The sequence below is a fragment of the Mesorhizobium sp. M1066 genome (assembly GCF_040318635.1).
Taxonomy (GTDB): Bacteria; Pseudomonadota; Alphaproteobacteria; order Rhizobiales; family Rhizobiaceae; genus Mesorhizobium.
Genome location: NZ_JAMYMR010000031.1, coordinates 1 through 54,813 on the forward strand (window position 1 = coordinate 1; position 54,813 = coordinate 54,813).

Consider the following 54,813-nt stretch of genomic DNA (forward strand, 5'->3'; position numbering starts at 1 on the left):
AAATCCTCGGCACCGTCACGTCAACCGAATGCCGAAATTACTTCACAGAGGCAGGCTATGCCCAACCTAAATTCATCCCGCTCTAAATCATCGGGCAGCCCTCATGTCCCTTCATTGGTAAGCGGTCTCGGCCGCACAATGTTCAAATCAAACTTGGTTGGCAGGTCGGGTCTCGTATTGTGAATGGCGGTGGTCGTCATTCGATGGACGGGCGGGATGATTACCATCCGGACGTTTCGTTCAGGCCAGAGCGGCTTTCCGAAGATCAGGAACGCGACTGCTATCAGGACGGCGACCAACCCCGCTGCAAATGCGTTCGCAATGATCTGGCCAAGCTGCATGCGCTCTCCGTGAATGATTACCCGCCACGCCAAGCGAGCCGTGGCGGGTAATCAACGAACCGGCGATGAAGGGACGATGATCGACGGCCACGTTCCCAATGTCGAAAAGGCTGTGTTGTTTCAGGGGTCAGACCTTTGCGCCTCGGCATCGGGCTTTAGTCGGACCCAAACAAGGCCTTCGCGGTTGCGTCATTGGCAGAGGGTTGGCGTAGCAGCGTCAACGCGAGGCCCGTCACTGATCAGCAATGACGGGCCCAGCCTCGAGACCACTTGGCGGGGGGCTAAGCCAAGCTAGCAACCAAACTTCATTTTCAGAACCAGGTTCCCTTGACCTGCAAAAATCGGAGTTTCAGTGGGGCCGCCCCCACTTCCGGGCAGAGGCGGACCGGCCGAGGCTTGGGTGCCTCGACCGGCAGCGGGCACGCTGCCGCTTTTTCCAACCCGCATTGGCAGCTCGTCGAGCTCCCGCCTCCTGTCCTGGACGACATCGCGCTAAGGGCGCCCATCCACAGCGGACCGGAACTATTGCCGAGTCCGCCGCGTTGCCGGTCATGACTGACTACAACGAAACCACAAACCCGATCCTGACCGGTTTCAAGGGCCAGTGCCCACGATGTCAGCAGGGACACCTGTTCGCAGGTTACCTGAAGCTTGCTCCACGTTGTGATGTCTGCGGGCTCGATTTTTCCTTTGCCGACCCGGCTGATGGGCCTGCATTTTTCTCAATGTCGATAGTTGCATTCCCGGCCCTTGCCTTTGCTCTTTGGCTTCAGTTGCGGTTCGAGCCACCTTTCTGGATACACATTCTCACAAGCCTGCCCCTGACCATCGGGGCATGCATATTGTTGCTTCGACCGCTTAAAGGCTGGCTCGTGTGCTCTCAATATTTCCACAAGGCAGCAGAAGGTTCGATTGACCGAGATTGGCATGCCGCTGAGGCCGACCGCCAAAGGTTGGAGCCGCACGGCAAATAGATGAGGCATTGGCCCCTGCCGCGTGATATCAATCACTCGCCCCGCAGCACGCGCCAGATATCGGCCCAATAGGCTGTGACATGCGAGGCCGGCGCCGCCGCAGCCATGCCAGTGACGCCCCAGGCCCCATGCCCATCAACTTCCAACGGGTGACCTCGGCAGTTACAGCTTCACGCCCGTAATATCCCGTTGAGCTTGGTAAAGCGGATATCATGAGCGAGCGCGAATGCACGTCTTGCTTGAACAGCTTGCTCACGTCCGAATGCTCGTTAGAGACGCCGCCGCGATCCGCGCCCATCTGCGCCGGGCCCTTGCGTATCAAACCGTACGTTGAATCCTTCTTGGGTCACGCGTGAGAAGAGAGTAAATAAATCCTTGCGAGGAAAGGGAGGCCGCGATGGTTGAAACGCATATGGAAGTCGCACGCGCGGCTATAGAAACCAGCTTTCGGTTGCGGCACCATTCCCTGGCCGGAACTGCCTCATTTCGCCGTGATATGGATCACTCCCGGCGCGCAATCGAGGCCTCGCGCGAACTGCTCAAGCGCCTCCGCCAACGTCACCGCGATGACATGGCCCGAGGTTGGGAAGATCCGGACCCGACTCCTGCTTCCGTCTCCGCCTTCGATGCTGATATTCTTCGCTCTGCATTTCGAGCCCTGGTCAGGGATATGAGCGTGCCTGAATGTCAATGGCGCGATTTGGCAGAGAGCCTGGTCCGCGAATATGTCGGGTGCGAGCAGATCGATGTTGGCTTGTTGGATTGGATCACCCACAAGTAGTCACCAACGCAAAACAGCCCGTCCCGCCCACATTGCCGGTGACACGAAACGGGCTGCAGAAGCCGGCATGCGGTGCTTCCTGCAATCCAACTTTGTGCGCGCACGGTTGTTCCGTCAGCTTCTGCTGAAAAGCGGGTACATTCTGCTGCCGTGGCCATTCGACAGTCGCTGGTAGAGTAGACCCGCCGCTCCATTTGCGAAGCGACGGGCTCTCGCCCACCCCATACCTGTCAGAGCAATTTAGATGCCAAACTTTTTGACCCGTTATGGGGCAGCGTTTGGCGCGATGGTTCTAATGTGTGACGATCGGGTCCACGGCGAACGCCTTGCGGTCACCCATGAGTTTCTCGCCGTCATGCTTGGAGCAAGACGGCCAGGGGTTACAGTTGGGCTGCAAGTGCTGGAAGGACGTGGTCTCATCTATTCTCGACGTGGCGAAGTGCATATCAGGGACCGTAGCGGCCTTGCGGGCCGCGCAAATGGCACCTACGGCAAGCCAGAAGCCGATTACGTTCGGCTATTTGGATTATAGCGCCCCCTAAGCATGCCGGACGTAGACCACTACAATAGAGTGCTTCCAGACACCTGCGCCCCGCGCCAGCAAAACAGCCCGTCCCCCCAATTGCCGATGACACGAAACGGGCTGGGAGCCGCGATGCGATGCTTCCTGAAATCCAACTTTGGACGCGCACGGATGTTGCGTTAGCTTCTGCTGAAATGACGGGGTGCCGCGATACCGAAACAGTCGTCGCTCATATCCCGTGGGTCAGTACAAGGTAAATCGCGGGGACCAACATCAACCAGCCGCCCATTCCAAGAACCACCAAAATGGCCATGCGCTCTGTTCGCCTGACAAGGTCGGCGATGTTTTCCTCTTCCGGCAAGGAGACTGCTTCCACAAACCAGGGCGCATGATCATCGTTGTCATTCCCCGGTTGGTTTGCGCTGCCACTCTCATTCGATCTTTGGAGCAATGTCATTGTATCGTTCACCAAAAGGAATCTAACCGGCCCGTTCTCGGCGCGTGAGCCGGAACGGGCCAAGGCGGAAAACTAGTTAAAATCGAAGGACGACCGAAGGACCACGTCGGCGATAGCACCGGACGCGACGGCGGCCATGCCGCCAGTAACTGCGGCAGACCCGTCTCCAGCCCCGCCGGCGGCGGTGGGGACGGTGGTGCCAGTCCCGATGGTAGACTTGCTGCACTTCTGCCTGTGCATCTTCGTCAAAGGCCTCTGTTTGTGGCGTCTCAAGTTCATCGAGGATGCCGCGCCCGGCTCCTGGAACACCCGCCATTGCGTCAGTTGGCCGGACAGCGCTTGCAAGGGCCGCTGCCCCGGCAACACCAAACATTGCAGTCAAGAAGGATCGCCGATCCATAATAAACCTCCCAAGGTGCATGAGCCAAGAAGGCGCCTAGGCTGCCGAATGAGCAGGCTCAGCGCATGGTGAAATACAGGACCCGCAGCCGCCGAAGCGGCTCACGGGTCCTATCAGCGCAGGAAGGGACGTAGCTGCGCCGATCCACGCCATATCAGCCAAGGACTATTCCCATCACCAGGAAGGTGATGGCTGTTGCGAAAATCGGTGCGAGCAACCATCGCGCCTGGCCGACACTTTTTTCCACTGTCTCTCTCCGAATTTTGAGAGACAACAACCTTTAGGCCTAAGCCGTTCCGCCTACTCCCAACGGGTAAGACCATTGCGTTTTCCAATCAGACTTTGGTCTTGCGCGGATTCAGACAGAAGCCCGTATGAGGAACGTTTGGCCTGGCGACGTGTTCGGTGGCTGGCGCGCAGCCGATCGTGCTGCCGCTAGGTTACAAGAGGAGAAAAACAATGAGGATGCACCTAAGCAGCGCCGCTGCGGCGCTGTTGCTGTTGGCCAGCGTCGGCGCGGTTGCGGCACAGGATGTGGTTATCACACCGGAACAGGACACCGTCGTGCGCGAATACGTGAAGAAGCAACCCTTGGCTTCTGTGAAGCTTCCAGGGGTGGAGTTGAATGTCGGCACGGCTCTGCCAGACACGGTCGAACTCCACGAGGTTCCCAACGTCAAATACCGCTATACTGTGGTCGACAACCGAACGGTTTTGGTGGACCCGAGCACACGCAAGATTGTGAAAGTCTACGACTGAACCATCGAACCGACACGCCCGCCGGCAGGGATGGCGGCGGGTTGAGCTCGTCAAATCGCCCCTGAATCGGACAAATAAAAAATGAGCCCTGAAGTCGAGACGTTGCAAGCCCTTGTGGCGCGCCTGGCTGATCTTCAGGCGAGAGCGCGGGCAGCACGTATAAACGAGGCCGCAATAAAGACCTCCCAAAAGCTCGCAGCCGTCACGGAGGACGGTTGCGGTCGGCCGGCTCGGGATCTGGCCGCTCAAGGTTCGACGACGACATAGTGGTGCGCGAGGTCACACCAACCCCCACAAGAATCCGGTTCTGCCTGCCGATCACCGCGCGCAGTTCGGGTTCTCCCCCCTCGCGCTTCACGGATTCGATGAACATCATGTTCATGTTGTTGAACATCCGTTCGCCGAGCCCGTGATGCTCCAAATATTCCAAGTTTGCTGTCTTTTATGACACGCTCGCGACCTGGGTGGATGCCCCAACCCCGGTGAACGTGTTCCGGACCCTGACGGACTTGTAGACGTAGGCGACCCAGAGCCCTGTCAGCACAAACGAGACTATCGGGGCCACCAGCGCATCGCCTGCGAGCACCAGGCTCACCGGAACGCCCAGAACTGACGCAACCCAGATCGTGTCCAGGATGAAAACGACAGGGATCGCCAGCCACTGGAGCAGAAACAATTGCGGAAAGCGGTGGCTTCGCCGCAGCATCGAAACGAGCACAACCAGCTGAAGCGCCAGAAATGCCAGATTGAGAGCAAGTTCGCCATACACCGCCAGAGGGCCATTCGGGAGCGTCATGAGTTGCTGGTAGCCGTCGGCCGAATTGGCGAAGTCGGCAAGCGTGCGCAGCGGTGACAATGCCTGGCCGATCGCCAGCAGCATCAACCATCCGCCGATGCCTACAAGAGCCGCAGGATTCTGTGACGGCTTCGTGGCTGATCGAACAGCAAAGAAAACAGGCACGCCGATCAACAGCAGCACGATCGCCCAATGCCAGATGGAAAACGCCCCCATTTACCCCTCCCCCTATTAATGCCCCTCTAAGTTGTATCAGATTTCAAATTCAACTCAAGAGGCGAGCCTTCGTGTGAAATGGCAACTTGCCGAACCGACGATTTCTCCTGTCTATTCCTGACTCCCTCACACCCCGATCGCCGCTACCAGTATCCGGTTCTGCCGGCGTATCGCCGAGCGCAGTTCCGGTATTCTCGCCGCCTCGCGCTTCACGAACTCGATGAACATCATGTTCATATTGTTGAAGATCAGTTCGCCGAGCGCCGCCCCGTCTATGTCTTGGCGCACCAGGCTTAGTGCTTGCAGCCGTGCAATCAGGGCGCGGATTTGCTCGGTCAGCGCCCGGTCGAGCGCGGTGTAGGCCTGGCCGAATGGGCTGTCGGGCAGTTGCGTCGAGATCGCCATCGCCTGCCGCCACATCTCCTTGCTGAGATAGTGCAGCGAGTGCTCGATATAGATGCCGATCAGCGTGTCCAGCGCATCGCCGACATTGGCCGGCGGCCGGGCGACGACGCCCTGACCGGCATTCAGCACCTCGTTGACCTCCAGCGAGACGATGGCGCCGAGGATGTCGCCCTTGTTTTCATAGTAATTGTAGATGGTGCCGACCGAGACCTCGGCCTGGGCGGCGATCGCCTCGATCTTGGCGCCTTCGTAGCCGGCCTCGCGAAACAATTCCGCGGCCGCCTCGATGATGCGTCGGTGCCGGTCTGCCTTTTGCCTTGCCCGCAATCCGCTCATGTCAGCCTCTTGCCATAAAAACAGAATTGACTCAATTTTAGAATTGGTTCAATTTTTTGCAAGAAGCCACAAAGGCAAGGGAGAACACTCGATGTCCGCTAAACCTACATCCAGGAATCCGCTTTCCGTTCTGAAGAGCCATCTGCATGCGGCGTGCGCCGCCACGGCGCTGCTGCTTGGAGCCGGCAGCGCTGCCCAGGCCGCCGACCTCAACGCGCTGATCTGGTGCGATCATGCCGATCCGGCCTTGCTGCAGCCGTTCGAGGAGGCCAATGGCGTCAAGGTGAACGTCAAGGAATTCGAGGGCACCGGCGCTGGGCTGGCCATCGTCGAACAGTCGCAGCCCGGCGACTGGGACGTGATGGTGATCGACAGCATCGACGTGCCGCGCGGCGTCGAAAAGGGCCTGTTCGAGCCATTGCCCGAAGACAAGCTGCCGCTGGCCGACCTGTTTGCGCAGGTGAAGATGGACGGCTCCACCGTCGTCGGCGGCAAACGCTACGGCATCACCGAAAAGTTCGGCTACAACACGATCGGCTACAACAAGACCAAGGTCGATCCGGCCGACATGCAGTCGATGGCAGCACTCACCGGCGACAAGTACAAGGGCAAGGTCGCCATCTACGACTACTATCTGCCGGTCATCGGCATGGCCGCACTCGCCATCGGCAAGAAGACGGCCGAGCTCACCGAAGCCGACCTGCCCGCCCTCAAGGACGAGCTCTTGAAGATGAAGGCCAATGCCAAACTGGTCGGCGAAGTGACCGCCAGTCAGACGGCGCTGGCGACCGGCGAGGTCGACATACTGGTCGGCGGCGGCGAATGGGTGACGGCGGGCCTGGCCAAGGAAAACCCGGCGCTCGACTTCTCCATCCCCAAGGAGGGTGCGGTGCTGTGGTCGCAGTCGCTGGCCATGTTCAAGGATTCCAAGAACAAGGACATGGCGCTGAAGTTCATCCAGTACATTATGAGCCCGGAAGGCCAGGCGCGCCTTGCCACCTCGTCCTGCTACTGGGGCATGCCGGCCAACACCAAGGCAGCGCTGACCGACGACCAGAAGAAGGTTTTGCGCTTCGACGAGCAGCCGGGCTTCCTTGCCCGCGCCCAGGCCTATCCGGCGCCGAACGCCGATCTCGACAAGAAGATGCAGGATATGTGGACCGAAATGCTGCAGGCCAAATGAGCCGATACCGCTCATGAGCACCTCGGCAAAGGACGGAAACGCCCTACCCCGGGCGGGCCGTGCTCTGCCCCGGGCGAGTTCTACTCTGCCCCGGGCGGGTCATGCCCTGCCCTGGGCGCTGGTCACGCCGGCGCTCGGCTGGACGCTGCTGTTCTTCGTGCTGCCCTTCATCGCCATGGGGCTTTCCAGCCTGACGGCGCATGAGGGCGGCGGCTTCACGGCGTCCAATTACAGCCAGTTCTTCACCAACCCCTCCTACTGGCGGGCGATGGTGAACTCGCTGCAGGTGACCGTGATCGTCACGGTGATTTCGGTGCTGCTCGCCTATCCCTTTGCCTGGATCCTCGCCGAACAGGTCCCGGAGCGCTGGCAGCGGCTGGCACTGATGCTGGCCGTGCTGCCGTTCTGGACCTCCTATGTCGTGCGCTCCTACTCGTGGCTGCTGGTGCTGGCGCAGAATGGCGTCGTCAACCGGGCGCTGACCGGCTCGGGCCTGTTCAGCGAGCCGCTGCAGCTCGCCAACACCCGTTTCGCCACCGTCACCGGCTTCGTGCATTTCTTCGTCATGTTGTTGACGCTGACCATCTTCGCCAATCTCAAGCAGCTCAGTCCGAGCTACCGCAAGGCCGCCGCCGATCTCGGCGCCGGGCCGGTGCGCACCTTCCTGCATGTCGTGCTGCCGCTGACCTTGCCTGGCATCATGGTTGGCGCCTTCCTCACCTTCGTGCTGTGCATCGGCGACTACATCACACCGCAGATCCTGGGCGGCAACAACGAGCTGCTGATGCCGCAGCTGGTGATGATGCAGATCGGCCGGCGCGGCGATTTCCCGCTGGCCTCGGCGCTGTCGATCATCCTGATGGCGGTCGTCACGATCGCCTATCTCGCCTGTGCCCGCTGGCTGAAGATCGAGCGGGCCTGAGATGCGCAGGATTGTCCGCATCGCCTCCTGGCTCTACGCGATCGCCGTCTACGGCTTCATCTTCCTGCCGGTGGTGGTGCTGGTGCTGTTTTCGCTGCAGGCGACGTCGTTTCCGATCCCGCCCTTCACCGGCCCGTCGCTGCGCTGGTACGACGCGGTGCTCTCCGACGTCAGGCTGACCTCGGCGCTGGTCAATTCGCTGCTGGTGGCGTCCATCTCGTCGCTCGCCGCCGCCACGCTCGGCTTCCTCTCCGCTTGGGGCTTTGCCCGTTTCGTCCTGCCGGGCTCCGGCCTGTTGCGCGGGCTGATCACGCTGCCGCTGACGGTCAGCTATCTCATCATCGGCATGGGGCTGCTGGTGCTGTTCAACTGGGCCGGTGTACCGAAATCCTTGCTTGCCGCTGGCATCGGCCATGTCGTGATCAACCTGCCGCTGTGCTTCGCCATCATCTACAGCCAGATGGGCGATCACCAGATCAACATCGAACGCGCCGCGCGCGACCTCGGCGCGCCGGAATGGAAGGTGCTGCTGTTGATCACCGTGCCGGTCATGGCGCCTGCCATCTTCGCCAGCTTCTTCCTGTCGATGACCTTCTCCTGGGACGAGTTCGTGATCTCCTTCCTGCTCACCCGCTTCGACACCACGCTGCCGGTCGAAATCTGGAACCTCTTGCGTTCCGGCCTCAACCCGAAGACCAACGCCGTCGGCTCGCTGGTTTTCGCCGTTTCCATCGTGCTGGTCGTGCTGTTCGAATTGACATTGCTGCGCAGGAGAAAGGCATGACTGCGCCTTTGGTCGATATTCGCTCCGTCTCGCATCGCTTCGGCCAGCATACGGTGCTGAAGGACGTTTCGCTGCAGATCGAGCCCGGCAGCTACACGATCCTGCTTGGGCCCTCAGGCTCCGGCAAGACGACGCTGCTGTCCATCCTGGGCGGCTTCGTCACCCCCAGCGAAGGCAAGGTGTTCATCCGTGGCGAGGACTGCACTTCGGTACCGCCGGCCAAGCGCCCGACGACGACGGTGTTCCAGGACTATGCGCTGTTTCCGCATATGAGTGTCGGCAGCAATGTCGGCTTCGGCCTGCGCATGCAGGGTGTCGACGGCACGACGCGGGCGGCAAAGGCGCGCGAGGCGCTGGCGCTGGTCGGATTGGCCGCCGCCTTCGACAAGAAGCCGCATCAGCTCTCCGGCGGCCAGCGGCAGCGCGTGGCTCTGGCGCGGGCGCTGGTGATCGAGCCGGCGGTGCTTCTGCTCGACGAGCCGCTCGGCGCGCTCGATCTCAAATTACGCCGGCAGATGCAGGACGAGTTGAAAGCAATCCAGAAGCGCGTCGGCACCGCCTTCATCCACGTCACCCACGACCAGGAAGAAGCGATGGCGCTGGCCGACCATTGCGTGGTGATGAATGACGGGCGCATCGAGGACGAAGGTCCGCCCGAGCGCGTCTATGCACGGCCGGCGACGCGCTTTTCCGCCACCTTCATGGGCGAAAGCACGATCCTCCCCGGCACGGTCACGGAGGCGAAGGAAAGGACAAGCACCGTCGCCACGCCCGTCGGGCCGATCTCGCTGCCCGGCGCCTTGCCGGTGGGTTCCGCCGTTGCGCTGGCCATACGGCCGGAACATCTTGCCCTCGGCGCGGCCGCTGGCAATGTAAAGCTCGGCACGGCCGAGGTGAGCGACGTCGTCTTCCAGGGCAGCTTCAAGCGCGTGCTTGCCGTCTCCGTCGAAGACCCCTCGCTTCACTTCATCGCCAGGCTGCCCGCGACAGCCACCGCCCGGCCGGGCGACACAGTTGCCGTTTCGTGCGATACCGACCAGATCATTCTGCTGACGGATTGAAATGGGCACGCTCGCGGTCATCGAGGCACCAGACTGGTACGAGACCATCCGCATGAGCGATGGCGTGACCTTGATCCACGAGCCATGGATAAAACCGTTCTTCCGCTGCAACATGTGGCATGTGCGCGGTCGCGACCGCGACCTTCTCTTCGACACCGGCCTCGGCCATTTCAGCCTCCGGCGTCACGTGCCGCTGGTGAGCGAGCGCAAGCTGATTTGCGTCGCCAGCCACACGCATTTCGACCATATCGGCTGCCACCACGAATTTCCCGACCGCTGCGTGCACGCGGCCGAGGCCGACATCCTCGCCGATCCGCGCAACGAATGGACCGCCGCTGGCACCTATGCGACCGACGAGATGTTCGATCGCATGCCGCAAGGCTGGGACACGGCGCGCTACGGCATTTTGCCCGCACCCGCCGGCCGTTTGCTCAACCATGGCGATATCGTCGATCTCGGCGACCGGGCCTTCGAGGTGATCCACACGCCCGGCCATTCGCCCGGCGGCATCGCGCTCTACGAAAACAGGACGGGCATCCTGTTATCCGGCGACATCATTTATGACGGCCCGCTGATCGACGACGTCTACCACTCGGAAATATCGGACTACATGGCCACACTCCTTCGCCTGCGCGACCTCGATGTCTCGGTCGTGCATGGCGGCCATTTCCCCAGCTTCGGCAAGGTGCGCTACCGCCAGCTTGTCGACGAGTATCTGGAACAGAAGCGGCAGGCCGGCTGCCATCTGCGGCAGCCCTGAAAGCGGTTAGCGCATCAGTTCGAAATGCCGCGGGAACGCCTGATGCAGCAGGAGCAGCATGGTCTTGCGCAGCACGTTGGTATCCCGGCTGGATGGATTGAGATGATCCCAATACCACGCGCCATGAACCAGATAATTCAGGCTCTCCGACAGGGTGTCGATGTCGACGCCGGTATAACCGCCGCTGCGCGAAATCTCGATCAGCAGCTCGCGCGCCTCGGCGGTGTAGGCGAGATCGCTCGGCAGGCCGATCTCGTTGTAGATCTGCATGCTTTTGCGGTCGCTGGAGAACACGACAAAGACCGAAACCCATTTCGGGTGCTGGCGGGCGAAACGTTGCGCGCAATCGACCGCGCCCAGGGCCCGCTCAACCGGCGACAGGCCGGGCGCCCGCACCAACGTCACCCACAGCTCGTCATATCGATCGCTGAGATACTGCAGGACGGCCCGGAACAGGTTCTCCTTGCTGCGAAAATGGAAGACGACCAAGGCATTGGACGAGCCGACATGTCCGGCGATGCGCTGCATGGTGACGCTTGCCAGCCCCTCCTCCGCGATGAGCTCGATGGTGGCGTCGATGATCCGCTGCACGCTGGCTTCGCCGCGTTCACGCCGACGGTCCTTGGGCGGCGCGGCATCGTTTGCCGCACTTCCATTCTTCGCCATTGCGCCTTTGCGTTTTGCCGCCGCAGCCTTTTGTTGCGCCATCTTCGTCCAGTTCCTTTCGGACCTTCTGGCGGCGATCACCGGCGCCGCCACGGACCCGTCTATTCGAGATGTCCGGCGTCGGCTCGCCACAACCGAGACCGCGGATCAACCACCATCGCGGCAAAAGCCGCAGCGCCCTGTTATAGCGACGGACGCGTTTCGGCGTTTGTGTACCACTGCCCCTTGGCCGTCTCATAGGCCATGGCCGCGCGGAAAACATCGGCATCGCAATAGGTGCGGCCGACGATCTGGATGCCTGTCGGCACGCCGCTTGCCGCCCGGCCCGAAGGGATGGACAGAACCGGACAACGGCTCATCATGTTGAACGGCGTCGTCATCACCCATCCCAATGACGGGTTCACCTGCTTGCCGTTGATCTCGACCGTACCCGTGGTCTGATCGAACTCCGCCGGCACGGAGGGAAGCGCGTTGGTCGGGCAGACCAGCACATCATAGGTCTCCAGCAACGGCCCCAGCGTCTGGTACATCCTGGCCGCCACGTCCAGGGTTCCGACAAAGTCCGTCGCCTTCGACCTTTGCCCGTCCTCGGCGAACTGCCTGGCGTAGCTCGTCATATCCTTGCCGTGCTCCTTGAGCAGCTGCGACAGCGATGCGCCGAACAGATGCTCGAGATAGGCCATGCCCGCCTTCAGCACGTCGTCGCCCCAGCCCAGATCGACTTCCTCGACCGTGGCGCCGAGCGAGCGGAACACATCGCAGGCGGCAAGCGTGTTCTTGCGCACGTCCGGGTCGACTTCGAAAGAACCGAGGTCCATCGAGAACGCAATCTTCCAGCCCTTGATCGGCTTGTAGTCGAGCGGCAGCCGCAGTTTTGGGCGCAGCGTGGCGATGTCGAGCGGGCTTGGTCCAGCCATCACATTCTGCAGCAGGATCGCATCCCCGACGTTTCGCGCCAGCGGTCCAGTGTGGCAATAAAAATCGAGGTTGAAGGGCGGCTCGTCCGGATTGCGCCCGTAAGGCGGCTTGAAGCCGACGAGACCGCAGGCCGACGCGGGAATGCGGATCGATCCGGCAATGTCCGAGCCGGTGGCGATCGACGACGTGCCGGACGCCAGCGTCGCCGCCGCACCGCCCGACGAACCGCCGGGCGTGAAATCCGGGTTCCACGGATTGCGCGTCACGCCCCAGCGTTTCGACCAGGTGTAGCCGGCGCAGCTGAATTCAGGCGTCGCTGTGCGGGCATGGACAATGCCTCCGGCCTTGATGATGCGCTCGTTCATCGTCGAGGTATGGCCACCGATGGCATCCCCGGACAGCAGCGAGCCGTGCGAGGTCGGCTTGCCCTTGATGTAGCTCTCGTCCTTGATGCCGATCGGCAGCCCCTCGAGCGCCCCGGTCCGGGCGCCCCTGGCGTATTTCGCCTCGGCCTTCCCAGCCAGGTCCATCGCCTCGTCGAAATGCGTGAAGGTGAAGCAATTGATCGTCGCCTTGGTTACCTCTGCGCGGCGGATGGTGGCCTGCATCAGTTCGACAGGCGAAAGCTTCTTCGCCTTGAACAGCCGCAGCGCCTCGCCGGCCGGCATGTAGCAAAGGTCGAGATCGGTCATGGGAAGTCTCCTGCGATCTGCGCATCGCGTTTGGCATGGACGGGAGATGACCGCGCCGCGTGCAGCGGCGCGGAGAACGCGGGTCAGGTCATTTCTGCAGGTCGGTCCAGATCTTCGTGTAGAGCGCCTGCACATCCGGCGGGCAGGCCTGCATGAACTGGCCCTTGGTGGCGAACTCAGCGGGGATGTTCACTTCCGGCGCGGTCTTCATGTCGTCGGGCATGAAGGCTTCCGAGCCCTTGATGCCGTTCGAATAACGCGCAAAGGCTGAGATCAGCGCCGCATTCTGCGGATCCATGATGAAGTTCTGGAACAGCTTGGCGTTGTCGACATTCTTGGCGTCCTTGAGGACAGCGACATTGTCCATCCAGATCGGATAGCCTTCCTTGGGATAGCCATAGACGATCTTGTCGTTCTCAAGCCGCTCGCGCAGCGATATGCCGTTCCAGTTGACGCCCGCGGCGATGTCGCCCCTGCCCAGACCATCGACAGCCGCATAGTCGAGCGAAAGCCATTTCGCCTTCGCCTCCACCAGCTTGTCATGCACCTTTTTCAGCATCTGCATGTCGCTGCTGCAATATTTGCCACCCTCGTAAGCAATGGCGAGGAACATGATGTCACCCATTTCGGGTACGACATTGATCTTGCCGACGAGTTCGGGGGGTGGGTCGAGGAAGATCGCCGATGTGTTCGGGTCGCCGGCATAAACCGACTTGTTCACCGAAATGCCGGTCGTGCCCCACTGCCATGGAACGGTATATTTGCGGCCTGGATCGAATGGAACATCGACCCACCTGGGATCGACGTTCTTGAAGTTTTCCATCTTGTTGGGATCGGTCTCCAAGAGCAGACCTTCGCTGATCCAGACCGGCACGACGCTCGCCGAGGGCACGACGATGTCATAGCCTGAGCCGCCCTGCCGGACCTTGGCCAAGGCGGTATCGTTGGAGTCATAATCGGTGACCGTGACCTTGACCTTGTAGGTCTCCTCGAACTTCTTGATCAGGTCGGGGCTAGTGTAGTTGCCCCAATTGTAGATGTTGAGCTCGCCGTCGGCACGGGCCACGCCCGTGACAGTCAGCAGCGACAGGCCGATGGCCGTCGCGGTCAGTTTCCAGTTCATGCTGCATGCTCCCATTGTTGGGACCGGCGGCGTTACGGCCCCAAGTCCGTTTCCTGCTGACGAAAAGATGACCGCGACAACGCCGATCGACGGCACGAGAAAGGCCGTCGACATCGCACTCGCGGCATGCGGCGCGCCAGCAACGGCAAGCCGCATCGCGGTCGAGATATTCCCCTCTTCATTGTGGCCATTCACCGGCTGGCGCCGGCTGTCCAACTCAATTCTCGACCTCAGGAGTAACTATGACTAAACATACAGTCAATATCTTTCCGCGGATACGGCCATGGCTCGCCGATTGATGCGCCCGATGCGGTGGTGACTCAGTGAGCAGCCAGGAAAGAGGTTTAGCCGCGATGCCGGACGCGTCAGGCCGTTGAGGCCGAAATGCTCGCGGCCGCAATTCGCGGTGACCGACCGGCCACTGCTTTTTAAGGAGAGAAACCGCCGCGCGATGTCGCGCATCGAAGCGGCCGCCGATGCTGCCCGTCATCGCGAAGATGATCAGGTTACAGCGCTACAGCGCCCTTTGCGGACATGGCGCTCCGGCTGCGTCACCACAGCGCGACGCCGTGGGCTGCGGCCGGAAGCTCGTTTCTTCGGACTGGCGCACCAGTTCGGCAAAGAGCAGCGCGAAGCTTCCCAGCATCAGAAAGACGATGATCAGGCGTGTTACCGGCAATATGTCGGCCTCGACTGGCTAGCCCCCACGCCACCCATCCACTGCCGGCTAACATGACCGATCCGGCTTTACGAGACTTTAAGACCGATCTTAACCATCACATTCGCGTAGCCTTTGACATGATACGCGAACGGCAAGCCCGCATCCGCCGACCGGCATGGCCGCCACCATCCGGCATGGAGTTGCCATCCGGGATGACAGCTCCCTTTGCAGACGTACCCCGCCCATGCTACCCCGGCGCTGGCGCGGCCCTGCCGCTGCCAATCGGTCGTTATCGGGGAGCCATGAGCAAAGCCGCCAGCCGCATCGCCTTCGTCTCGTCCGACACCGCTGACGCCAAGACGGCGCTGGAAAGCCTGTCGGCGCGCTATGGCCAGTCTTCCGTCGAGGAGGCCGGGATCGTCGTTGCCCTTGGGGGTGACGGCTTCCTGCTGCAGACCCTGCGCGACACGATGGGGACCGGCAAGAAGGTCTACGGCATGAACCGTGGCACCATCGGCTTCCTGATGAACGAGTATCGTTCCGGTGGCCTGACGGAGCGTCTCGAAGCCGCTGTCGCCGAAACGATCCGCCCGTTGGAGATGCTGGCCGTGACCTCGGAAGGCGAAACGATTTCGGCACTGGCGATCAACGAAGTGGCGCTGTGGCGTCAATCGTACCAGACGGCCAAGATCCGCATCACCGTCGACGAACAGGTCCGGCTTGAGGAACTGAACTGCGACGGCGTCATGATCGCAACCCCGGCCGGGTCCACCGCCTACAATCTTTCGGCGCACGGACCGATCCTGCCGCTCGACGCGCCGCTGCTGGCGCTGACCCCAGTCAGCCCGTTTCGCCCGCGCCGATGGCGCGGCGCGCTGCTCTCCAACAAGGCCACCGTGCGCTTCGACATCCGCGAGCCGGAAAAGCGGCCGGTGAACGCCGCCGCTGACCATACCGAGGTCAAGGCCGTGACCTCGGTAACGGTGCGAGAATCACCCACGGCGACAGCAACGTTGCTGTTCGATCCCAATCATTCCTGGAACGAGCGTATTCTCGCCGAACAGTTCCGCTATTGAGCCGGCGCTGCGACCGACAGGTCGATTAAGCATCCCGATTAAGGTTACAACTTCACAATCGTGCCATTGCTGCCCGTTTCTGTTGACAAATCGAGGGCTTGCTCCTAATTGCAATACCAATCTTGCAGGCGCGTGGCGCTTGCCGCGACAGACGCCATTAGACGCCGTTGCGCTTCCCCGAACCAGCCAAAGACGACAACACTTGTCCTCAGACACCACGACCGCTCAAGAAGCGTTGACCTTCGCAGACCTCGGCCTGTCGCCGAAGGTCCTTTCCGCAGTCACCGACGCCGGCTATACCCAGCCGACGCCGATCCAGGCTGGTGCGATCCCGCACGCCTTGCTCGGCAAGGATATTCTGGGCATCGCCCAGACCGGCACTGGCAAGACGGCTTCCTTCGTGCTGCCGATGCTGACCCGCCTCGAAAACGGCAGGGCCCGCGCCCGTATGCCGCGCACGCTGATCCTGGAGCCGACGCGCGAGCTCGCCGCGCAGGTCGAAGAGAATTTCATCCGCTACGGCAAGAACCACAAGCTCAACATCGCGCTCTTGATCGGCGGTGTCTCATTCGACGAACAGAACAAGAAGCTGGAGCGCGGCGTCGACGTGCTGATCGCGACGCCCGGCCGCCTGCTCGATCACCGCGAGCGCGGCAAGCTGTTGCTCAACGGCGTCGAGATCCTCGTCATCGACGAAGCGGACCGCATGCTCGACATGGGCTTCATCCCCGATATCGAGCGCATCTGCGAAATGATTCCGTTCACCAGGCAGACGCTGTTCTTCTCGGCGACGATGCCGCCGGAAATCACCAAGCTGACCGAGAAATTCCTGCACGCGCCGGTGCGCGTCGAGGTCTCGAAGGCAGCATCCGCCGCCACCAACATCATCCAGCGGCTGGTCAAATCCGGCTCCAAGCCGTGGGACAAGCGCGAGACGCTGCGCAATCTGATCAAGGCCGAAGACGCGGAGCTGAAGAACGCCATCATCTTCTGCAACCGCAAGGTTGAAGTGGCGGAGCTGTTTCGCTCGCTGCTGAAATATGATTTCGACGCCGGTGCGCTGCATGGTGACATGGACCAGCGCGCGCGCATGCAGATGCTGGCCAATTTCCGCGACGGCAAGCTGCGCTACCTCGTCGCTTCCGACGTCGCCGCGCGCGGCTTGGACATCCCCGATGTCAGCCACGTCTTCAACTATGACGTGCCGATCCACGCCGAGGACTATGTCCACCGTATCGGCCGTACCGGCCGCGCCGGACGCTCCGGAAAATCCTTCACCATCGCGACCAAGTCGGACACCAAATACATCGACGCCATCGAGCGGCTGATCGGCAACAAGATCGAATGGCATGACGGCGACTTGTCAACGGTGGTTGCCAGCGAAGGCGGCGAGGACGATGCTCCGCGCCGTGGCAAGGGCGCACCGCGCCGCGCCGGCCGCAAGGACGACGATCGCGGCAGGGAAAAGGGCGGCGAGCGCAAACCGCGCGAACACCACGCCAAGCGCAGCGAAGACACGGCACCGGAAACAGCCCGCGAGGATCAGCCGGTGGCCGCAGCCGCCGACGTCGGCGAACGGCGCTCGCGCAAGGAAGCGATCCGTTCGGAAAACACCGAGCGCAAATCATCCGATCGCAATGAACAGCGCGCACCGGAACGCGGCGACACGAGGCCGCAGCGCGACAACAGCCGCCCTGCCCGCCAACGACACCAGGAAGACAACGATTCCACCGTCGGCTTCGGCGATGACATGCCGGCCTTCATGCGGATCGTCGCCAAGGTCTGATTCCCGACCGCTTCGAAGGCAAGCCAGCCATCCGGCTTGCCTTCTCGGCAAAGCTTCCTGCCTGGCTCGCCCGTTACATCGGCCCAGGCATCATCTTGGTCGGCTTTTCCAGCATCGGAAACTCGGCCTTGTTGCATTTCACGTTCGGATTCGTCGGACTGAACATGCCGTTCGGATTGTCCCCGAGCCAGGCATGCAGGTCGTAGTGGACGAACTCCTTCGGGATGAGAGGGTAGTGCCCCTCCATCGGCCCCATGAAGGTCTGGCCAAACAGCTTCGGGGGTTCCTTGATGTCCGGCGTCAGAGGCACCAGCCATTCCACGCCCACCAGCCGCAAGCCCTTCTTGGTCGGTTCGTAGATCAGCACATTGGGGTGCATCGGGTCGAGCTTCTGGCCGACACTCGGGACATTGACGAAGTGGATACCCATGGCGCCCTTCGGGTAGTCCATCGCACCCGCTATCTTTTCTCCGCTGTAGTAGACGCAGCCGACCGTCGACAGATAGAGGTCGCGGACGGCGACGGTGTAATCCTCATATTTGGCGAGCGATTTTTTCAAGGCTTCGATGTCGGCCTTGTTGGCGTTCTCGGCCCGAGCCGAAGCAACGTTCAGCCACGCGCCCACCAAACCTGTCAAAACGAGGACACCGCAGCGCCCAAGGCTGGCTGTTCTTGTCATGCATTCCTCCCAGATTTCTGATCTGGCCGTGCAAGACCGAGGCGGAAAAATGCTGATTGCGCGGCCAATGACACCGCCTCATCCCCTCAGGAACAGCGATGATGCTATTCCTTTCCATAGCTGCGGGAAAGCTATATTTTAGCAATAGCTAATCCAACAACGCCAATATCCGCGCAAACAAAAACGGCCCCTCATGGGAGCCGTTTCGCATTGGTTTGCCGTGCAAATCAGGTGAGCGGCGACAGCTGGATCTCGACGCGGCGGTTCTGGGCGCGGCCTTCGGCCGTGGCATTGGACGCGACCGGGCGTGTCTTGCCGAAGCCGGTGACTGCGAAGCGCCGCTGATCCACGCCCTGACCGGACAGATAGTTCGCGACCGCCAAAGCACGACGCTGCGACAGATCGAAATTGTGCTGGTCGCCACCGGTCGAATCGGTGTGGCCGAACACGTCGACCGTGGTCTGCTTGAACTTCTTCAGCACCAGCGCGACAGAGTTCAGGACCTGGTAGAAGCCGGGCTTCACCGCATCCTGATCCGAGTTGAAGGTGATGTCGGACGGCATGTTGAGAATGATCTGGTCGCCGCTGCGGGTGACGCTGACACCGGTGCCCTCGAGCTGCCGGCGCAGTTCGGCCTCGTTCTGGTCCATGGTGGCGCCGATGGCGCCGCCGGCCAGCGCGCCGATGCCGGCGCCGATCAGTGCGTTGCGGCGGTCATTGCCGCCGGCAAGCAGGCCAAGGCTGGCGCCCGCCAGGGCGCCAAGGCCGGCGCCGGCCGCCGTGTTGGAAATCTTCTGGTCGCCCGTATACGGATCGGTGGTGGTGCAGGCGCTCACGAGCACAGCCGTCGCCACGACGACGAGCACAGTCTTTTTCATAGGATGGTCCCTCTCCAAGTCACGCCTTGCGGTGGCGCCAAATCAGCCCTTCCCGCGACTTGTACCACGAATTGCGGCGAAAAGCGGAACGGCAAAGCGCCGCTACGGCTTTTCCCGAGGGACCGATACACAGTGATAGCGCCGCATCGCCGGGCCGCAATCGTTTGGATCAGGTTACCAGAGGTTCTTGCCGTCGATGACAACAACTTCGACCTTGTCGAGATCGAAATCGTCGAACAGCCGCGAGTTGACGCTGATCTTGGGATTGTCGAAATCCGGCTCGCCGGTCGACCAGTCCGGCGTTTCGGTAAAGGTGCCGCAGCCGCAGGTGGCGCAAAAACCGTGCTTTACGGTTTTCGATCCCCAGCGGTAGAAAGAGACGTTCTCCATCGGGCTGGTGAGCTTGAATTGCGAAGGCACGTAGTAGGCCCAGAGCGAGCCGCGCTTCGAGCAGAAAGAACAAGTGCATTGCGTCACCGTCTGCGGTGCCTGCGAAACCTCGAATGTCGTCGCCTTGCAATGACAGCTTGCCTTGATGGTCATCAACGAACCCCTCCTGTCGCCCGCCACCCTATGCGGCAAAGGCACCATAAAGAGGTGCTCCTGACAACTGTCTGTCAGCAGGTACCCGAACCGCGCAAACCCGGCCTGCGGCCCCGGTCACACGCGACCGCGGACGTCCGACCGCCGTCCTGTCGTCAATAGGAGCGCGGCGGCACGAACAGGCAGATTGTCTTGCCGGCGTCGAGGCCCGCTTGGTGCGCGCACCAATGGAATTCGCCGTCCGGGCTGTCCTTGACACGCTTGTCGGTCATTGGAACGATCTCACCCGTTCCGGCGATGACATAGCCCTCGGGTTTCTCCAGCACTTCGCCTGTATGGGTCGTGCGACAATCATAGTTGGCGCAGCATGCGAACGGATAACTCCAGCCCTGTGGCTTTGCCGCCGTGGGCGTGGCGTCATGCGCGAAGGCAGGTGCCGTCAGCATTGCCATCGCGCCAATCGCAAACAGGGAAAACAAAAGTCGGCCAGCCGGTTGAACGGCATTGGCCGATCTGAGTGTGGCAGCAGACATGACGCGTTCCTTTCAAACGAGCTCAAGCGTTTCGCTTGCCCGTTCCCGGAACGTATCTTCCCAGTGGCCGGATCGTCGGGTCGCAGATATGCCGCGTCCGGCCATAAATGCTTTTTCTCTCCCAGCCCTTGGATGCTGGGCTGATTCCTTGGTCGGCGCAAGACGATGCATTCCCGACATCGTTCTATGGACGTCAGGTATCCGCTACCGCCGACGAGATGAGGCCAAGGTCAATTCCCGGCAAACGGGCGTCGGATAAACGGAATAGGCCCGCTGTGGTTCCAGCCTACTGCTGGTCAGAGCCGGCAATCACGTGCTCTTGATACTGCGGCAGGTCATCGGTGATGGTGAACCAGCCGGCCTTCGAACCGACGAAGATGTGCGCGGTCGGGCGGATGGATGGGTCGTCGACGAGGGTTCCCATGGCGACATGGACATAGGCCCCCTCGCGCACGAGCGAATAAAGCAAGGAGCCGCACCGGCACAATGCGCGTTATGGCCGCTTTCGTCGCCGAAGATCAGGAGCTTGTCCTCGCCTTCGGTGAGGACAAGCTTTTCACGCTCGATACCGGCGAAAGGCTTGAAGGCCGAACCGGTGGTGCGCCGGCAGTCCGAACAATGACAATTCGCGGCATAGATGAATTCGTCAGTGACCTCGTAGTGAACCGCACCGCAGAAGCACTTTCCGGTGAGCTTGCTCGGCAACACACTCCTCCGTCGCGGTGGTGCGCAGGGGTATGTTCAGATTGAGGTCAGCTAACCTCACCTGAACATGGACATATCCTAATCCAGGTCTGCTACGGCTTCGCCCGCGCCGCCCTCGATGCGCTGCGACAACGAGGCTTCCATGAAATCGTCGAGGTCGCCATCGAGCACGCTCGACGGGCTGGTGCTCTCGACGCCGGTGCGGAGATCCTTCACCAACTGGTAGGGCTGCAGCACATAGGAGCGGATCTGGTGACCCCAGCCTATATCGCTTTTCGACGCTTCGGTGGCGTTTGCAACCGCCTCGCGCTTTTTCAGCTCTTCCTCGTAAAGGCGCGAGCGCAGCATCTCCCAGGCCTTGGCCTTGTTCTTGTGCTGCGAACGTTCAGCCTGGCATGCGACCGCGATGCCGGTGGCCAGATGCGTGATGCGCACCGCCGAATCGGTGGTGTTGACGTGCTGGCCGCCCGAGCCTGACGAGCGATAAGTGTCGATGCGGACATCGGATTCGGAGACGTCGATCTCGATTGTGTCGTCGATGACCGGATAGACCCAGACGCTGGCGAAGGACGTATGCCGGCGCGCATTGCTGTCATAGGGCGAGATACGCACCAGGCGATGAACGCCCGATTCCGTCTTCATCCAGCCATAGGCATTGTGGCCTTTGATCATCAACGTTGCGGACTTGATGCCGGCCTCTTCGCCGTCATGCATTTCCAGCACTTCGACCTTGAAGCGACGGCGCTCGGCCCAGCGCGTGTACATGCGCAGCAGCATCGAGGCCCAGTCCTGGCTTTCGGTACCGCCGGCGCCGGCATGGATTTCGAGATAGGTGTCGTTGGAGTCTGCTTCACCCGACAGCAACGTCTCGACCTGGCGGGCCTTCGCTTCGCCTTGCATCGAGCGGATCGCGGCTTCCGCCTCGGCGATCACGCCCTCGTCGCCCTCTTCCTCGCCGAGCTCGATCAGGCCGATATTGTCTTCCAGCGCCTGCGTCAGACCTTTCACGGAGGCGATGCCCTCTTCGAGGCCCTGGCGCTCGCGCATCAGCTTCTGCGCTTCCAGCGGCTCGTTCCAGAGGCTGGCGTCCTCGGCGCGCACATTGAGGTATTCAAGCCGCTTTATGGCCTGATCCCAGTCAAAGATGCCTCCTCAGCAGGGTTATCGCCTGCCTGATCTCGTCGACAATATTCTGCGTTTCCGCGCGCATGGCTGGCTGTTCTGTCCTGTTTGCTGAAGTCGGTTGGCGCGATACATAGGCAGGCCGCCGCCGGCTGTAAAGCAAAATGGGCTGGCGCCAAGGCCAGCCCATCCGCTCATGAAAATCATCAGTAGAGGCCGCCGCCGCCGGACTGAATGGCCTGGTTGGCCTGCGGCGACAACGCGCCCCCCGTGGCATTGGAGCCGTCGGCGCCCATGCCGATGACCCAATAGCTGTCGGCGGGACCGGTACCCGGCTTGAAGGCTTCGATGATGGTGCCGGGATCACCCGATGCGGCACGCATGCCGGTCTTGCGGTTGATGGCGACAAGATTCATGCCTTCGGGCACCTTGAAGTCGACATTGGGCGTGCCGTCCAGCGCCACCCGCATGAAGTCCTTGAAGATCGGGGCCGCGAGACCACCACCGGTGGCGCCATGGCCGAGGCCGCGCGGCGTGTCGTAGCCCATGTAGAGGCCGACGACGAGGTTGGGCGTGTAACCGATGAACCAGGCGTCCTTTTCGTCGTTGGTCGTTCCGGTCTTGCCGGCGATGTGACGGCCGAGTTCATTGATGGTGGCGCCGGTGCCGCGTTGCACGACACCTTCCATCATCGAGGTGATCTGGTAGGCCGTCATCGGATCGAGCACCTGCTCGGAATTGTCGACGAGTTCCGGCTCCGGCTGGTTCTGCCATTCGGGCGCATTGCAGCCCTGGCAGCCACGTTCGTCCTGCTTGAACACCGTCTTGCCGTAGCGGTCCTGGATGCGGTCGATGAGCGACGGTTTGATCGACTTGCCGCCATTGGCCATGATTGAATAGGCCGACACCATGCGCATCACGGTGGTTTCGCCGGAACCCAGCGCCATCGGCAGATAGGGTGCCAGATGGTCGTAGACACCGAAGCGCTCGGCATATTCGACGACCAGCTTCATGCCCATGTCATTGGCAAGCCGCACCGTCATCAGGTTGCGCGACTTCTCGATGCCGGAGCGCAGGGTCGCCGGACCGGCGACGGTGCCGTCGTAATTCTTCGGCGTCCAGCTCGTGTTACCGCTCTGGATCGTGATCGGCCCGTCCATGATCACCGACGCCGGCGTATAGCCATTGTCGAGTGCGGCCGAATAGACGATCGGCTTGAACGAGGAGCCCGGCTGGCGCATGGCTTGCGTGGCGCGGTTGAATTCGGACTGCGCGTAGGAGAAGCCGCCGACCATGGCCAGCACACGGCCGGTGTGCGGGTCCATGGCGATGAGGCCGCCTTCCACTTCGGGCACCTGGCGCAGGCTGTAGGCGCCATCGGCACCATCGTTTTTCTGCACGAAGATGACGTCGCCCGGCTTCAGCACCTCCGCCGGCGACTTGGCCTTGACGGTCTTGCCGGCAACCACATGGCGCATGGCGAAACCCATGTCCTCCTTGCTGATGGTGCCTTCGACGCGTTCCTTGACGATCTCGCCCGACGCCTGCCGTGCCGGCTGCAAGCCGATCGACAGCCCGGTCGCCGAACTGTCGAGCACGACGGCGAGCGACCATTCGGGAACATCCTCCAGCCCCTTGACGGCGCCAAGCGGCACGCCCCAGTCGCCCGACACGTCGATCGATGTCACCGGCCCGCGATAGCCGCGCAGCGTGTCGTATTTCATCAACCCGTTCTGCATCGATTTGCGGGCAATGAGCTGGATCTTCGGATCGAGCGTGGTGCGGACGGAGAGACCGCCTTCGTAGAGCGCGTTCTCGCCGTAGCGGGCGATGATCTGGCGGCGCACCTCTTCGGTGAAGTACTCGCCGGCGAACAGATAGGTGCCGCTACGGCGCGGCGTCACGCCCAGCGGCTCGGCCTTGGCCTTGTTGCCTTCCTCACGCGTGACGTAGCCGTTCTCGACCATCTGGTCGATGACCCAGTTGCGGCGCTCGATCGCGCGATCGGCATGCTTGAAAGGGTGGTAGTTGTTCGGCCCCTTGGGCAGCGAGGCCAGGTAGGCGGCCTCGGCCACGGACAGTTCGTTGACCGACTTGTCGAAATAGGTCAGCGCCGCACCGGCGACGCCATAGGCGCCGAAGCCGAAGAAGATTTCGTTGAGGTAGAGCTCGAGGATGCGATCCTTGGGATAGGCCTGCTCGATGCGGAAGGCGAGGATCATCTCCTTGATCTTGCGCTCGTAGGTCTGGTCCGAGGACAACAGGAAGTTCTTCGCCACCTGCTGGGTGATCGTCGAGGCACCGACCTGACGCCGGCCCGAGCCGAGATTCTGCAGGTTGACGATGATGGCTCGGCCAAGGCCGGTCACATCGATGCCTGGGTGGTTGTAGAAATTCTTGTCTTCGGCCGACAGGAAGGCCGCCTTGACGCGGTCCGGTATGGCCTGGATCGGCAAATACAGGCGCCGTTCGCGCGCATATTCGGCCATCAGCGCGCCGTCAGACGCGTGGATGCGGGTGGTCACCGGCGGCTCGTATTTGGCCAGCACCTCGTAATCGGGCAGATCCTTCGACAAATGGCCGATATAGATGGCAACGCCCGCCGCGACCAGAAGGGCCAGCGTCGTGCCGATGCCGAAAAAATAGCCAATGAGACGAATCATACCCGCTCCAGTCCTTGGTTCGGGAATTTCCTAAACGAAGCCGCCTTTCGCGCAAGCTTTCGAGCCGGTCCCAACCCGTAATCGAAAACCCTTGTCGCCGCCATGTGGACAAAATACGGCAATGCCTGATTTCGCGGTCGCGAGCCGGAAATAAAAGCATTGGGTGTTGTCGTCGCGCAACGCCGCCTCTGGTTGCAGGCGCCGCCGGTCATGTCAACCTCCGGTTCCCGGTCCGGCCTTGGCCGACGCGAACAGCGCGACGGCGTTGGTTATGCTCTGGGCCGCCTTGCCGCGCCAGTCGGCGTTGAGCAACTGCGCCTCGTCCTTGGCGTTCGAGAGATAACCGAGTTCGACCAGCACTGACGGCACGTCGGGTGCCTTGAGCACCTTGAAGCCCGCCGAACGCTGGGGATTGTTGATCAGGCCGACGCTGGTCGACAACTGGCCGACCAGCGTGTGGGCGAAACTCATCGAGAAATTGTGCGTTTCGCGGCGGATCAGGTCGATCAGGATGTCGGTGACTTCCTTGTTGTCGTTCTTGATTTCCATGCCGGCGAACTGGTCGGAGAGGTTTTCTCGGTCGGCAAGCGCCTGCGCCTCGGGATCCGAAGCCTTGTCGGAGACGGTGTAGACGGTGGCGCCGCGAATGCCTTTGACGCTGATCGTGTCGGCATGGATCGAAATAAGCAGGTCGGCCTCATGCTGACGGGCAATGCGCACGCGATCGTCCAGACGCAGGAATTCGTCTGTGTCGCGCGTCATGAACACATCATAATTGCCGACGGCTGCGAGTTTGTCCCGCAGCTCCGTGGCGAAGGCCAGCGTGACATTCTTCTCGATGGTGCCGTTCAGGCCCTCGGCACCGCCGTCGATGCCACCATGGCCGGGATCGATGACGACGGTGAACCGATGGCCTGGATTGGAGACCGGCCCGGTGCCGACCCGCCCTCCCTTGTCGGTCGAAACGGTCGATCCGGTGGTCAGCGCCTGATTGGCCAGCGCCAGGTCGAACTCGCGCTCGGATGCCGCCGACATGTCGATGGCAAGGCGGTAGCCGGTGCCGTCCTCGTTCTTGAGCACATCGAGCTTGTCGACGGCGAACGGTCCCTTGCCGGTGAGGATCAGCCGCGAAACACGCTCGCCAAGGGCGCCCAGACGCACGCCCTTGACCAGGCCCCGCGCCTTCAAATCCTTGGCATCAACAGCGAATCTCGTATTCGCGAGATCGATGACAAGACGGTTGGGACCGCGCAGCAGGAACCATTTGATATCGGGTTCGCGATCGAAGTCCATGACGATGCGCATCTTGGTGGCATCGCCGGCCATCTTGTAACCTTTTGCCACGAGCGGAGCGTCGGCGGCATTGGCATTTGAGGACAGGGCAGATGAGACCGCCAGTAGCAGCAAGAGGCAGAAAGCGGCCAGGATCCGGCCGCCGACACGACATCCCTTGTCTGTGAAGTCCGCCAATCCCATCTCTCTTCCAGTCGCTCCCGGTTTGGCGCCCGGCGCCCGGTCATTTCGTCCATATGCCGGTCAGGCCGCGAACTCGATTAACGATTGGTATCCAGAGAAGGTTAACCAAGCCTTTTCATGCAAGGGCCGCAAGCCTGGCTTACGCTACGGAACGGCTTTTTGCCGGCATCGGAAATCGGGGTTGCCTTCCATCCCGCCAAATCATAAAAGCGATGGTGGATCACTGCAATCCTGGAACCGCCCTCCTCCGCAGCTTCTTGCTACAGGGTCAGATGTAAAGGCGGCTCCTTTCGCTTCACGCGAAAAGGGTTCAGGTGATCGCGACGAATTTCGCAGGCGTGCTCCCGTGGCGGGGGAATCGCCTGCGTGAGGAAAACGGCCGGGTTTGTTCCCGCGCCGGCTCTGTATGAGCAAACAAGCTGGTCCGGTTCATCCGGGCTTTGGTTCAAAAGGTTCTGTTGGTGACGATGGCTTCAAGCGCAATCATGGAAAGGTCCGCATCAAACCGCGCCATTATGGCTGCGGGCGGCACCGCCATGGCGCTCAAGCGGCGGCCGACGGACGTTCAAATATCCGGCACCCACATTCCAGACACGCAGCAGCAGGCTTTGCCTCGCAAGCTGCGGCTGACGGCTGCCGGGGGGAAACGAAATAATGCCCAACAAAATGCTGATAGACGCCTCCCACCCGGAGGAAACACGCGTTGTCGTCGTACGCGGTAACCGTATTGAAGAATTCGACTTTGAATCCCAGGACAAGAAGCAGCTCAAAGGAAACATCTACCTAGCCCGCGTAACGCGCGTAGAGCCCTCCCTTCAGGCAGCCTTTGTCGAATATGGCGGCAACCGTCACGGTTTTCTCGCCTTCAGTGAAATTCACCCCGATTACTACCAGATTCCGGTCGCCGATCGTCAGGCACTGCTGCGCGCGGAAGCGCAGGAGGCCGAGGACGAGGAGAACGAGGACGGCGACGGCGATGACCGTCAGAGCCGCGATCGCGGACGGCGCGGCCGCCGGCGCGGCGGAAAGCCCCGTGACCGGGGTGAGCACAAGCGCGATGCAGCCGATTCCGGCGAGGCAAACGACGCTGCCGACGAGGCGGAAGAAGGCACCGACGCTGGTTTCGAAGAGATCTCGCACACGTCCGAGATCATCGAACATGCGGCCGATACGTCCGAACAAGCCGATGCGTCCGAACATGGCGAGGATTCCGCCGAGCAGGATGAAGGCGAAACCCGCGAAGGCGGCCCGACGTCGATCGCCGCCTCGGTCGAGGCCGATGTGATTTCCGAAGCCGTTCCGCAGGCCGAACAAGGCAGCGAAGCGACCTCCGGCGACAATGATCGCGGCATGCTGGAAGAAGTGCAGTCCTCGCATCCGGACGATCACGAGGTCGAATCGGTCGGCGCCGAGGACGCGCTGGAAGAAGTGCGCAACCGCCGCAAGCCGGTGCGCCGCCAGTACAAGATCCAGGAAGTGATCAAGCGCCGGCAGATCCTCTTGGTGCAGGTCGTCAAGGAAGAGCGCGGCAACAAGGGTGCGGCACTGACCACCTACCTGTCGCTGGCCGGCCGTTATTCGGTTCTGATGCCGAACACGGCGCGTGGCGGCGGCATTTCGCGCAAGATCACCAGCGCGGTCGACCGCAAGCGCCTGAAGGAGGTCGTTGCCGATCTCGAAGTGCCGCAGGGCATGGGCGTGATCCTGCGCACCGCCGGCGAGAGCCGCACCAAGGCGGAAATCAAGCGCGATTACGAATATCTGATGCGGCTTTGGGAAAATGTCCGCAATCTCACCTTGCAGTCCACGGCCCCTGCCCTGGTCTACGAGGAAGGCAGCCTGATCAAGCGCTCGGTGCGCGACCTCTACAACAAGGATATCGACGAGATTCTTGTCTCCGGCGAGGAAGGCTATCGCGAGGCCAAGGACTTCATGCGCATGCTGATGCCGAGCCACGCCAAGGTGGTTCAGCCGTTCCGCGACACGACGCCGATCTTTGTGCGCAACGGCATCGAGGCACAGTTAGACCGCATGCTGCAGCCGCAGGTGACGCTGAAGAGCGGCGGCTACATCATCATCAACCAGACCGAGGCGCTGGTTGCCATCGATGTCAATTCGGGCCGCTCCACCAAGGAGCACTCGATCGAGGACACCGCGCTCCACACCAATCTGGAAGCGGCCGAGGAAGTCGCGCGTCAGCTCAGGCTGCGCGATCTCGCCGGCCTGATCGTCATCGACTTCATCGACATGGAGGAGAATCGCAACAACCGCTCTGTCGAGAAGCGGCTGAAGGATCACCTCAAGAACGATCGCGCGCGCATTCAGGTCGGCCGTATCTCGCATTTCGGCCTGATGGAGATGTCACGCCAGCGCATCCGCGCCAGCGTGCTGGAATCGACCATGAAGCCCTGCCCGCATTGCGGCGGCACGGGCCATGTGCGGTCCGATTCGTCGGTCGCGCTGATGGTGGTGCGGGCGATCGAGGAATTCCTGCTCAAGGATTCGCGCAGCCACATCACGGTACGGACGCCGGCGGCGACCGCACTCTACGTGCTCAACCACAAGCGCGGCACGCTGGTCGAACTCGAAAGCCGCTTCGGGCTGACGATCACCGTCGAGGCCGACGATTCGGTCGGTGCGCAGCACTATGCGATCTTCCGCGGCGCGCTGGCTGAAAAGCCGGAAGGCTTTGTCGAGGCGCGCAGCTTCCCAGCCTATGTCGAGCCGGAAGAGCCCGAGGACGAGATTGTCGTCGTCGAGGAAGACGACGAGGCGCCGGTCCAGACCGAACAGCCACGCCAGCAGCCGCAGCAACAACCCCGACCTGCCGCCGCCGGTGGCGAAGAAGGCGAAGGCCGCGACCGCAAGCGCCGCAAGCGTCGGCGTCGGCGCGGCGGCAAGGATCGCGATCGCGAACATGGCGCCCCTGCGGACGGTGCTTCCGTCTCGGCTCCGGCCGGCGAGTTTTCGGACCCAGACTCGGCCGCCAGCGACGGCGACACGGAAACGGACGACAACGCCCCTGTTGGTGTTGCCGAAACGTCCGAGACAGTTGAGGCTTCGGACGAAGGCCAAGGCAAAAAGCGCCGGCGCGGCAAGCGCGGCGGCAAGCGCAACCGCCGCGAAGACGGTGAAGGCGAGGCCGAGGCAAGTGCTGGCGAAGCAGCCGACGCGTCCGAAGTTGAAGTCTCCGCAATCGAGGCCAGCGGGCCGGTGATAGCTGCACCGGCCGAAGAGCCGGTGGCGCTTGCTCCGGCCAATGACGACGCGCCGAGCACGGAGAAGCCGAAGAAGCCACGTCGTGCCGCCAAGCCGAAGAAGGCCGCGGCCGAAATCGTCGCCGAAGAGCCGGCTGCCGAGGCGGAAGCACCGGTCGAGACGCCGGCCACGGCGTCCGACGAGGCAGCGGCTGTCGAGAAGGCGCCGAAGGCCCGCCCGTCGCGGCGCAAGCCGGCGGCGGTGAATGCGCCGGTCGAGCCCGTGGTGTCTTCGACCGTAGCGGAAGAACCCGCGGCCAAGGCTGAGGACAAGACCGAGGACAAGCCGAAACGCGGCGGATGGTGGCAGCGGAAGGGCTTTTTCTAAGCCTTTCAGCCATTTGAGCTAGTTCTCTGACAAAAAAATCCCGCGCCGTCTCGAAGACGGTGCGGGATTTTCTTATCTGGCGTTATGCCGGATCGCGAAAGGCTAAAACGCGTCTTTGATTCCAAGCATGTCGTTGTCCCAAAACCGCTGCGCACTTTTGGGCGACATGCATCACGGCGCGAAGATCGACCAGTTCATCATCCTGGCCAGCTTTTCCAGCGCGATCGACCCCAGCTTGGAATTGCCGTTGGCATTGAGGCCCGGCGACCAGACGGCAAGCGACGCCACGCCCGGCACGATGCCCAATATGCCGCCGCCGACGCCGCTCTTGCCGGGGATGCCGACGCGGAAAGCGAAATCGCCTGAGCCGTCATAATGGCCACAGGTCAGCATCATGGCGCCGATGCGGCGTGCCCGCTCGGCCGATACCACGGAATGCCCGGTCGCAGGGTTCTTGCCGCCATTGGCGAGGAAACGGCCTGCGAGCGCCAGCTGCCGGCAGCTCATGGCGATGGCGCAGTGGTGGAAGTAGACGCCCAGCGCCAGTTCCGGCGCGTGGTGGAGATTGCCGAAGGATTTCATATAGTTGGCGAGTGCGAAGTTGCGGTAGCCGGTGGCCCGTTCGGATGCTGCGACCTCGCGGTCGATGATAACAGTCTCGTCGTCGGCCAGGAACTGGATGAAGCGCAGGATCTCGCCGATCGCCTCGCGCGGCTGGTGGCCGGCAAGCAGGATGTCGGAAATGACGATGGCGCCGGCATTGATGAACGGATTGCGCGGAATGCCGTTCTCATGCTCGAGCTGCACGATCGAGTTGAACGGATTGCCTGACGGTTCGCGGCCGACCCGCTGCCACAGCGCGTCGCCGACATTGCCGAGCGCCAATGTCAGGGTGAACACTTTCGAGATGCTCTGGATGGAAAAGGCCTGGTCGGCGTCCCCGGCCGTCAGCACGCGGCCGTCATTAGTGACCGCTGCGATGCCGAATTTCTTCGGATCGACCTTGCCCAACTGCGGAATGTAGGAAGCGACATCACCACGATCGGTGCGATCGGCCATTTCGGCGGCGACTTCGGCCAAGGCCTGGTCAAGTTTGGGGGCCTGATCAAGTTTGGAGGCCTGATCAAGTCTGAGGGGCTGTTCGAGTTCCGGCATGGTGCTACCTCAACCAGCGTTCGATGCGCGCCATTGCCTCGACCATGTCGTCGTGGCTGCCGGCATAGGAAAACCGCATCGTCCGGTGCCCCGCCTGGGTGTCGAAGTCGCGGCCGGGCGTCGCCGCGACATGCGCCTCGGCCAGCATCTTTCGCGCGAAGGCCATGCTGTCGTTGGTATGCCGGGTGACGTCACAGAAGGCATAAAAGGCGCCGTCCATGGGCGCCGCCAGCGGAAAGCCGAGTTCCGGCAGGCGTTTCATCAAGAGTTCGCGATTCCAGGCATAGCGACCCTTGACCGCTTCCAGTTCCTCGGTCGCCCTGAACGCTTCGATCGCGGCAACCTGCGACAGCTCCGGCGGCGAGATGTAGAGGCTCTGGGCGACGCGCTCGACCGGCCGCACCAGTTCTTGCGGCAGCACCATCCAGCCGATGCGCCAGCCCGTCATGCAGTAATATTTGGAGAAGGAGTTGATCACCGTCACGTCGCCGCCATAGGCCAGCGCCGTGGTGTCGGGGGCGGCATAGGCCAGCCGGTGATAGATTTCGTCGGAGATGACGGCGATGCCGAGGTCTTGCGCCGTCCTCACCAGAACCGCCAGTTCATCGGCCGGTATGACCGCGCCGGTTGGATTGGCGGGGCTGGCGAAGAGAACGCCTTTCAGCGGCTTTTCACGATGCGCGGTCTCGAGATGGCCGGCATGCAGGTAGGCGGCGTCGCCGAGCTCGATCTCGACCACCTCGATGCCGAGTGCGGCCATGATGTTGCGATAGGCAGGATAGCCGGGTGCCGCGATGGCGACCCGGTCGCCCCCATCGAACATCGCCAGGAAGGCAAGGTTGAAGGCGGCCGACGATCCAGTGGTCACCGCGATCCGGCTGGGCTCGATATCAAGCCCGTAGTGATCGGCGTAGTGTCCGGCGATCGCCTTGCGCAAACCTGCCAGTCCCAGCGCGTCGGTGTAGCCGATGCGCCCATCCTGCAGCGCCTTGGCGGCTGCGGCGCGAACCAGAACCGGTGCGGGATCGGAGGGTTGTCCGACGGCCATCGAAACAACCGGCACGCCCTGGGACTTCAGCCGGTTCGCCTCTGCCAGAATGTCCATCGCATGGAAGGGCTCGACTTTGCCACGGCGTGAGAGCGAAACGACCATTTAACCAGTATTCCCGATGACTGACGGCGCCAGGCACTGGCGCATGTGCCGCACAAATGCCCGATTGATGTGAGGATCACAAGTTGAGGAAGTTTCCGGCGCCGACTTTTCATCTTTCGCCCGCTCGTCTACCAGTGGAGCCATCATGTTGAGCCGACCCAGATCGACGATTGCCCAGGCAGCGCGCGTCTTCGCAACGCTTTCGCTTGGCGTTGCCGTTGCAATGGCGAGCTCGGTCAGTGCCTTCGCCCAGAACGTGCCGGTGGTGCGCGACGCCGAGATCGAGGCGCTGGTGCGCGATTACGCGCGGCCGATCTTCAGGGCGGCCGGCCTGGCGAATGACGGCATCGACATCGTGCTGGTCAACGACCAGAGTTTCAACGCCTTCGTCACCGGGCGCCGGCTGTTCATCAACACCGGCGCGCTGATGACGGCTGAAACGCCCAACGAGATCATCGGCGTCATCGCGCACGAAGCCGGCCATATCGCCGGCGGCCACCAGCAGAAGCTGCGCGACCAGCTCGAACGAGCCAAGACGATGGCCGTCATCGCGACATTGCTTGGCGCCGGCGCCATTGTCGCCGGTGCCACAACCAGCAGCCGCGGTCTCGCCGGCGCTGGCATGGGCGTGGCCGCTGGCGGCGGCGAGATGGCACAGCGCAGCATCCTGGCCTATCAGCGCACCGAGGAGATGACGGCCGACCGCTCGGCGATCACCTATCTCAACGCCACCGGCCAGTCCGGCATGGGCATGCTGAAGACATTCCGCCGCTTCCAGACCGCACTTTCGCTTTCGGGCGCCCAGGTCGATCCGTATCGGATCAGCCATCCGATGCCCCAGGACCGAATCGCCAATCTCGAAGTGCTGGTGAAACAGGACCCCAATGTCGATAGGCCGGACCCGCCCGCGCTGCAGCAGCGCCATGACATGATGCGGGTGAAGATCGCCGTCTACATGGAAGGCCAGGCGGCCGCGTCGCGGCTGATGCGAAAGATGCAAGGAACCCTCGCCGCGCAGTACGGCGACGCCCAGTCGACCTACCTGTTCGGCAACATCGCCGCCGCTCTCGCCAAGACCAATGCACTGATCAAAGCGCAGCCGAAAAATGCCTACTTCCAGGAACTGCGCGGCGACATCCTGATGAAAGCAAACAAACCAAAGGAAGCTGCGGACGCTTACGCCAAGGCGGTCAGCCTCGATTCGGCTCGGTCCGGTCTGCTGCCGGTGTCCGTGGGTCAGGCGCTGATGGCCGTCGGCACGCCCGACTCCCTCAAAAAAGCCGTCGTGCAGATCAACAATGGCCTCGGTCGCGACAAGGAAAATTCAGCCGGATATCGCTATCTGGCACAGGCCTATGGCGAGTTGGGCGACATACCCGGCGCTGAACTTGCCACCGCCGAAAGCCATTTCTATTCCGGCAGCTACAAGGATGCGAAGATTTTCGCCATGCGGGCGCAACAGCAGATGAAACGCGGCGAGCCGCGCTGGCTTCGCGCCCAGGATATCATAAACTACAGGCCGTCAACCAAGATCAAGTGAACCTTCCGGTCGCGCGCCACGACATAGCCAGACCGGAAAACAGGTAGAAGGAACAGGAACGATGAAAAAGGCACTGCTGCTGGGCACCACGGGGGTTGCGGTCGCCCTGGCCATGCTGGCTTTCGGATTCGTTGCCGGAAACCCGCAGATCGCCAAGGCCGGTACCGCGCAGCCGGTCGAGACGGCGGCGGCCGATACCAAGATCGACCGCACCGAGGTCGAAGGCATCATCCGCGACTATTTGTTGAAAAACCCGGAAGTCCTCCTGGAGGTCCAGGATGCGCTTGAGGCCAAGCAGAAGGAAGAGCAGCGCATCGCTCATCTCGGCGTGATCAAGGATGCCAAGGACCAGATCTTCAACTCCGCCTTCGACGGCGTCGTCGGCAATCCCAACGGCAAGGTCACCATCGTCGAGTTCTACGACTACAATTGCGGCTTCTGCAAACGCGCCATCGACGACATGCAGGCGCTGACCAAGACCGATCCGGACCTGCGTTTCGTGCTCAAGGAATTCCCCATCCTCGGACCGGATTCGCAGAAGGCGAGCGTGGTCTCGATGGCCTTCCACCTGATGCACCCGGAAAAGTACGGCGAGTTCCACAATGCGTTGCTCGGCGGCCAGGGGCGCGCCACCGAGGCGGCGGCCATGAAGGTCGCGCTATCGCTCGGTGCCGACGAAGCGGCGCTGCGCGAGAAGATGAAGGACCCGACAATCAACGAGGCCCTCGCCAAGACCTACGATCTTGCCAACAAGCTGGCGATCACCGGAACGCCGTCCTATGTCGTCGGCAACGAGGTGGTGTTCGGGGCGCTCGGGCAGGAAGTGCTGGCTGAAAAGATCGAGGCGGCGAAAGCCGCGCTCTGATCTTGCTCGCCAGCTATTTCTCACGGGCACATTTCCGCCTGTTGTGGACAGTGAAAGAACGCACTTGCGCTCTTTCCGCGGGCGGCTATGCCCATTATAGAGGGCCCAGCGCGCCGGCTTGATGACGGCGCCGGGAAAGGTCGGCTTTTTTGAAAACGGTTTTCGTCCTGAACGGTCCCAATCTCAACGCGCTCGGCAAGCGTGAGCCGGGCATCTATGGCGGCAAGACGCTTGCCGCGATCGCCGACGACTGCAAGCAGGCAGGCACGGCGCTGGGGTTCGAGATCGATTTCCGCCAGTCGAACCATGAGGGCGACCTTGTCGACTGGATTCAGGAAGCCGGCGACAAGGCTGTCGGCATCGTCATCAATCCGGGCGCCTACAGCCACACCTCGATTGCCATCCACGACGCCATCCGCGCCGTCGCACCGCTGCCGGTGGCCGAAGTTCATCTTTCCAACATCCATGCGCGGGAACCATTCCGCCACGTCTCCATGGTCGCGCCGGTCGCCGTCGGCATGATCTGTGGCTTTGGGCCGCTCGGCTATACGTTGGCGCTACAGGCGCTGGCTGCACGCCTATGACCGGCCAACAAACAGAAGGCTCGAAAATGTCGATAAAGAAGACCGGTGTTGACCAGCAACTGATCCGCGATCTGGCGGGCATACTGAACGACACCAACCTCACCGAGATCGAGGTTGAACTGGGCGACCTGAAGGTGCGCGTCTCGAGGCAGGCGCCGGCCGTTCATGCGATCGCGGCGCCGCAGCAGGCCTATGCGCCGGCAGCAGCGCAAGCTGCCTCCGCAGCTCTGCCCGTTGTGGCAGATATTTCCAAGAACGCAGTCACCTCGCCGATGGTCGGCACGGCCTACCTGGCGCCGTCGCCGGACGCCAAGGCATTCATCGAAGTCGGCCAGAAGGTCAAGGAAGGCCAGACGCTGCTGATCATCGAAGCAATGAAGACGATGAACCAGATCCCCTCGCCACGCGCCGGCACGGTGACCGCGATCCTTTTCGAGGATTCGCAGCCGGTCGAATATGGCATGCCGCTCGTCGTGATCGAGTAGAGCGGGCCTGATGTTTCAGAAGATCCTCATCGCCAATCGCGGCGAAATCGCCCTCCGGGTGCTGCGCGCCTGCAAGGAACTCGGCATCCAGACGGTGGTGGTGCATTCGACCGCCGATGCCGACGCCATGCATGTGCGGCTCGCGGACGAGAGCGTCTGCATCGGTCCGCCGCCATCGCGCGACAGCTATCTCAACATCCATCAGATCGTTGCGGCCTGCGAAATCACCGGCGCCGACGCCGTGCATCCGGGCTACGGCTTCCTGTCGGAGAACGCCAAGTTCGCCGACATACTGGCCGCGCACAACATCACCTTCATCGGTCCGTCCGGCGACCATATCCGCATCATGGGCGACAAGATCGAGGCCAAGCGAACCGCCAAGCGCCTCGGCATTCCGGTTGTGCCCGGTTCGGACGGCGCCGTCACCGACCAGAAGGAAGCCAGACGCATTGCCGCCGAGATCGGCTATCCCGTGATCATCAAGGCATCGGCCGGCGGTGGCGGGCGCGGCATGAAGGTCGCCCTTACCGAGGCTGATCTCGAGATCGCCCTGCAGACGGCAAGCACGGAAGCCGGTGCGGCCTTCGGCGACGATGCCGTCTACATCGAAAAATACCTGGAAAAGCCGCGCCATATCGAAGTCCAGGTGTTTGGTGACGGCTTTGGCCGCGGCGTGCATTTCGGCGAGCGCGACTGTTCCTTGCAGCGCCGCCACCAGAAGGTCTGGGAAGAGGCGCCCTCTCCCGCCCTCAATGCCGAAGAGCGCGCCCGCATCGGCGGCATCTGCGCCAAGGCGATCGCCGACCTCGGCTATTCCGGCGCCGGCACCATCGAATTCCTCTACGAGAATGGCGAGTTCTATTTCATCGAGATGAACACGCGCCTGCAGGTCGAGCATCCGGTGACGGAAGCGATCACCGGCATCGACCTTGTGCACGAGCAGATCCGCGTCGCCTCCGGCGGCGGCCTCTCGGTGAAGCAAGAGGACATCAAGTTCAACGGCCACGCCATCGAATGCCGCATCAACGCCGAGGACCCGCGCACCTTCACCCCCTCGCCGGGCACGATCACCCATTTCCACACACCGGGCGGCCTCGGCATCCGTGTCGATTCCGGCGTCTATTCCGGCTACAAGATCCCGCCCTACTATGACAGTCTGATCGGCAAGCTGATCGTGCATGGGCGTAACCGCGTCGAGTGCATGATGCGCCTGCGCCGCGCCCTGGACGAGTTCGTCGTCGACGGCATCAAGACGACGTTGCCGCTGTTTCGCGATCTCGTCGGCAATGCCGACATTGCCAATGGCGATTATGACATCCACTGGCTGGAAAAATACCTGGCCAAGGAAGACTAGCGCGGAGACGCGATGACCCGCCCCTACGCGCCCGGCTATCGCATCCCCACCGACCTTCTGCTCAAGGCCTACGCCTCGGGCGTCTTCCCGATGGCCGAAAGTGCCGGCGACCCGGAGGTGTTCTGGGTGCGGCCGGAGACGCGCGGCATCATTCCGCTCGATGGTTTTCACGCGCCGAAAAGCCTCAGGAAAACGATCAGGAAGAACCCCTTCGACATCCGTTTCGATTTCGATTTCGAAGCGACCATCGACGGCTGCGCCGAAAAGCGCGTGGAACGGCGCTCGACCTGGATAAATGCGCCGATCCGCGAAGCCTATGTCGAGTTGCATCGGATAGGCCATTGTCATTCGGTCGAGGCGTGGCGCGAGGACCGGCTGGTCGGTGGCCTCTATGGCGTGTCGCTCGGCCGGGTGTTTTTTGGCGAAAGCATGTTCGCCAGGGAGACGGACGCCTCCAAGACCTGCCTCTTCTATCTCGTCGAGCGCTTGAAGGCGCGCGGCTTCGCTCTACTTGATACGCAGTTCACCACCGAGCACCTCAAGCGCTTCGGCGCGGTCGACGTGCCGCGCGGCAAATATGAAAAGATGCTCGCCGACGCGCTGAAGGGCGAGGCCGTATTCTATCCCTGACGCCCAATTCTATCCCTGAAGATTGAGCCTACTTCCCAGTGGCGGCTTCCAATGGCGTCTGCGAATGGAACATCATCTTCCAGCCGTTGACGCGATGGACATAGCCGGTGCTGACCAGCGCGGCGTAAGGTTCGCCGTTCTCGCGTGTCGCATGTGCCTCGTAGGTCAGCATGATGATGTCGCTGCCCGGCTCGATAATACCCTTGAGGTCGATTTTCAGGTCGCGCCAGCGGTTGGGCTTGGTTGCGGTCTTGGCGAGATCCGCATTGTCCATCGCCTGTGCCACCTGCGGAAACGCCACCAGGCATTCGGTGTCGGCGTTGGCCGCATAGTAGGCCGCGTCGCCCGTCCAGAATCCCTTTTCGAGTTCCAGCAACTCTGCCTTGCCGGCCGTGATCCGCTTGCTGTCTGACATCGGAAGATCCTCCCTGCGCATAAATGCGCGCTCATCCGTGCCCCAACGTATGGTGGCCAGGACGGTTCCGGGGGATCAGTTGGTGTCGGTGGTATCGGGTTCCGAAGCGTCCGGCTCCGTCACGCCAGGCTCTGTCACGTCCGGAGCAGTCGCGGCTTTCGGTTTGGCCGCGGCGGGCTTGGGCGCCTCGGCTTTGGTCGAGTCTGCCTTGGCGCCATCGGGCGCCGGCACATCCGACTTCTGCTTGCAAGCCTTCAGCCAGACGTCATAGACGGCATGCTCGACGGCATTGAGGCCGGGGCTTTCGGCAAACATCCAGCCGGTGAAGATGCGGCGGATCTTGCGGTCCAGCGTGATCTCGTCGACCTCGACGAAGGAATCGGTCTTCGGCTCTTCGGTCTGCGGCCGTGAATAGCAGACGCGCGGCGTCACCTGCAAAGCACCGAACTGCACCGTCTCGTCGATATAGACATCGAAGGTGATGATGCGGCCGGTGATCTTGTCGATACCGGCAAACTCGGCAACGGCATTGGTAACCCGGTCCGCTCCTGCGGGCGGCGCCGGCGCGGGTGCCGCGGGCTCAGGCGAAGCGGCGAAGGCCACGGTGCTGACGGCAAGACCGGCGGCTAGCGCCAGACTGGCCGATATTGAGTAAGAAAAGCTCATGCAAAGATACCGGTGGTTCGCGCCCGGGTGATTCTGTCGATCGCCAAGGCTAGTCGCCGTTTTCTGATCAGCAAGCAGCTAAACACCAATTGTGGCGATAAAGGACCGGCTTGCACCCTGTCGCTACGACCCGGGTGTCCAGGCATCGTAGTCGCCGGTGACCTGCGGGCGATGCTGATTGGTCAGCACCGAGCCCTTCGGGCGATAGGCCGCCGGGCTGCCGGTCAGATTGGGCTGATGCGGCTTCTGCCAGTCGCGCGGCTTGTAGTCCTCGCTGGACGGCGCGACGTCGACGCGGTGGTGCATCCAGCCGTGCCAGCCGGGCGGTATCGCCGAAGCTTCCGAATAATTGCGGTAGATGACCCAGCGGCGCGTGCGGCCTTCCGAATCGATGCCGCCTTCGTAGTAGAAATTGCCGGTCTCGTCCTGGCCGACCTTCTTGCCATACCGCCACGTGTGCAGGCGGGTTCCTATCGTCTGGCTGTTCCACCAGGTGAAAAACTGCGTAAGGAAAGTCTTCATTTCAAAACCCTCGCGCCAGCAGCGCCCGTTTTCCTGCTTATGGCGTCAGGCCTTCGGGAAGGCAAGGGTTTTGCCACCGGGAGTGCGCAAATGGCTCGCCGGAAACCCGACACAAGCCTGTGATCTTTCCGGGCGACAGGATGGGCGCTTGCCAAGCCTATGCGGTCTTTCTAAAGCTCTGCGCGCCATGCGGGGTATCCAACCCGGCTGCAGGCCGAAGAGGTGACGATTGGCCACGGAATTGCCGACCACCGATATCCGCATCAGCACCGAAGCGATTCGCCACCGCAAGGGCGGCACGCCGATCGTTTGCCTGACTGCCTACACCTACCCCGTCGCCCGTCTGCTCGACGACCATGTCGACCTGCTTCTGGTCGGCGACAGTGTCGCCATGGTCCTGCATGGCCACAAGACGACGCTGGGCGCCTCGCTGGAGATGATGATCGCACATGGGCAGGCCGTGATGCGCGGCTCGGCCAGGGCCTGCGTCGTCGTCGACCTGCCGGCCGGCAGCTATGAGGCAACGGCAGCGCAAGCCGTCGCCTCGGCGCGGCGGGTCGTCGACGAAACCGGCTGCCAGGCGGTGAAGCTCGAAGGCGGCCTCGACATGATCAGCCAGATCGAGGCCATCGTCGCCGCCGGCATTCCGGTCATGGGACATATTGGCCTGCAGCCGCAATCGGTCGAGAAGGACGGCGGCTACAAGATCAAGGGCCGCACCGAGGAGGCTGTTGCGGCATTGCTTCGCGATGCGCTCGCCGTCGAGAATGCCGGCGCTTTCTCGGTGGTCATCGAAGGCACGGTCGAGAGGGTCGCCGCCGATATCAGCCGCCGCATCGCCATTCCAACCATCGGCATCGGCGCCAGCGGCGACTGCGACGGCCAGATCCTGGTCATCGACGACATGGTCGGGCTGACCGTCGATCGCGTGCCGAAATTCGTCAAGGAATACGCGGACCTGCGCAGCGTGATCTCGCATGCCGCAAGCAGCTATGCAGCAGAAGTGCGAAACCGGACATTCCCCGGCCCCGGCCATGTCTTTTCGGCGACAAACAACAGGGATGACGCATGAGCCAACCCGTCGTCGTCGACAGCGTTGCCGCACTTCGCGCGCAAGTCCAGGACTGGCGGCGCGACGGTCTCCGTGTCGCCATGGTGCCGACCATGGGCGCTTTGCATGACGGACACATCTCGCTGGTCAGGATCGCGCTTGAAAGAGCCGATCGCTGCGTCGTGTCGATCTTCGTCAACCCGACGCAGTTCGCGCCGACCGAAGACCTCGACAAGTACCCGCGCCAACTCGCCCGCGATCTCGACCGGCTCGGCGCGGCAAAGGCCGACCTTGCCTTCACACCGACTGTTGGCGAGATGTATCCCGCCGGCTTCGCCACGAAAATCTCGGTCGGCGGTCCCTCCGCCGGGCTCGAATCGGACTTTCGGCCGACCTTTTTCGAAGGCGTCGCCACCGTCGTGGCAAAACTCCTGCTGCAGTCAACGCCCGACTGTGCGGTCTTCGGCGAGAAGGACTACCAGCAGCTTTGCGTCGTCAGACAGCTCTGCGGCGATCTCGACCTGCCCGTCGAGATCATCGGCGCGCCAACGATACGCGACGCCCATGGTCTCGCCATGTCGTCACGCAACGCCTATCTCGATGAGGCCGAATTGAAGATCGCCCGCCAGCTCAACGTGATATTGCGCAATACGGCTGCGGCCTTGGCGGCAGGCGCAGACCGGAACGACGCAACCGAAGAGGCCAGCCGCGCCCTCCTCGCCGCCGGCTTTCAAAAAGTCGACTATGTCCAGGCACGCGAAAGCCTGACGCTTGCGCCATGGCGTCGAAACCGCGAAGGGCGTCTTCTGGCGGCAGCATGGCTCGGCAAGACCAGGCTGATCGACAATGTGGGGGTTCCCGCTGCCTAGGGCAATTCCAGGAAAAGTGTGAAACGGTTTTCCGTCCGGAATTGCGTGAAAACAAGGAGTTAGAGCCTGTCTCCGTTTCCGTGAAACGGTGAAATGCTCTAGCGAAGGCTCGATCCTCGGCGGCAGATTGCTGCCGCGCCTAGCTCTCGCTCTTTTGTCCGCCGGCCCTGACGATCAGGTGTCCCGCGACGATCCCAACCACCCCGGCAAGGGCTTTCACCAATGCATCGATGAGGCGTGCATGGCGACCCGGATCAATGAGCTGAAGCAGTTCCAGCATGCCGGCGGTCACAGCCACAAAGATCACGACCTGATACAGTCGGTTGGGGAAGCCGACCGCCAGGGCGAAGCCCAGCAAGACATAAGCCAAGGCACGCTCGACATTCGCTTCGGCGATGTGCGGCCGCATCTGGATCGGCGACAAGGTCGCGAAAATGATGATGGCGAGCAGCGCCAGCGCTGTAATGCGGGACAGTTTGGTCATGCCCTTGCATATCCGTCGTGAGCCGGCACAGCAAACGCCGCGATGACGCATGGCTTGATCGCTCTATTCATCCGGTGGTCTATCCCAGCGACTTCGCGAAACTCAGCGTCGTCGGTCTTGAGGTATCACGGGGCTCCTCCGCGGCACTGACAGGCAAGAACCCTTTTGACCGATAGAAGGCGATGGCACCGGCATTGGCTTCCTCGACCTCGACGCGCAGCGTTCGCGCTTCCGGGAAACTGGCTTCGACCTCGTCGAGCAGTGCTTGCCCGATCCCCCGCCGCTGGCAGTCCGGATGGACGTAGAGCTGGTTCAACAGGATGATTTTCGCATCGGCGGTGGCGGCGGCGAAAGCCATGCCGCCGATCCGCTTGCCGTCATCGGCCACCAGGAATTCCGAGTTGGGCCGCGTCAGCCGCGAGCGGAGCGAAGCGATCGAGTGCCATTCGTCGGTGATCTCGGTGACTTTGGCAGCGCCATAAATGGTGTCATAGGTCGCATGCCAGGTTTCCACCAGCAGCGTCCGCACAGCGGCAAGGTCGCGTTCACCTGCGGTGCGGACGAACACGGCGCTACTCGATGCCCAGCTTGGCCTTGACGAGGTCGTTGACGGCTTGCGGGTTGGCCTTGCCGCCGGTCGCCTTCATTACTTGGCCGACGAACCAGCCGGCCATGCTCGGCTTGGCGCGCGCCTGTTCGACCTTGTCAGGGTTGGCGGCGATAACGTCGTCGACGGCCTTCTCGATGGCGCCGGTGTCGGTGACCTGCTTCATGCCACGGCTCTCGACCAGTTGGCGCGGGTCGCCGCCCTCGTTCCAGACGATCTCGAACAGGTCCTTGGCGATCTTGCCGGAGATGGTGCCATCCCTGATCAGGTCGATGACCGCCCCGAGCTGGTCGGGCGAAACCGGAGCATTTTCAATGTCCTTGCCCGCCTTGTTCAGTTGTCCTAGCAAATCGTTGATGACCCAGTTCGCGGCAAGCTTGCCGTCGCGGCCGGCGGCCACCTTCTCGAAATAGTCGGCGATCGGCTTTTCCGAAACCAGGATCGAGGCGTCATAGACGGACAGGCCGAGCGACGCGATCAGCCGCGCCTTCTTGTCGTCCGGCAGTTCCGGCAATTCCTTGGCCAGCGCATCGACATAGGCCTGGTCGAATTCCAGCGGCAAAAGGTCGGGATCGGGGAAGTAGCGGTAATCATGCGCCTCTTCCTTGGAGCGCATCGAGCGCGTCTCGCCCTTGACGGCGTCGAACAGCCGCGTCTCCTGATCGATCTTGCCGCCATCCTCGAGGATGGCGATCTGCCTGCGCGCCTCGTAGTCGATGGCCTGGCCGATGAAGCGGATCGAGTTGACGTTCTTGATCTCGCAACGCGTGCCGAACTCGCCGCCCGGCTTGCGCACCGAAACATTGACGTCGGCGCGCATCGAACCTTCGTCCATGTTGCCGTCGCAGGTGCCGAGATAGCGTACAATGGTGCGCAGCTTGGTGACATAAGCCTTGGCTTCGTCGGCCGAGCGCATGTCCGGCTTGGAGACGATCTCCATCAGCGCCACGCCGGAGCGGTTGAGATCGACATAGGACATGGTCGCATGCTGGTCGTGCATCGACTTGCCGGCATCCTGCTCCAGATGCAGCCGCTCGATGCCGACCTCGATGTCCTCGAATTCGCCCTGGCGGTCCGGGCCGACCGAAACGATGACCGTGCCCTCGCCGACGATCGGCTGCTTGAACTGCGAGATCTGGTAGCCCTGCGGCAGGTCGGGATAAAAGTAGTTCTTCCGATCGAAGACCGACTTGTGGTTGATCTGCGCCTTCAGCCCCAGGCCGGTACGGATCGCCTGCTTGACGCATTCCTCGTTGATGACCGGCAGCATGCCCGGCATCGCCGCATCGACCAGGCTGACATTGGCGTTAGGCGGCGCGCCGAAGGCCGTCGAGGCGCCCGAAAACAGCTTTGCTTCCGAAGTGACCTGCGCATGGACCTCGAGGCCGATGATGATCTCCCAGTCGCCGGTTGCGCCGGGGATCAGGCGTTTTGCGTCAGGAGTACGGGTGTCGATAAGGGACATGGCGGCCTGCGAATTGCGGTGACTGATTTCACGTTTGAACGTGAATTTCACGTCGAACGTGAAGTCATTCGCTAGTGCAAACCGCCAAAAGAGACAAGCGTAAAGCCGCGAACTGGCGTTTTCCGCCTTCTCGGCGGCAAGTTCCGCCGGTCGGTTCTCCGGCCGGCGGTTCGCCTCACCGCTCAGGCGGTGGCGATGTAGGCCCTGATCTCGTCGGCCTCGCGCTCGACATCCTCGATGCGACGCTTGACCACGTCGCCGATGGACACGATGCCATCGAGCATGCCGTCCTTTTCCACCGGGAGATGGCGGAAACGGCCTCGGGTCATGATCTCCATCACCTCGTTGACGGTGTGGTTCTCGTTGCAGATCTTCACCTTCGGCGTCATTGCCGAGCGCACGGCGATATCCAGCGCGGCTCCACCTTCGCGGGCGACAACCCGGACGATGTCGCGCTCTGACAGGATGCCAACGATCTTGCGATCGCCATTGGTGATGACCAGCGCACCGATCTTGTGCTCTGCCAGGATGCGGATGGCTTCGCTCAGCTTTTCGTTCGGCCCGAGCGTCAACACGTCATGGCCTTTTCTCTCGAGAATTGCCTTCACCGTCATGGCGTCCTCCTCTGCTTTGCCTGCCGGTTCCTGCCCTGACCGGCCTTCACGTAAGAGTGAACATCGTGCGCCGTGATCGGTTGCATTTCAAGTGCGGTGGTCGGTCGTCTCCCACTCGGGCGCCTGCCATCGCCGGTCGAACCAGCGCAGGCCGAAGAAGCCGGCGACAAAGCCGCCAATATGGGCCTCCCAGGCGATCTGGCCGTCTGCCCCCGGGACAAAACCGAGCAGGCCGGTGGCGAGATTGATGACCATCCACACGGCGAGGAAGATCACGACACCGCGCAAGCGCAATACGAATGCGATCGGCAGCACAGGGCCGGCGAAGGCGGCCTTGCCGGCCGAACGGTCGGTGCGGAAGCCAAAACGCGCCGCAGCCCCCATCATGCCTGATATCGCACCGGAAGCCCCGACCAGCGGCGCCTCACCATAAGGATGGATTGCCCAGAAAAGCGCGACCGAAGCCAACCCGGTTGCGGCAAAGAAAAGCGCGAACCACAGCGTTCCCAGACGGTTTGCCAATGGTGAACCAAACGCGGCGAGCCACACCATGTTGATGGCGATATGGGCAAAGCCGCCATGCATGAAGGCGTAGGTGAAGGGCCGCGAAAACAGGAACCAGTCGAAGCCGTATTGCCCGGTGTAGAGAACGGGGATGAAGGCCCCGTCATACAGCAATGTCATCTGCTGGGATTGGCTCAACACATATTGCTGCAACAGATAGACGGCGACGCAGATGCCGATCACCGCCAGCACGACGGGCGGCAGGTTGAACACCGGCTCGCGCCGGGGCTCGGGCGCACCCTCGACCGGGTCGTCTTCCGGGGGAGTTACCGGCTCGCTCATCTGAAATTGCACTCACTGCGGGATTCGGGGTTCGAGCATCTAGATCACCGCGGACCGAACCGCAAACCGCGAATCGCCGCGGCGCGAATCAAAAAAGAAGCCGTTCAAGGTTTCCCCTGAACGGCTGGTCGAGCCCCCTGCTCCCCTAAAACTCTGACTGAAGTGCTGCCGATCGTCGCGAAACGACCGCTTCTGGAGTGGTTTTTGTGTGCCACGGGGCTCGCTTCGACGCAACGTAAACCACTTGTTAACCTTAACGACCCCGACCCGTGAACAAGTGTTAACGACGCTGGCACGCTTCCTGCTCCGCAACGCATGTAGGTCATCGGAGGGCGCCCTTCTGTTCACCGATGGGACATCAGACGACAGATCGCGCGGAGCAGCATAGTATGAACCAGAATGGATCGATCACGCTGTTCCAATATTGGAACCGCCTGCGTGATGGACGCCCTGCCCCGAAGCGTTCGGAGGTCGAACCCGCCGACATCAAGTCGCTGCTGGCCGACACCTTTATCCTGGAACGTGACACGCGCGGACAGGCCGTGTTCCGGCTGGCCGGCACAAGGCTTTGCGCCTGCTACGGCCGCGAGCTCAAGGGGTTTTCCTTTCCATCGCTGTGGCGCGAGAAGGACCAGCGGCTCGTCTCGCGCCTGATCCATGGCGTCTTCGAGCAGAAATCGGTCGTGCTCATCAGCTATGAGGGTTTTAGCCGCAACGGGCGCTCCAACAAGTTCGAACTGCTTGCCCTGCCGCTGGACGGCGGCGTCGAAAACCCGCGCTGCCTGGGCGTCATCAGCGCCGTGGAGAAACCCTTCTGGCTGGGTGCCGATCCGATCACCGATGCGTTGATCGATTCGATCCGCGTCATCGATCCGGAGAAGGAGCTTCTCAACAACCGTCCGGCCATCGATGTTCCCTCGCTCGCTCCCGATGAACTTGGAGCACCCGAGACGATCTCGGCGCTCGGCCGGGCGCGCCGCATCCGCCATCTCGTCGTCTTCGATGGCGGGCGCGAGGAATAGTCCGTTTGCGGCCTGATGCACGTCGCCCAAAACTGCGCGGCTGTTTTGGCATAACGGCCTGCAAAAAGGAAAACCCCGGAGCGCCCGCTTTTCCCCTTTGTTAACCCGCCTTGTTGTACTTCTCTGATGAAGTTCCTCGCATCGGCGCGCGGGATGCCAAACGGGGTGTAGGCAGTCATGAGGTCAGCGGCGGTCGACTATGCGCCGTCCCAAGCTGAAAGGCGTAACTTTCAGCGCGTCCGGGTCAAAATCTACGGACGCTTCATGCTGGAAGACCGCACCGAACACCCCTGCCAGGTCGTCGACATGTCACCGGGCAACGTCGCGTTTCGCACCGACCGAATCGGCATGCCCGGCGAAAAAATCATCGCCTACATCGATCATATCGGCCGCATCGAAGGTGTCGTCACACGCACCTTGCAGGACGGTTTCGCGATGACCGTCATCGCGTCGGATCGCAAGAAGGATAAGCTGGCCGCGCAATTGACCTGGCTCGCCAACAAGCATGAACTCGACCTGCCGGAAGATCGCCGCCACGAGCGCGTCGCACCGCGCAATCCGACCAGCGTGCTGCAGCTCACCGACGGCCGCCAGTACCAGTGCCGCATCATCGACCTTTCGCTCTCCGGCGCCGCGGTCGAGATCGACGTCAAACCGGCAATCGGCATCCAGGTCATGCTTGGCACCATGCGCGGGCAGGTCGTGCGTCATTTCGAGGACGGCGTCGCCATCGAATTCGCTGTGATCCAGCGCCCCGAAACGCTCGATTCCGAATTCAACACACCACGCGCCTGAGCAGGCCCGACAGCAACACTCCAGGAACCGGCCCTTGCGGCCGGTTTTTTGTTTTCGACGCCATGACCGGCATGCTTAGGCCACTCTTGGCGGGGCTTGGAGCCCTCCGCACGCCGAGATTGGTGTCTCAAGATCCAAACGAATTAATACTAAAATGATTCAAATTTTACGTTTATTCTACTGGAGTTTTACTCAATATCTACTTCGAGCTTTTGCGTCAAATAAATCCACATGTGGCAATGTCTCCTTCGAACGGGGAGACTACAACAATGAAGAAAACGAGGGGCAAGCTGTTGCTGGTGGCAATGGCGATGCAGCTTTCCGCTTTGGGATCAGCATATGCCGCGGGACCGGCCTATATGCACACCGGCGGACGCACCACCCAGCCTGTTGGCCATTATGAGTTCTGCCAGCGCAGTCCTGGCGAATGCAGCGAAAGGACCCCGAAGGGTGCGCCGGTCGAACTGACCCGCAAACTGTGGGCGGCGATCGTCAACATCAACAATTCGGTCAACACCCGGATCAAGCCACGCACCGACATGGAAAACTACGGTGTCGAGGAATATTGGGCCTATCCGGCCAATGGCTATGGCGATTGCGAGGATTACGCGCTGGAAAAGCGCCGCGAGTTGATGGATGCGGGCGTGCCCGCCGGCAATCTGCTGATGACGGTGGCGCGCCAGCCGAATGGCGACGGCCACGCGGTGCTGACCGTGCGCACCAGCCTGGGCGAATTCATCCTCGACAATCTGGAGACCAAGGTCCTGTCCTGGACGGACACCGACTACACCTATCTCAAGCGCCAGTCGGACCAGAATTCCGGCGTTTGGGTGACGATCAACGACGGCCGCTCCGACGCGGTCGCCAGCGTCCGCTAGAACAGAGCTCAAGCGCGCCGCGTGAATGCGAGGCGCTTCAGGAGAAACCCGGTCGAGTCCCCACCCTCCCCGTCCCCAACGACCGGGTGAAAGGAGCCGGCCCCGTCCCCGGGCCGGCTCCGCCATTTCTGGCGGAGGCCTGAGGCAACTACTAAGCTTTGAACTGACCGCGAGGATCGTCTCGGGCGTCTGGCACCAGTTCATAACTCTCCAGATTTGCCATATCTAGAAAATACTTTGACTTTCGTCTTGGCGCTCCCCGAAGCCAATCAGCTAGTTCTGATTGCGTAACCGTTAGCCAATCTGGAAATTCGTCGGGGTCGCCGAACTCTCCTTCGATCAAACCGACCAAAGCGCTAATGTAGATGACACGACCAACACCGGAAAACTCGTAAATCTCAATCCCCCGCCTTGGAGGCGATCTTCAATCAACCGGTTCGCGATATCCAAAACGATCTTGTCGGCCGGATATCGGTCATCCACGAGAAGCCAATTTGCAATCTCCTGCCTTCGCTCGTTGTCGGTGGAACCGTGGAATGCACCAAGCCCCATGTTGCAGATGGTACAACACGGGACCAGCTTGCACCGGCCAAACCTCTCCCGTATTGCCTTCTTGGTTACCAATCCGCCGTCCGCGAACCGGTGGAGGACATATACTGGAGGTTGATGGTCAAATTTACCATCATTCGGCATCCCGCAATAGATACACTGATCGCCTGCGACGACTTCATAAACGCGCTCGAACCGCATTTCGGCTTCACGTCGGTTATACTTTTGCTTTACCCGACCCATGGGATTTTCCGCAATCCTTAGACCGCTCCGGCAACGGCGCGCCCTTCGCCGGGTTATCCAAGATCGACTTGATCTTCGCCAAGTTCTAAAATATCTCAAGTATGTGGAGACGTTCTAAAGTTCGTCTGGTAGCCGTTGTGGGTGGCCCGATGGGTGCTGTTCTTACGTTGGGCATCTACCACTAAATACTGCGGAGTGGCGCTCTACAGGGTGTCGTCTCGTGCGAGGGATATCCCTTCCGAATAAGGGGCAATCGCTTACCGGTTGCTGCACATCCGCTTCATGTTGATGAAGCAAAAGGATGTGTGAAATGTGCAAATCAAACAGACTGGCAAAACTTAGAACAGCGCAGGCAGAGAAGCAGAATTGGCGATGCTTCTACTGCGATTTTCCGATGTGGGATAGAGACCCGAGGCTGATGGCGGAGCGCCACCATCTCCCTGCCGGACTGTTAAACCGTCTCCGTTGCACGGTCCGAAGGCGGGTAGCGGCCAGGAAATGGCATCCGCTTGAGTGTCATCCCTTGTTAAAATGATATTTCAAATGGCTTTTGATCGCTGCAGTATGAGCGATCAAAAGCCACCCTCTGGATCACCGCGATGTTGGAAATCCCGGAAGATCGGTGCGAGCGTCATCGTCTGTTCAAGGCGATCGACGATGCCTTCAAGGCCGGCGATTTCGAAGGCCTCGGCGTAGCCCTGGGTGGCTCGCCCCGCTGGTTCGACGAGCGCATGCCGTTTGAGCTCGGCCTCGGGCATCCGCTGGAATATGCGATCTATTGGAGCCCCGTCGGTTTCATCTCGACCTTGCTGGATGCCGGCTCGGATCCGAATTACAGGGATCACGGCGGGTTTCCGTCGATCATTGCGGCGCTGTCCACTGATCGGGCCGACCGACTGGACATTGTGCGGATATTGATCGACGGCGGTGCCGATCCCAACATGCGGGGCGTGAACGATTGGACGCCGCTTCACTATTCGGTGGCAATCCGCAGTGCCGATGCGATCCGCCTGCTTTTGGCGGCGGGCGCCGACCCGGCACTCGAAACCCGCATCGATGACTACAGGACGGCCGTGGAAGAGGCCGAGATTGCCGGCTTTGAAGCCGGTGCTTCATTGCTGCGCGATGCGATAGCCGGGCGCAGCTCCAACGAACAGTGAGTTGGGGCGCGACGAACCCTCGCCGACAGGTGGCCAAACCGGCCTCAGACCTTCTTCAACCCCGCCTTGAAGCGCTTGCCGTTGCCGACATAGTGCGCCGCCGAGCCGCGCAACCTTGCCACGGCCGCGTCGTCCAGCACCCTGATCGCCTTGGCAGGTGAACCGACGATCAGCGAATTGTCCGGGAATTCCTTGCCTTCGGTGACCAGCGCGCCGGCACCGACCAGAGAATTTCTGCCGATTTTCGCGCCGTTCAACACGATGGCGCCCATGCCGATCAGGCTGTTGTCGCCGATTGTGCAGCCATGCAGCAAGGCGCGGTGGCCGATCGTGCAGCCTTCCCCGATCGTCAGCGGGAAGCCGGGATCGGTGTGCATGACGGTATGTTCCTGCACATTGGTGTCGGCGCCGATGACGATGGGCTCATTGTCGCCGCGGATGACGGCGCCGAACCAGAAGCCGGCATTGCGTCCGACCCTGACGTCGCCGATCAGCGTCGCATCGGGCGCGATCCAGTTCGAATCCGCATCGGCGAAGCTGGGCTCTGTTCCATCGATCGCATAAAGCGGCATTTCTGGTCTCCGAATCGTCTCAGCCTGGCAAATCGGACCCTAGGAGACGGACCGTCCATGAGGCAATGGCAAGCACGACGACGCCCAGCGCCAAGGTCCACGCAATTGCCGTGCAGCCGCAGGACATCAGCGCCAACGTTGAAATGCGGCGCTGACGCCGGGCATCGATGGCATCGTTGACCAGCATGAAGGGTCCGGCACAGGCCGTGGCGAGCAGCGAGCGCAAGACATGTGACGGCGACACATAGGGTTCGGTGAAGGCGACCTTGCGGCCCGACGCCAATTCCATAGCCGATCCGGCCAGCCCACAGGCCGTCAACCCGACGGCAAAAGCAAAGAGTGTAAGTTCCAGCGGTCCCATCTTAACTTTCCATTTACCATGAAATTGCACAGTCGTTCCATGCAGGCTGCAAGAGCCGTGCCGTGCGATGTGTGCCGCCCAGGGACACTGGAGGCGGACGGGCGGCCCGAGATTCGAGGACTGAGATGAAGCAGGCAGCGCTCGCCAACGAACTCACCGTGGTCGATTCCAGGCTGATGAAGCGGGTGCTCTACGGATTCGCGGCGCTGGCCCTGCTTTCGGCAGCGATCAGCCTTGCCGGCAAATGGTTTGGCCATTCGATCGCCATGGCCGGATACACTGACGACGCAACGGTGCACCAGGTGGTGATCGGCAACAATGTCATCACGGTCCCGGCCAACGCCATCCGTTTCGCCCAGGCCCGGCGCGACGGCATCGCCTCGCGGCTCGACCTCTATCTGCGCTATCCCCAGATGGACGGCTACAGCGAGCCGGCGCGCAACGATTTCAACCATACGGGCACAACCAAGAACATCATCTTCCTGTCCTTCGAGCAGCAGATGATGTCGCGTGACATGAGTGGACGCTTCGCGCCGATCTACAGCGCGTTGATCACCCGACCCGGTATTGCCGGGCCTGGCGGCACGATGATTTATGGTTTCAACGAGAAATCAGGCTACTTGAACGAGGTGCTGGTTGTCGGCAATCGCCCCGGCAAGGAGCCGTTCGTGGCCCGCTGCCTGAGCGGACCGAGTGCCGACCAATCGCTGGCGCCTTGCGAGCGCGACATTCAGGTCGGCGACGAGCTCAGCCTCACCTATCGCTTCCCAAGGGAGTTTCTGGGCGATTGGCAGGCGCTCGACGCGGCAATCGCCACTGAAGCCACGCGCGTCCTGAAAACAGGACATTAAGAAAGCCTCGGAAGGTCCGGCCGGCCGCATTCGAGGCGGAGCCGGCCGAGCGCAAAATCGCTGGCTCAGGCCAGATCGATGTCGAGGATCGCCATCGAGAAATTGTAATCGCCGTCGTCCTCGTCCTTGAAGACGATGCCGAGGAATTCGTCGCCGACATAGACCTCGGCCGAATCGTCCTTGCGCGGCCGTGCCTTGACCTCGAGCTTGGGGTTCTGGAAGACGCGCTTGAAATAGGCGTCCAGCTTTCTGATTTCGTCCGGCTTCAACAGTCTTCTCCGATCATCGGGCTTGCTCGTTCGAACGCGCTTCTGGCACGTCGACAATGGCCATGTAAAGGCAAGCGGCCTGATTAAGGTCTGTTGATATTCACGTGAGGCCGGCCTGCAAATGGCGGTTTCCTGCGCTTCCGGTGCTCACGTACCCAAACGTACGCTCCGCTCCGGTTCTCGGAACCCACCATTTTCGGCTCGGCCTGACCTGAATCTCAACAGACCTTGGGCGAGAAACAATCGCCCATGTCTGCCCACGGCCGCAGGCAACGGACATATGACAATCAGATGTCGAAACTGACGACCTGATCCATCGTCTGCGACGGCAGAAGCTGGTCCATCTGGCGCGACGGCTGATCGCAGCCGGTCTCGCCGACGACGCGGGCCGGCACGCCGGCAACTGTCTTGTTGTGCGGCACTGGCGACAGCACCACCGAGCCGGCCGCGATCTTCGAGCAATGGCCGATTTCGATGTTGCCGAGGATCTTGGCGCCGGCGCCGATCAGCACGCCATAGCGGATCTTGGGGTGGCGGTCGCCGCCGGCCTTGCCGGTGCCGCCCAGCGTCACGCCATGCAGGATCGACACGTCGTCCTCGATGACCGCCGTCTCACCGACCACAAGGCCGGTGGCGTGGTCGATGAAGATGCCCTTGCCGATGCGGGCGGCCGGGTTGATGTCGGTCTGGAAGACCGAGGACGAGCGGCTCTGCAGGTAGAGCGCGAAATCCTTGCGCCCCTGGTCCCACAGCCAATGCGCCAGCCGATGCGTCTGGATGGCGTGGAAACCCTTGAAATAGAGCACCGGCATGATGAAGCGATCGCAAGCCGGATCGCGATCGTAATAGGCCTGGATGTCGACACGCACCGTCGTCGGCCACTCCTTGTCGTCGGCCAGCATGGACTTGAAGGTCTGGCGGATGAGATCGGAGCCGATGTCCTGGTGCGCCAGCCGCTCGGCCAGCCGATGAATGACCGCCTCCTCCAGGCTGTCCTGGTTGAGGATGGTCGAATAAAGGAATGCAGCGAGCAGCGGGTCGCGGTTGACAGCCTCCATGGCCTCGTCGCGGATCGAACGCCAGATCGGATCGACCGGCTTCAATGCGCTGTGTCGGGAAATGCTGATGCTGTTCATCGCCGTCTCGTCCTGCGTCCTGCCTGGCTTGCCTGTTGTGCTTGCCTGTTGCCTGGCCGCACATATAAGCCAGATGATAGCACGATTGAACTCAATTTTCCTTAGTGCTTTGTCAAATGGATTTGGTTCGCGGGAATTCAAGCAGCCATGGAAAACGAACCCTTGATCGACGACGCGCTGAAAAGCGAGCTTTCGGCTCTCTACCGGGCGCCAGGCCGCCACTATCACAACCTTTCCCATATCGAGGCAATGCTGGCGCTCGCTGGCGACTATCGAAGGTTGCTCGGCGACCCCGAGGCGATCGAAGCGGCGATCTGGTTCCACGATGCCATCTACGACAGCAAGGCCAAGGACAATGAGGCGCAAAGTGCGGCCCTTGCCGAGAAAGAGCTGGCGGGCCGAGCGGATCCTTCACGTCTCGACCGCATCTCGGCAATGATCGTCGCCACCGCCACGCACCAACTGCCGCCGTTTGATGACGCGACGGCCACACGGGATGCGAGTCTGTTTCTGGATATGGACCTGTCGATCCTGGGAGCCGCGCCGGACGCCTTCGACGCCTATGAGCGCGCCGTGCGACGCGAGTATCACTGGGTGGAGGAGCCGATGTGGCGGGCTGGACGCAATGCGGTGCTGAAGAATTTCCTCGCCCGCCCGCACATCTTCCATACCGAGGAATTCCGGCAACGCTTTGAACGGCAGGCCCGGGAAAACATGGCGCGGTCGCTGGCGGCTCTCACCACAGGCTGAGGGCAGTCACGTCCCGCGTCCCTCGCCGTCCGCTCAGAGCGGATTCTCGGCATAGAACTCCAGCACGCGCTGCTTGAAGGTCTTGTCCCCGACGGCCAGCATATGATCCCGGCCCTCGATGTGAAAGGCGCTGGCGTTCGGCATCAACGCTGCAAGCTCATCGGGCGAGCCGCCAATGTCGTCGGTGGTTCCGACGGCGACAAGCGTCGGCTGGGCGATGCGCGCGATATCCTGCTCGCTCAGCAATTCCCGCGATTTGGCGATGCAAGCGGCCAAGGCACGACGATCGCTGCGGGTCTGGTCGGCGAAGGCGCGAAACGACCGGCCGCGCGGATGGGTAGTCGCGGCTGGATCTTCGGCAAGCAGGGCGGCGGCGATCGGATCCCAATCGCCGACACCGTCGACCATGCCGATGCCGAGACCGCCGAAGACCAGCGTCGCCACCTTGTCCGGATCGGACAGCGCCATGAACGCCGCGATGCGGGCGCCCATCGAATAACCCATGACATGGGCGCGCTCGATGCCGAGATGGCCGAGCAAGGCAGCGGCATCGGAAGCCATCTTGACCGGCGTGTAGTCGGCCTCCTCATAGCTCTTCGACGACGAGCCGTGGCCGCGATTGTCGAAGGCGATGGCGCGGTAACCGGCATCGTTCAGCGTCTTGAACCAGCCGGGCGATACCCAGTTGACATAATGGCTCGAGGCGAAGCCATGGATCATCAGCACCGGATCGCCCTCGCCCGATGCCGGCTGGCGGTCGAGGAAGGCAAGCTCGAAGCCGTCATGGGTGAAAGACTGCATCTGCGATCCCGCCTGTGTGCTCAACCGCCACCGCCATTTGGCGCATCGCCATTGTCGGCTGGTGGCATGCCGGGGCCGGATACCGTGCCCACGGCCGGATGACGCAAAAGGTCGCCATACTCGATGCCGTTCCTGGCGGCAGTGCCGGCCTTGAGCTCGAGCACGAAGCGCACCGGCACGCCGGGCGAGATGACGGCGTCCGATTGCGGCTCGCCGTGCTTGACCGCCCGGATCTTGCCATCCTGGCCGACGAAAATCAGATCAAGCGGCATTGGCGTGTTGTGCATCCAGAAGCCAACCTGCTGCTGGACCTCGAA

Annotated in this window: 58 protein-coding genes and 2 pseudogenes (1 of these 60 only partly in view); 28 read left to right on the top strand and 32 right to left on the bottom strand. The window is 61.8% G+C overall.

Features of this window, described 5'->3' with window-relative positions:
* Positions 1 to 892: 892 nt before the first annotated feature.
* From NKH52_RS27190 to NKH52_RS27200, 3 genes and pseudogenes are all read left to right on the top strand, one after another.
* Positions 893 to 1,315: a DUF983 domain-containing protein gene (locus NKH52_RS27190; RefSeq protein ID WP_127291340.1), complete on the top strand. Its 423-nt coding sequence runs from the start codon at positions 893 to 895 to the stop codon at positions 1,313 to 1,315.
* Positions 1,316 to 1,712: 397 nt separating this feature from the next.
* Complete coding sequence (locus tag NKH52_RS27195) at positions 1,713 to 2,096, top strand: hypothetical protein (RefSeq protein ID WP_127291343.1); 384 nt, start codon at positions 1,713 to 1,715, stop codon at positions 2,094 to 2,096.
* A 272-nt stretch (positions 2,097 to 2,368) separates the two neighbouring features.
* Positions 2,369 to 2,628: pseudogene (locus tag NKH52_RS27200) on the top strand (helix-turn-helix domain-containing protein); the annotation flags it as partial.
* Between the two features lie 220 nt (positions 2,629 to 2,848).
* Here NKH52_RS27200 and NKH52_RS27205 read toward each other — a convergent pair.
* Positions 2,849 to 3,076, bottom strand: coding sequence for a hypothetical protein (locus tag NKH52_RS27205; RefSeq protein WP_023812103.1), 228 nt, complete (start codon positions 3,074 to 3,076; stop codon positions 2,849 to 2,851).
* An 859-nt stretch (positions 3,077 to 3,935) separates the two neighbouring features.
* Here NKH52_RS27205 and NKH52_RS27210 point away from each other — a divergent pair.
* Complete coding sequence (locus NKH52_RS27210) at positions 3,936 to 4,235, top strand: DUF1236 domain-containing protein (RefSeq protein ID WP_013531386.1); 300 nt, start codon at positions 3,936 to 3,938, stop codon at positions 4,233 to 4,235.
* Positions 4,236 to 4,437: 202 nt separating this feature from the next.
* Here NKH52_RS27210 and NKH52_RS27215 read toward each other — a convergent pair whose 3' ends face one another.
* The 3 genes from NKH52_RS27215 to NKH52_RS27225 all read right to left on the bottom strand — a co-directional run bounded on the left by NKH52_RS27215 (position 4,438) and on the right by NKH52_RS27225 (position 5,988).
* Positions 4,438 to 4,665 (bottom strand): hypothetical protein, encoded by a 228-nt coding sequence (locus NKH52_RS27215; RefSeq protein ID WP_352735456.1) that lies wholly within the window; start codon positions 4,663 to 4,665, stop codon positions 4,438 to 4,440.
* A 12-nt stretch (positions 4,666 to 4,677) separates the two neighbouring features.
* Positions 4,678 to 5,247, bottom strand: coding sequence for a DUF2569 family protein (locus NKH52_RS27220; protein WP_352735457.1), 570 nt, complete (start codon positions 5,245 to 5,247; stop codon positions 4,678 to 4,680).
* 126 nt (positions 5,248 to 5,373) lie between these two features.
* Positions 5,374 to 5,988, bottom strand: a complete 615-nt coding sequence (locus tag NKH52_RS27225) for a TetR/AcrR family transcriptional regulator (protein WP_352735458.1) — start codon at positions 5,986 to 5,988, stop codon at positions 5,374 to 5,376.
* A 91-nt stretch (positions 5,989 to 6,079) separates the two neighbouring features.
* Here NKH52_RS27225 and NKH52_RS27230 point away from each other — a divergent pair, with 91 nt between their 5' ends.
* Genes NKH52_RS27230 through NKH52_RS27250 form a run of 5 tightly spaced genes read left to right on the top strand, consistent with a single transcriptional unit; the run spans position 6,080 to position 10,698 of the window.
* Positions 6,080 to 7,171: a polyamine ABC transporter substrate-binding protein gene (locus tag NKH52_RS27230; protein ID WP_352735459.1), complete on the top strand. Its 1,092-nt coding sequence runs from the start codon at positions 6,080 to 6,082 to the stop codon at positions 7,169 to 7,171.
* Between the two features lie 13 nt (positions 7,172 to 7,184).
* On the top strand, positions 7,185 to 8,093 hold the full coding sequence (locus tag NKH52_RS27235) for an ABC transporter permease (RefSeq protein WP_352735460.1): 909 nt from the start codon (positions 7,185 to 7,187) through the stop codon (positions 8,091 to 8,093).
* A gap of 1 nt (position 8,094) precedes the next feature.
* Positions 8,095 to 8,877 (top strand): ABC transporter permease, encoded by a 783-nt coding sequence (locus NKH52_RS27240; RefSeq protein WP_352735461.1) that lies wholly within the window; start codon positions 8,095 to 8,097, stop codon positions 8,875 to 8,877.
* A complete protein-coding gene (locus NKH52_RS27245) occupies positions 8,874 to 9,938 on the top strand; it encodes an ABC transporter ATP-binding protein (RefSeq protein WP_352735462.1) in 1,065 nt (354 codons plus the stop codon). The genes NKH52_RS27240 and NKH52_RS27245 overlap by 4 nt, the downstream gene beginning before the upstream one ends.
* Before the next feature lies 1 nt (position 9,939).
* On the top strand, positions 9,940 to 10,698 hold the full coding sequence (locus NKH52_RS27250; RefSeq protein ID WP_352735463.1) for an MBL fold metallo-hydrolase: 759 nt from the start codon (positions 9,940 to 9,942) through the stop codon (positions 10,696 to 10,698).
* 6 nt (positions 10,699 to 10,704) lie between these two features.
* Here NKH52_RS27250 and NKH52_RS27255 read toward each other — a convergent pair whose 3' ends face one another.
* The 3 genes from NKH52_RS27255 to NKH52_RS27265 form a co-directional block, all read right to left on the bottom strand.
* Complete coding sequence (locus NKH52_RS27255; protein ID WP_352735464.1) at positions 10,705 to 11,406, bottom strand: TetR/AcrR family transcriptional regulator; 702 nt, start codon at positions 11,404 to 11,406, stop codon at positions 10,705 to 10,707.
* 140 nt (positions 11,407 to 11,546) lie between these two features.
* Positions 11,547 to 12,974 (bottom strand): amidase, encoded by a 1,428-nt coding sequence (locus NKH52_RS27260; RefSeq protein ID WP_352735465.1) that lies wholly within the window; start codon positions 12,972 to 12,974, stop codon positions 11,547 to 11,549.
* 88 nt (positions 12,975 to 13,062) lie between these two features.
* Positions 13,063 to 14,097 (bottom strand): extracellular solute-binding protein, encoded by a 1,035-nt coding sequence (locus NKH52_RS27265; protein WP_352735466.1) that lies wholly within the window; start codon positions 14,095 to 14,097, stop codon positions 13,063 to 13,065.
* Positions 14,098 to 14,164: 67 nt separating this feature from the next.
* Between NKH52_RS27265 and NKH52_RS27270 the strand changes: the two genes are divergently transcribed.
* The 4 genes from NKH52_RS27270 to NKH52_RS27285 all read left to right on the top strand — a co-directional run bounded on the left by NKH52_RS27270 (position 14,165) and on the right by NKH52_RS27285 (position 17,620).
* On the top strand, positions 14,165 to 14,347 hold the full coding sequence (locus tag NKH52_RS27270) for a hypothetical protein (protein ID WP_352735467.1): 183 nt from the start codon (positions 14,165 to 14,167) through the stop codon (positions 14,345 to 14,347).
* 201 nt (positions 14,348 to 14,548) lie between these two features.
* Complete coding sequence (locus NKH52_RS27275; RefSeq protein ID WP_352735468.1) at positions 14,549 to 14,833, top strand: hypothetical protein; 285 nt, start codon at positions 14,549 to 14,551, stop codon at positions 14,831 to 14,833.
* A 227-nt stretch (positions 14,834 to 15,060) separates the two neighbouring features.
* Positions 15,061 to 15,834, top strand: a complete 774-nt coding sequence (locus tag NKH52_RS27280) for an NAD kinase (protein ID WP_023812117.1) — start codon at positions 15,061 to 15,063, stop codon at positions 15,832 to 15,834.
* 202 nt (positions 15,835 to 16,036) lie between these two features.
* On the top strand, positions 16,037 to 17,620 hold the full coding sequence (locus tag NKH52_RS27285; RefSeq protein ID WP_352735469.1) for a DEAD/DEAH box helicase: 1,584 nt from the start codon (positions 16,037 to 16,039) through the stop codon (positions 17,618 to 17,620).
* A gap of 73 nt (positions 17,621 to 17,693) precedes the next feature.
* Here NKH52_RS27285 and NKH52_RS27290 read toward each other — a convergent pair whose 3' ends face one another.
* The 8 genes and pseudogenes from NKH52_RS27290 to NKH52_RS27325 form a co-directional block, all read right to left on the bottom strand.
* Entirely contained in the window at positions 17,694 to 18,299 is a 606-nt protein-coding gene (locus NKH52_RS27290) for a hypothetical protein (protein WP_352735470.1), read from the bottom strand.
* 227 nt (positions 18,300 to 18,526) lie between these two features.
* The gene (locus NKH52_RS27295) at positions 18,527 to 19,177 is read right to left on the bottom strand and encodes a YiaD family glycine zipper/OmpA-like lipoprotein (protein WP_013531371.1); all 651 of its coding nucleotides are present in this window, start codon (positions 19,175 to 19,177) and stop codon (positions 18,527 to 18,529) included.
* Positions 19,178 to 19,351: 174 nt separating this feature from the next.
* Complete coding sequence (locus NKH52_RS27300) at positions 19,352 to 19,720, bottom strand: GFA family protein (protein WP_024503891.1); 369 nt, start codon at positions 19,718 to 19,720, stop codon at positions 19,352 to 19,354.
* 155 nt (positions 19,721 to 19,875) lie between these two features.
* Entirely contained in the window at positions 19,876 to 20,253 is a 378-nt protein-coding gene (locus NKH52_RS27305; protein WP_023812122.1) for a hypothetical protein, read from the bottom strand.
* A 286-nt stretch (positions 20,254 to 20,539) separates the two neighbouring features.
* Positions 20,540 to 20,958 (bottom strand): annotated as a pseudogene (locus NKH52_RS27310) (GFA family protein).
* 78 nt (positions 20,959 to 21,036) lie between these two features.
* Positions 21,037 to 22,168, bottom strand: a protein-coding gene (gene prfB, locus NKH52_RS27315) for a peptide chain release factor 2 (protein WP_127291384.1) whose coding sequence is annotated in 2 segments (ribosomal slippage) — positions 21,037 to 22,101 and positions 22,103 to 22,168 — 1,131 coding nt in all. Because the reading frame shifts where the segments join, the coding sequence is not laid out codon by codon here.
* Positions 22,169 to 22,286: 118 nt separating this feature from the next.
* On the bottom strand, positions 22,287 to 24,743 hold the full coding sequence (locus NKH52_RS27320; protein WP_352679400.1) for a penicillin-binding protein 1A: 2,457 nt from the start codon (positions 24,741 to 24,743) through the stop codon (positions 22,287 to 22,289).
* Between the two features lie 213 nt (positions 24,744 to 24,956).
* Positions 24,957 to 26,219, bottom strand: coding sequence for an N-acetylmuramoyl-L-alanine amidase (locus tag NKH52_RS27325; RefSeq protein WP_352735471.1), 1,263 nt, complete (start codon positions 26,217 to 26,219; stop codon positions 24,957 to 24,959).
* A gap of 654 nt (positions 26,220 to 26,873) precedes the next feature.
* Between NKH52_RS27325 and NKH52_RS27330 the strand changes: the two genes are divergently transcribed.
* Complete coding sequence (locus tag NKH52_RS27330; RefSeq protein ID WP_352735472.1) at positions 26,874 to 29,804, top strand: ribonuclease E/G; 2,931 nt, start codon at positions 26,874 to 26,876, stop codon at positions 29,802 to 29,804.
* 171 nt (positions 29,805 to 29,975) lie between these two features.
* Here the strand turns inward: NKH52_RS27330 and NKH52_RS27335 are convergent, their stop codons facing one another.
* Together NKH52_RS27335 and NKH52_RS27340 are read right to left on the bottom strand one after the other, a co-directional pair.
* On the bottom strand, positions 29,976 to 30,959 hold the full coding sequence (locus NKH52_RS27335) for a glutaminase (RefSeq protein WP_352629440.1): 984 nt from the start codon (positions 30,957 to 30,959) through the stop codon (positions 29,976 to 29,978).
* Positions 30,960 to 30,963: 4 nt separating this feature from the next.
* Positions 30,964 to 32,112, bottom strand: coding sequence for a pyridoxal phosphate-dependent aminotransferase (locus tag NKH52_RS27340; protein WP_352735473.1), 1,149 nt, complete (start codon positions 32,110 to 32,112; stop codon positions 30,964 to 30,966).
* 145 nt (positions 32,113 to 32,257) lie between these two features.
* Here NKH52_RS27340 and NKH52_RS27345 point away from each other — a divergent pair, with 145 nt between their 5' ends.
* The 6 genes from NKH52_RS27345 to aat all read left to right on the top strand — a co-directional run bounded on the left by NKH52_RS27345 (position 32,258) and on the right by aat (position 37,570).
* Positions 32,258 to 33,652 (top strand): M48 family metalloprotease, encoded by a 1,395-nt coding sequence (locus NKH52_RS27345; protein ID WP_352735474.1) that lies wholly within the window; start codon positions 32,258 to 32,260, stop codon positions 33,650 to 33,652.
* A gap of 61 nt (positions 33,653 to 33,713) precedes the next feature.
* Positions 33,714 to 34,517 carry a DsbA family protein gene (locus NKH52_RS27350; RefSeq protein WP_128304043.1) on the top strand — a complete coding sequence of 268 codons (804 nt, stop codon included), beginning with the start codon at positions 33,714 to 33,716 and terminating at the stop codon, positions 34,515 to 34,517.
* Positions 34,518 to 34,666: 149 nt separating this feature from the next.
* Positions 34,667 to 35,101 (top strand): type II 3-dehydroquinate dehydratase, encoded by a 435-nt coding sequence (gene aroQ / locus NKH52_RS27355; RefSeq protein ID WP_013531359.1) that lies wholly within the window; start codon positions 34,667 to 34,669, stop codon positions 35,099 to 35,101.
* A 26-nt stretch (positions 35,102 to 35,127) separates the two neighbouring features.
* Complete coding sequence (gene accB / locus NKH52_RS27360; RefSeq protein ID WP_127269234.1) at positions 35,128 to 35,586, top strand: acetyl-CoA carboxylase biotin carboxyl carrier protein; 459 nt, start codon at positions 35,128 to 35,130, stop codon at positions 35,584 to 35,586.
* A gap of 10 nt (positions 35,587 to 35,596) precedes the next feature.
* Entirely contained in the window at positions 35,597 to 36,940 is a 1,344-nt protein-coding gene (gene accC, locus NKH52_RS27365) for an acetyl-CoA carboxylase biotin carboxylase subunit (RefSeq protein ID WP_127269233.1), read from the top strand.
* 12 nt (positions 36,941 to 36,952) lie between these two features.
* The gene (gene aat / locus NKH52_RS27370; RefSeq protein WP_127269232.1) at positions 36,953 to 37,570 is read left to right on the top strand and encodes a leucyl/phenylalanyl-tRNA--protein transferase; all 618 of its coding nucleotides are present in this window, start codon (positions 36,953 to 36,955) and stop codon (positions 37,568 to 37,570) included.
* A gap of 28 nt (positions 37,571 to 37,598) precedes the next feature.
* Here aat and NKH52_RS27375 read toward each other — a convergent pair whose 3' ends face one another.
* The 3 genes from NKH52_RS27375 to NKH52_RS27385 form a co-directional block, all read right to left on the bottom strand.
* Positions 37,599 to 37,985, bottom strand: coding sequence for a hypothetical protein (locus NKH52_RS27375; protein ID WP_352735475.1), 387 nt, complete (start codon positions 37,983 to 37,985; stop codon positions 37,599 to 37,601).
* Between the two features lie 75 nt (positions 37,986 to 38,060).
* The gene (locus NKH52_RS27380) at positions 38,061 to 38,651 is read right to left on the bottom strand and encodes a DUF2155 domain-containing protein (protein WP_352609658.1); all 591 of its coding nucleotides are present in this window, start codon (positions 38,649 to 38,651) and stop codon (positions 38,061 to 38,063) included.
* A 123-nt stretch (positions 38,652 to 38,774) separates the two neighbouring features.
* Entirely contained in the window at positions 38,775 to 39,173 is a 399-nt protein-coding gene (locus tag NKH52_RS27385) for an NADH:ubiquinone oxidoreductase subunit NDUFA12 (protein ID WP_013531353.1), read from the bottom strand.
* 229 nt (positions 39,174 to 39,402) lie between these two features.
* Between NKH52_RS27385 and panB the strand changes: the two genes are divergently transcribed.
* Positions 39,403 to 40,245 (top strand): 3-methyl-2-oxobutanoate hydroxymethyltransferase, encoded by an 843-nt coding sequence (gene panB, locus NKH52_RS27390; protein ID WP_352735476.1) that lies wholly within the window; start codon positions 39,403 to 39,405, stop codon positions 40,243 to 40,245.
* Positions 40,242 to 41,093, top strand: coding sequence for a pantoate--beta-alanine ligase (panC, locus tag NKH52_RS27395; protein WP_352735477.1), 852 nt, complete (start codon positions 40,242 to 40,244; stop codon positions 41,091 to 41,093). Before panB ends, panC begins: the two co-directional genes overlap by 4 nt.
* Positions 41,094 to 41,232: 139 nt before the next feature.
* Here the strand turns inward: panC and NKH52_RS27400 are convergent, their stop codons facing one another.
* The 5 genes from NKH52_RS27400 to NKH52_RS27420 all read right to left on the bottom strand — a co-directional run bounded on the left by NKH52_RS27400 (position 41,233) and on the right by NKH52_RS27420 (position 45,109).
* Entirely contained in the window at positions 41,233 to 41,577 is a 345-nt protein-coding gene (locus NKH52_RS27400; RefSeq protein WP_352735478.1) for a VanZ family protein, read from the bottom strand.
* 79 nt (positions 41,578 to 41,656) lie between these two features.
* Positions 41,657 to 42,145, bottom strand: coding sequence for a GNAT family N-acetyltransferase (locus NKH52_RS27405; protein WP_352735479.1), 489 nt, complete (start codon positions 42,143 to 42,145; stop codon positions 41,657 to 41,659).
* 4 nt (positions 42,146 to 42,149) lie between these two features.
* Positions 42,150 to 43,649 carry an Asp-tRNA(Asn)/Glu-tRNA(Gln) amidotransferase subunit GatB gene (gatB, locus tag NKH52_RS27410; RefSeq protein WP_352735480.1) on the bottom strand — a complete coding sequence of 500 codons (1,500 nt, stop codon included), beginning with the start codon at positions 43,647 to 43,649 and terminating at the stop codon, positions 42,150 to 42,152.
* Between the two features lie 182 nt (positions 43,650 to 43,831).
* A complete protein-coding gene (locus NKH52_RS27415) occupies positions 43,832 to 44,263 on the bottom strand; it encodes a CBS domain-containing protein (protein ID WP_023812142.1) in 432 nt (143 codons plus the stop codon).
* A gap of 87 nt (positions 44,264 to 44,350) precedes the next feature.
* Positions 44,351 to 45,109, bottom strand: a complete 759-nt coding sequence (locus NKH52_RS27420) for a rhomboid family intramembrane serine protease (RefSeq protein WP_352735481.1) — start codon at positions 45,107 to 45,109, stop codon at positions 44,351 to 44,353.
* Between the two features lie 389 nt (positions 45,110 to 45,498).
* Here NKH52_RS27420 and NKH52_RS27425 point away from each other — a divergent pair, with 389 nt between their 5' ends.
* The 3 genes from NKH52_RS27425 to NKH52_RS27435 all read left to right on the top strand — a co-directional run bounded on the left by NKH52_RS27425 (position 45,499) and on the right by NKH52_RS27435 (position 47,804).
* Complete coding sequence (locus tag NKH52_RS27425; protein ID WP_027039196.1) at positions 45,499 to 46,131, top strand: PAS domain-containing protein; 633 nt, start codon at positions 45,499 to 45,501, stop codon at positions 46,129 to 46,131.
* A gap of 177 nt (positions 46,132 to 46,308) precedes the next feature.
* Entirely contained in the window at positions 46,309 to 46,926 is a 618-nt protein-coding gene (locus tag NKH52_RS27430; RefSeq protein WP_013531341.1) for a PilZ domain-containing protein, read from the top strand.
* A gap of 269 nt (positions 46,927 to 47,195) precedes the next feature.
* Entirely contained in the window at positions 47,196 to 47,804 is a 609-nt protein-coding gene (locus NKH52_RS27435; protein ID WP_352735482.1) for a transglutaminase-like cysteine peptidase, read from the top strand.
* Between the two features lie 339 nt (positions 47,805 to 48,143).
* On the opposite strand, the gene NKH52_RS27440 is transcribed toward NKH52_RS27435, so the two are convergent.
* Positions 48,144 to 48,596 (bottom strand): hypothetical protein, encoded by a 453-nt coding sequence (locus NKH52_RS27440; RefSeq protein ID WP_352735483.1) that lies wholly within the window; start codon positions 48,594 to 48,596, stop codon positions 48,144 to 48,146.
* A 599-nt stretch (positions 48,597 to 49,195) separates the two neighbouring features.
* On the opposite strand from NKH52_RS27440, the gene NKH52_RS27445 reads away from it, so the two are divergent.
* Entirely contained in the window at positions 49,196 to 49,756 is a 561-nt protein-coding gene (locus NKH52_RS27445) for an ankyrin repeat domain-containing protein (RefSeq protein WP_352735484.1), read from the top strand.
* A gap of 44 nt (positions 49,757 to 49,800) precedes the next feature.
* Here NKH52_RS27445 and NKH52_RS27450 read toward each other — a convergent pair whose 3' ends face one another.
* Both NKH52_RS27450 and NKH52_RS27455 read right to left on the bottom strand, forming a co-directional pair.
* Positions 49,801 to 50,328, bottom strand: coding sequence for a gamma carbonic anhydrase family protein (locus NKH52_RS27450; protein ID WP_352735485.1), 528 nt, complete (start codon positions 50,326 to 50,328; stop codon positions 49,801 to 49,803).
* A 19-nt stretch (positions 50,329 to 50,347) separates the two neighbouring features.
* The gene (locus tag NKH52_RS27455) at positions 50,348 to 50,689 is read right to left on the bottom strand and encodes a DUF6949 family protein (protein WP_352735486.1); all 342 of its coding nucleotides are present in this window, start codon (positions 50,687 to 50,689) and stop codon (positions 50,348 to 50,350) included.
* Between the two features lie 125 nt (positions 50,690 to 50,814).
* Here NKH52_RS27455 and NKH52_RS27460 point away from each other — a divergent pair, with 125 nt between their 5' ends.
* Positions 50,815 to 51,540 carry a hypothetical protein gene (locus NKH52_RS27460; protein WP_352735487.1) on the top strand — a complete coding sequence of 242 codons (726 nt, stop codon included), beginning with the start codon at positions 50,815 to 50,817 and terminating at the stop codon, positions 51,538 to 51,540.
* Between the two features lie 65 nt (positions 51,541 to 51,605).
* On the opposite strand, the gene NKH52_RS27465 is transcribed toward NKH52_RS27460, so the two are convergent.
* Both NKH52_RS27465 and cysE read right to left on the bottom strand, forming a co-directional pair.
* Complete coding sequence (locus NKH52_RS27465; RefSeq protein WP_013531334.1) at positions 51,606 to 51,809, bottom strand: DUF3126 family protein; 204 nt, start codon at positions 51,807 to 51,809, stop codon at positions 51,606 to 51,608.
* A 287-nt stretch (positions 51,810 to 52,096) separates the two neighbouring features.
* Positions 52,097 to 52,945, bottom strand: coding sequence for a serine O-acetyltransferase (cysE, locus tag NKH52_RS27470; protein ID WP_352735488.1), 849 nt, complete (start codon positions 52,943 to 52,945; stop codon positions 52,097 to 52,099).
* 147 nt (positions 52,946 to 53,092) lie between these two features.
* On the opposite strand from cysE, the gene NKH52_RS27475 reads away from it, so the two are divergent.
* Entirely contained in the window at positions 53,093 to 53,695 is a 603-nt protein-coding gene (locus NKH52_RS27475) for an HD domain-containing protein (RefSeq protein ID WP_352735489.1), read from the top strand.
* Positions 53,696 to 53,728: 33 nt separating this feature from the next.
* Here NKH52_RS27475 and NKH52_RS27480 read toward each other — a convergent pair whose 3' ends face one another.
* Together NKH52_RS27480 and NKH52_RS27485 are read right to left on the bottom strand one after the other, a co-directional pair.
* The gene (locus NKH52_RS27480; protein WP_164780029.1) at positions 53,729 to 54,496 is read right to left on the bottom strand and encodes an alpha/beta fold hydrolase; all 768 of its coding nucleotides are present in this window, start codon (positions 54,494 to 54,496) and stop codon (positions 53,729 to 53,731) included.
* A gap of 20 nt (positions 54,497 to 54,516) precedes the next feature.
* A protein-coding gene (locus NKH52_RS27485; RefSeq protein WP_027160409.1) for a DUF192 domain-containing protein crosses the window boundary here: on the bottom strand, positions 54,517 to 54,813 show its 3' portion. 264 nt of this gene lie beyond the right edge of the window; the window shows 297 of its 561 coding nt (coding positions 265-561); the start codon falls outside the window, past its right edge; it ends in the stop codon at positions 54,517 to 54,519.

Bases quoted from the DNA above. Each gene is read 5' to 3' on its own strand.
- NKH52_RS27190 (WP_127291340.1), top strand. From the start codon at position 893: ATGACTGACTACAACGAAACCACAAACCCGATCCTGACCGGTTTCAAG.
- NKH52_RS27195 (WP_127291343.1), top strand. From the start codon at position 1,713: ATGGTTGAAACGCATATGGAAGTCGCACGCGCGGCTATAGAAACCAGC.
- NKH52_RS27205 (WP_023812103.1), bottom strand. From the start codon at position 3,076: ATGACATTGCTCCAAAGATCGAATGAGAGTGGCAGCGCAAACCAACCG.
- NKH52_RS27210 (WP_013531386.1), top strand. From the start codon at position 3,936: ATGAGGATGCACCTAAGCAGCGCCGCTGCGGCGCTGTTGCTGTTGGCC.
- NKH52_RS27220 (WP_352735457.1), bottom strand. From the start codon at position 5,247: ATGGGGGCGTTTTCCATCTGGCATTGGGCGATCGTGCTGCTGTTGATC.
- NKH52_RS27225 (WP_352735458.1), bottom strand. From the start codon at position 5,988: ATGAGCGGATTGCGGGCAAGGCAAAAGGCAGACCGGCACCGACGCATC.
- NKH52_RS27230 (WP_352735459.1), top strand. From the start codon at position 6,080: ATGTCCGCTAAACCTACATCCAGGAATCCGCTTTCCGTTCTGAAGAGC.
- NKH52_RS27235 (WP_352735460.1), top strand. From the start codon at position 7,185: ATGAGCACCTCGGCAAAGGACGGAAACGCCCTACCCCGGGCGGGCCGT.
- NKH52_RS27240 (WP_352735461.1), top strand. From the start codon at position 8,095: ATGCGCAGGATTGTCCGCATCGCCTCCTGGCTCTACGCGATCGCCGTC.
- NKH52_RS27245 (WP_352735462.1), top strand. From the start codon at position 8,874: ATGACTGCGCCTTTGGTCGATATTCGCTCCGTCTCGCATCGCTTCGGC.
- NKH52_RS27250 (WP_352735463.1), top strand. From the start codon at position 9,940: ATGGGCACGCTCGCGGTCATCGAGGCACCAGACTGGTACGAGACCATC.
- NKH52_RS27255 (WP_352735464.1), bottom strand. From the start codon at position 11,406: ATGGCGCAACAAAAGGCTGCGGCGGCAAAACGCAAAGGCGCAATGGCG.
- NKH52_RS27260 (WP_352735465.1), bottom strand. From the start codon at position 12,974: ATGACCGATCTCGACCTTTGCTACATGCCGGCCGGCGAGGCGCTGCGG.
- NKH52_RS27265 (WP_352735466.1), bottom strand. From the start codon at position 14,097: ATGAACTGGAAACTGACCGCGACGGCCATCGGCCTGTCGCTGCTGACT.
- NKH52_RS27270 (WP_352735467.1), top strand. From the start codon at position 14,165: ATGACCGCGACAACGCCGATCGACGGCACGAGAAAGGCCGTCGACATC.
- NKH52_RS27275 (WP_352735468.1), top strand. From the start codon at position 14,549: ATGTCGCGCATCGAAGCGGCCGCCGATGCTGCCCGTCATCGCGAAGAT.
- NKH52_RS27280 (WP_023812117.1), top strand. From the start codon at position 15,061: ATGAGCAAAGCCGCCAGCCGCATCGCCTTCGTCTCGTCCGACACCGCT.
- NKH52_RS27290 (WP_352735470.1), bottom strand. From the start codon at position 18,299: ATGACAAGAACAGCCAGCCTTGGGCGCTGCGGTGTCCTCGTTTTGACA.
- NKH52_RS27295 (WP_013531371.1), bottom strand. From the start codon at position 19,177: ATGAAAAAGACTGTGCTCGTCGTCGTGGCGACGGCTGTGCTCGTGAGC.
- NKH52_RS27300 (WP_024503891.1), bottom strand. From the start codon at position 19,720: ATGACCATCAAGGCAAGCTGTCATTGCAAGGCGACGACATTCGAGGTT.
- NKH52_RS27305 (WP_023812122.1), bottom strand. From the start codon at position 20,253: ATGTCTGCTGCCACACTCAGATCGGCCAATGCCGTTCAACCGGCTGGC.
- NKH52_RS27320 (WP_352679400.1), bottom strand. From the start codon at position 24,743: ATGATTCGTCTCATTGGCTATTTTTTCGGCATCGGCACGACGCTGGCC.
- NKH52_RS27325 (WP_352735471.1), bottom strand. From the start codon at position 26,219: ATGGGATTGGCGGACTTCACAGACAAGGGATGTCGTGTCGGCGGCCGG.
- NKH52_RS27330 (WP_352735472.1), top strand. From the start codon at position 26,874: ATGCCCAACAAAATGCTGATAGACGCCTCCCACCCGGAGGAAACACGC.
- NKH52_RS27335 (WP_352629440.1), bottom strand. From the start codon at position 30,959: ATGCCGGAACTCGAACAGCCCCTCAGACTTGATCAGGCCTCCAAACTT.
- NKH52_RS27340 (WP_352735473.1), bottom strand. From the start codon at position 32,112: ATGGTCGTTTCGCTCTCACGCCGTGGCAAAGTCGAGCCCTTCCATGCG.
- NKH52_RS27345 (WP_352735474.1), top strand. From the start codon at position 32,258: ATGTTGAGCCGACCCAGATCGACGATTGCCCAGGCAGCGCGCGTCTTC.
- NKH52_RS27350 (WP_128304043.1), top strand. From the start codon at position 33,714: ATGAAAAAGGCACTGCTGCTGGGCACCACGGGGGTTGCGGTCGCCCTG.
- accB (WP_127269234.1), top strand. From the start codon at position 35,128: ATGTCGATAAAGAAGACCGGTGTTGACCAGCAACTGATCCGCGATCTG.
- accC (WP_127269233.1), top strand. From the start codon at position 35,597: ATGTTTCAGAAGATCCTCATCGCCAATCGCGGCGAAATCGCCCTCCGG.
- aat (WP_127269232.1), top strand. From the start codon at position 36,953: ATGACCCGCCCCTACGCGCCCGGCTATCGCATCCCCACCGACCTTCTG.
- NKH52_RS27375 (WP_352735475.1), bottom strand. From the start codon at position 37,985: ATGTCAGACAGCAAGCGGATCACGGCCGGCAAGGCAGAGTTGCTGGAA.
- NKH52_RS27380 (WP_352609658.1), bottom strand. From the start codon at position 38,651: ATGAGCTTTTCTTACTCAATATCGGCCAGTCTGGCGCTAGCCGCCGGT.
- NKH52_RS27385 (WP_013531353.1), bottom strand. From the start codon at position 39,173: ATGAAGACTTTCCTTACGCAGTTTTTCACCTGGTGGAACAGCCAGACG.
- panC (WP_352735477.1), top strand. From the start codon at position 40,242: ATGAGCCAACCCGTCGTCGTCGACAGCGTTGCCGCACTTCGCGCGCAA.
- NKH52_RS27400 (WP_352735478.1), bottom strand. From the start codon at position 41,577: ATGACCAAACTGTCCCGCATTACAGCGCTGGCGCTGCTCGCCATCATC.
- gatB (WP_352735480.1), bottom strand. From the start codon at position 43,649: ATGTCCCTTATCGACACCCGTACTCCTGACGCAAAACGCCTGATCCCC.
- NKH52_RS27415 (WP_023812142.1), bottom strand. From the start codon at position 44,263: ATGACGGTGAAGGCAATTCTCGAGAGAAAAGGCCATGACGTGTTGACG.
- NKH52_RS27420 (WP_352735481.1), bottom strand. From the start codon at position 45,109: ATGAGCGAGCCGGTAACTCCCCCGGAAGACGACCCGGTCGAGGGTGCG.
- NKH52_RS27425 (WP_027039196.1), top strand. From the start codon at position 45,499: ATGAACCAGAATGGATCGATCACGCTGTTCCAATATTGGAACCGCCTG.
- NKH52_RS27430 (WP_013531341.1), top strand. From the start codon at position 46,309: ATGAGGTCAGCGGCGGTCGACTATGCGCCGTCCCAAGCTGAAAGGCGT.
- NKH52_RS27435 (WP_352735482.1), top strand. From the start codon at position 47,196: ATGAAGAAAACGAGGGGCAAGCTGTTGCTGGTGGCAATGGCGATGCAG.
- NKH52_RS27440 (WP_352735483.1), bottom strand. From the start codon at position 48,596: ATGGGTCGGGTAAAGCAAAAGTATAACCGACGTGAAGCCGAAATGCGG.
- NKH52_RS27445 (WP_352735484.1), top strand. From the start codon at position 49,196: ATGTTGGAAATCCCGGAAGATCGGTGCGAGCGTCATCGTCTGTTCAAG.
- NKH52_RS27450 (WP_352735485.1), bottom strand. From the start codon at position 50,328: ATGCCGCTTTATGCGATCGATGGAACAGAGCCCAGCTTCGCCGATGCG.
- NKH52_RS27455 (WP_352735486.1), bottom strand. From the start codon at position 50,689: ATGGGACCGCTGGAACTTACACTCTTTGCTTTTGCCGTCGGGTTGACG.
- NKH52_RS27460 (WP_352735487.1), top strand. From the start codon at position 50,815: ATGAAGCAGGCAGCGCTCGCCAACGAACTCACCGTGGTCGATTCCAGG.
- cysE (WP_352735488.1), bottom strand. From the start codon at position 52,945: ATGAACAGCATCAGCATTTCCCGACACAGCGCATTGAAGCCGGTCGAT.
- NKH52_RS27475 (WP_352735489.1), top strand. From the start codon at position 53,093: ATGGAAAACGAACCCTTGATCGACGACGCGCTGAAAAGCGAGCTTTCG.
- NKH52_RS27480 (WP_164780029.1), bottom strand. From the start codon at position 54,496: ATGCAGTCTTTCACCCATGACGGCTTCGAGCTTGCCTTCCTCGACCGC.